Origin of the sequence: Turicibacter sp. T129 (assembly GCF_025594975.1) — a bacterium.
GTDB classification, from domain to species: Bacteria; Bacillota_I; Bacilli_A; order MOL361; family Turicibacteraceae; genus Turicibacter; species Turicibacter bilis.
Genome location: NZ_JAMQUU010000053.1, coordinates 1 through 44,050, shown reverse-complemented (window position 1 = coordinate 44,050; position 44,050 = coordinate 1). Strand labels below are relative to the sequence as shown.

General features: G+C 34.9%; 48 protein-coding genes. 4 read left to right on the top strand and 44 right to left on the bottom strand.

Annotated features, from left to right (window positions below; all coding sequences use genetic code 11):
- Window positions 1–66: 66 nt before the first annotated feature.
- From NEH75_RS09965 to NEH75_RS09900, 14 genes are all read right to left on the bottom strand, one after another.
- Complete coding sequence (locus tag NEH75_RS09965) at window positions 67–1,020, bottom strand: carbohydrate kinase family protein (protein WP_055243469.1); 954 nt, start codon at window positions 1,018–1,020, stop codon at window positions 67–69.
- Between the two features lie 153 nt (window positions 1,021–1,173).
- A complete protein-coding gene (locus NEH75_RS09960) occupies window positions 1,174–1,476 on the bottom strand; it encodes a Dabb family protein (protein ID WP_055243468.1) in 303 nt (100 codons plus the stop codon).
- Window positions 1,477–1,569: 93 nt separating this feature from the next.
- Window positions 1,570–2,946: a CehA/McbA family metallohydrolase gene (locus NEH75_RS09955; protein ID WP_055305560.1), complete on the bottom strand. Its 1,377-nt coding sequence runs from the start codon at window positions 2,944–2,946 to the stop codon at window positions 1,570–1,572.
- Between the two features lie 131 nt (window positions 2,947–3,077).
- On the bottom strand, window positions 3,078–3,620 hold the full coding sequence (locus tag NEH75_RS09950; protein WP_055305561.1) for a hypothetical protein: 543 nt from the start codon (window positions 3,618–3,620) through the stop codon (window positions 3,078–3,080).
- Between the two features lie 18 nt (window positions 3,621–3,638).
- Window positions 3,639–3,998: a zinc ribbon domain-containing protein gene (locus NEH75_RS09945; protein WP_055305562.1), complete on the bottom strand. Its 360-nt coding sequence runs from the start codon at window positions 3,996–3,998 to the stop codon at window positions 3,639–3,641.
- Window positions 3,995–4,279, bottom strand: coding sequence for a hypothetical protein (locus NEH75_RS09940; RefSeq protein WP_055305563.1), 285 nt, complete (start codon window positions 4,277–4,279; stop codon window positions 3,995–3,997). Before NEH75_RS09940 ends, NEH75_RS09945 begins: the two co-directional genes overlap by 4 nt.
- A gap of 11 nt (window positions 4,280–4,290) precedes the next feature.
- The gene (locus tag NEH75_RS09935) at window positions 4,291–4,818 is read right to left on the bottom strand and encodes a sigma-70 family RNA polymerase sigma factor (protein WP_238581293.1); all 528 of its coding nucleotides are present in this window, start codon (window positions 4,816–4,818) and stop codon (window positions 4,291–4,293) included.
- A 633-nt stretch (window positions 4,819–5,451) separates the two neighbouring features.
- Window positions 5,452–5,979 carry a transcription repressor NadR gene (locus NEH75_RS09930; protein ID WP_055305565.1) on the bottom strand — a complete coding sequence of 176 codons (528 nt, stop codon included), beginning with the start codon at window positions 5,977–5,979 and terminating at the stop codon, window positions 5,452–5,454.
- Window positions 5,980–6,082: 103 nt separating this feature from the next.
- Window positions 6,083–7,264 (bottom strand): phosphopentomutase, encoded by a 1,182-nt coding sequence (gene deoB, locus NEH75_RS09925; RefSeq protein WP_055305566.1) that lies wholly within the window; start codon window positions 7,262–7,264, stop codon window positions 6,083–6,085.
- Window positions 7,265–7,339: 75 nt separating this feature from the next.
- Complete coding sequence (gene xerD, locus NEH75_RS09920; RefSeq protein ID WP_055305567.1) at window positions 7,340–8,281, bottom strand: site-specific tyrosine recombinase XerD; 942 nt, start codon at window positions 8,279–8,281, stop codon at window positions 7,340–7,342.
- A 48-nt stretch (window positions 8,282–8,329) separates the two neighbouring features.
- Complete coding sequence (locus tag NEH75_RS09915) at window positions 8,330–8,779, bottom strand: Fur family transcriptional regulator (RefSeq protein WP_055243458.1); 450 nt, start codon at window positions 8,777–8,779, stop codon at window positions 8,330–8,332.
- A gap of 45 nt (window positions 8,780–8,824) precedes the next feature.
- Window positions 8,825–9,547: a stage II sporulation protein M gene (locus NEH75_RS09910; RefSeq protein WP_055243457.1), complete on the bottom strand. Its 723-nt coding sequence runs from the start codon at window positions 9,545–9,547 to the stop codon at window positions 8,825–8,827.
- Between the two features lie 192 nt (window positions 9,548–9,739).
- The gene (locus NEH75_RS09905; RefSeq protein WP_055243456.1) at window positions 9,740–10,285 is read right to left on the bottom strand and encodes an NUDIX hydrolase; all 546 of its coding nucleotides are present in this window, start codon (window positions 10,283–10,285) and stop codon (window positions 9,740–9,742) included.
- A 2-nt stretch (window positions 10,286–10,287) separates the two neighbouring features.
- Complete coding sequence (locus NEH75_RS09900) at window positions 10,288–11,478, bottom strand: DNA polymerase IV (RefSeq protein ID WP_055305568.1); 1,191 nt, start codon at window positions 11,476–11,478, stop codon at window positions 10,288–10,290.
- 95 nt (window positions 11,479–11,573) lie between these two features.
- Between NEH75_RS09900 and NEH75_RS09895 the strand changes: the two genes are divergently transcribed.
- Complete coding sequence (locus tag NEH75_RS09895) at window positions 11,574–11,717, top strand: hypothetical protein (protein WP_172676275.1); 144 nt, start codon at window positions 11,574–11,576, stop codon at window positions 11,715–11,717.
- 43 nt (window positions 11,718–11,760) lie between these two features.
- On the opposite strand, the gene NEH75_RS09890 is transcribed toward NEH75_RS09895, so the two are convergent.
- The 11 genes from NEH75_RS09890 to NEH75_RS09840 form a co-directional block, all read right to left on the bottom strand.
- Window positions 11,761–13,596 carry a glycoside hydrolase family 10 protein gene (locus NEH75_RS09890; RefSeq protein WP_055305569.1) on the bottom strand — a complete coding sequence of 612 codons (1,836 nt, stop codon included), beginning with the start codon at window positions 13,594–13,596 and terminating at the stop codon, window positions 11,761–11,763.
- A 189-nt stretch (window positions 13,597–13,785) separates the two neighbouring features.
- Window positions 13,786–14,595, bottom strand: a complete 810-nt coding sequence (spo0A, locus tag NEH75_RS09885) for a sporulation transcription factor Spo0A (RefSeq protein ID WP_055243453.1) — start codon at window positions 14,593–14,595, stop codon at window positions 13,786–13,788.
- 207 nt (window positions 14,596–14,802) lie between these two features.
- Window positions 14,803–15,981, bottom strand: coding sequence for a SpoIVB peptidase (gene spoIVB / locus NEH75_RS09880; protein ID WP_055305570.1), 1,179 nt, complete (start codon window positions 15,979–15,981; stop codon window positions 14,803–14,805).
- Window positions 15,982–16,110: 129 nt separating this feature from the next.
- Window positions 16,111–17,796, bottom strand: coding sequence for a DNA repair protein RecN (recN, locus tag NEH75_RS09875; protein WP_055305571.1), 1,686 nt, complete (start codon window positions 17,794–17,796; stop codon window positions 16,111–16,113).
- A gap of 12 nt (window positions 17,797–17,808) precedes the next feature.
- Complete coding sequence (locus tag NEH75_RS09870; protein ID WP_055305572.1) at window positions 17,809–18,615, bottom strand: TlyA family RNA methyltransferase; 807 nt, start codon at window positions 18,613–18,615, stop codon at window positions 17,809–17,811.
- 16 nt (window positions 18,616–18,631) lie between these two features.
- Window positions 18,632–20,503, bottom strand: a complete 1,872-nt coding sequence (gene dxs, locus NEH75_RS09865) for a 1-deoxy-D-xylulose-5-phosphate synthase (RefSeq protein WP_262948843.1) — start codon at window positions 20,501–20,503, stop codon at window positions 18,632–18,634.
- Between the two features lie 186 nt (window positions 20,504–20,689).
- Window positions 20,690–21,565 carry a polyprenyl synthetase family protein gene (locus NEH75_RS09860; protein ID WP_055243448.1) on the bottom strand — a complete coding sequence of 292 codons (876 nt, stop codon included), beginning with the start codon at window positions 21,563–21,565 and terminating at the stop codon, window positions 20,690–20,692.
- 3 nt (window positions 21,566–21,568) lie between these two features.
- A complete protein-coding gene (xseB, locus tag NEH75_RS09855; RefSeq protein ID WP_055275441.1) occupies window positions 21,569–21,796 on the bottom strand; it encodes an exodeoxyribonuclease VII small subunit in 228 nt (75 codons plus the stop codon).
- A 14-nt stretch (window positions 21,797–21,810) separates the two neighbouring features.
- Window positions 21,811–23,163 carry an exodeoxyribonuclease VII large subunit gene (gene xseA / locus NEH75_RS09850; RefSeq protein WP_055305574.1) on the bottom strand — a complete coding sequence of 451 codons (1,353 nt, stop codon included), beginning with the start codon at window positions 23,161–23,163 and terminating at the stop codon, window positions 21,811–21,813.
- A 15-nt stretch (window positions 23,164–23,178) separates the two neighbouring features.
- The gene (gene nusB / locus NEH75_RS09845) at window positions 23,179–23,658 is read right to left on the bottom strand and encodes a transcription antitermination factor NusB (RefSeq protein WP_055243445.1); all 480 of its coding nucleotides are present in this window, start codon (window positions 23,656–23,658) and stop codon (window positions 23,179–23,181) included.
- Between the two features lie 146 nt (window positions 23,659–23,804).
- On the bottom strand, window positions 23,805–24,176 hold the full coding sequence (locus NEH75_RS09840; protein ID WP_262948842.1) for an Asp23/Gls24 family envelope stress response protein: 372 nt from the start codon (window positions 24,174–24,176) through the stop codon (window positions 23,805–23,807).
- A 431-nt stretch (window positions 24,177–24,607) separates the two neighbouring features.
- On the opposite strand from NEH75_RS09840, the gene NEH75_RS09835 reads away from it, so the two are divergent.
- On the top strand, window positions 24,608–24,841 hold the full coding sequence (locus NEH75_RS09835) for a ferrous iron transport protein A (RefSeq protein ID WP_055243443.1): 234 nt from the start codon (window positions 24,608–24,610) through the stop codon (window positions 24,839–24,841).
- A gap of 17 nt (window positions 24,842–24,858) precedes the next feature.
- A complete protein-coding gene (feoB, locus tag NEH75_RS09830) occupies window positions 24,859–26,991 on the top strand; it encodes a ferrous iron transport protein B (protein WP_055243442.1) in 2,133 nt (710 codons plus the stop codon).
- Window positions 26,992–27,243: 252 nt separating this feature from the next.
- Here feoB and NEH75_RS09825 read toward each other — a convergent pair whose 3' ends face one another.
- The 15 genes from NEH75_RS09825 to NEH75_RS09755 all read right to left on the bottom strand — a co-directional run bounded on the left by NEH75_RS09825 (window position 27,244) and on the right by NEH75_RS09755 (window position 39,807).
- A complete protein-coding gene (locus NEH75_RS09825; RefSeq protein ID WP_055243441.1) occupies window positions 27,244–28,077 on the bottom strand; it encodes a Cof-type HAD-IIB family hydrolase in 834 nt (277 codons plus the stop codon).
- 102 nt (window positions 28,078–28,179) lie between these two features.
- Window positions 28,180–28,359 (bottom strand): hypothetical protein, encoded by a 180-nt coding sequence (locus NEH75_RS09820; RefSeq protein WP_055243440.1) that lies wholly within the window; start codon window positions 28,357–28,359, stop codon window positions 28,180–28,182.
- Window positions 28,360–28,542: 183 nt separating this feature from the next.
- Window positions 28,543–28,728: a hypothetical protein gene (locus tag NEH75_RS09815; protein WP_055305575.1), complete on the bottom strand. Its 186-nt coding sequence runs from the start codon at window positions 28,726–28,728 to the stop codon at window positions 28,543–28,545.
- 135 nt (window positions 28,729–28,863) lie between these two features.
- A complete protein-coding gene (locus tag NEH75_RS09810) occupies window positions 28,864–29,382 on the bottom strand; it encodes an amidase domain-containing protein (protein WP_262948841.1) in 519 nt (172 codons plus the stop codon).
- Between the two features lie 85 nt (window positions 29,383–29,467).
- A complete protein-coding gene (locus tag NEH75_RS09805) occupies window positions 29,468–30,397 on the bottom strand; it encodes an ATP-binding cassette domain-containing protein (protein ID WP_055244523.1) in 930 nt (309 codons plus the stop codon).
- Complete coding sequence (locus tag NEH75_RS09800) at window positions 30,397–31,464, bottom strand: ABC transporter ATP-binding protein (RefSeq protein ID WP_055244522.1); 1,068 nt, start codon at window positions 31,462–31,464, stop codon at window positions 30,397–30,399. Before NEH75_RS09800 ends, NEH75_RS09805 begins: the two co-directional genes overlap by 1 nt.
- A 16-nt stretch (window positions 31,465–31,480) precedes the next feature.
- Entirely contained in the window at window positions 31,481–32,398 is a 918-nt protein-coding gene (locus NEH75_RS09795; protein WP_055244520.1) for an ABC transporter permease, read from the bottom strand.
- Window positions 32,398–33,891, bottom strand: coding sequence for an ABC transporter permease (locus NEH75_RS09790; protein WP_055244517.1), 1,494 nt, complete (start codon window positions 33,889–33,891; stop codon window positions 32,398–32,400). The genes NEH75_RS09795 and NEH75_RS09790 overlap by 1 nt, the downstream gene beginning before the upstream one ends.
- Window positions 33,892–33,968: 77 nt before the next feature.
- Window positions 33,969–35,999 (bottom strand): peptide ABC transporter substrate-binding protein, encoded by a 2,031-nt coding sequence (locus NEH75_RS09785; protein ID WP_262948839.1) that lies wholly within the window; start codon window positions 35,997–35,999, stop codon window positions 33,969–33,971.
- Between the two features lie 524 nt (window positions 36,000–36,523).
- Window positions 36,524–36,721, bottom strand: coding sequence for a hypothetical protein (locus NEH75_RS09780; protein ID WP_262948837.1), 198 nt, complete (start codon window positions 36,719–36,721; stop codon window positions 36,524–36,526).
- Window positions 36,722–37,072: 351 nt separating this feature from the next.
- Window positions 37,073–37,276 (bottom strand): hypothetical protein, encoded by a 204-nt coding sequence (locus NEH75_RS09775; protein WP_055244513.1) that lies wholly within the window; start codon window positions 37,274–37,276, stop codon window positions 37,073–37,075.
- 73 nt (window positions 37,277–37,349) lie between these two features.
- Complete coding sequence (locus tag NEH75_RS09770) at window positions 37,350–37,817, bottom strand: hypothetical protein (RefSeq protein ID WP_055305578.1); 468 nt, start codon at window positions 37,815–37,817, stop codon at window positions 37,350–37,352.
- A 95-nt stretch (window positions 37,818–37,912) separates the two neighbouring features.
- A complete protein-coding gene (gene murI / locus NEH75_RS09765) occupies window positions 37,913–38,689 on the bottom strand; it encodes a glutamate racemase (protein ID WP_212723682.1) in 777 nt (258 codons plus the stop codon).
- A gap of 136 nt (window positions 38,690–38,825) precedes the next feature.
- Complete coding sequence (locus NEH75_RS09760; protein WP_055305580.1) at window positions 38,826–39,137, bottom strand: hypothetical protein; 312 nt, start codon at window positions 39,135–39,137, stop codon at window positions 38,826–38,828.
- A gap of 13 nt (window positions 39,138–39,150) precedes the next feature.
- Window positions 39,151–39,807, bottom strand: coding sequence for an FMN-dependent NADH-azoreductase (locus NEH75_RS09755; RefSeq protein ID WP_055244505.1), 657 nt, complete (start codon window positions 39,805–39,807; stop codon window positions 39,151–39,153).
- Between the two features lie 132 nt (window positions 39,808–39,939).
- Here NEH75_RS09755 and NEH75_RS09750 point away from each other — a divergent pair, with 132 nt between their 5' ends.
- Window positions 39,940–40,581, top strand: coding sequence for a phosphatase PAP2 family protein (locus NEH75_RS09750; RefSeq protein WP_068759626.1), 642 nt, complete (start codon window positions 39,940–39,942; stop codon window positions 40,579–40,581).
- Window positions 40,582–40,683: 102 nt separating this feature from the next.
- On the opposite strand, the gene NEH75_RS09745 is transcribed toward NEH75_RS09750, so the two are convergent.
- The 4 genes from NEH75_RS09745 to NEH75_RS09730 form a co-directional block, all read right to left on the bottom strand.
- A complete protein-coding gene (locus tag NEH75_RS09745; protein WP_262948834.1) occupies window positions 40,684–41,145 on the bottom strand; it encodes a GNAT family N-acetyltransferase in 462 nt (153 codons plus the stop codon).
- A 26-nt stretch (window positions 41,146–41,171) separates the two neighbouring features.
- The gene (locus tag NEH75_RS09740; RefSeq protein WP_411039961.1) at window positions 41,172–41,582 is read right to left on the bottom strand and encodes a methylglyoxal synthase; all 411 of its coding nucleotides are present in this window, start codon (window positions 41,580–41,582) and stop codon (window positions 41,172–41,174) included.
- A gap of 267 nt (window positions 41,583–41,849) precedes the next feature.
- A complete protein-coding gene (locus tag NEH75_RS09735) occupies window positions 41,850–43,346 on the bottom strand; it encodes a glycoside hydrolase family 32 protein (protein WP_068759625.1) in 1,497 nt (498 codons plus the stop codon).
- Window positions 43,347–43,534: 188 nt separating this feature from the next.
- The coding region (locus NEH75_RS09730; protein WP_262948831.1) for a GNAT family N-acetyltransferase at window positions 43,535–44,050 on the bottom strand (516 nt) is incomplete at its 5' end.

The following is a 44,050-nucleotide window of genomic DNA, read 5'->3' as shown; positions in this document are numbered from 1 at the left end:
GCCGGGCGCACATAAAAAAGATGTCGTTATAAATAACGACATCTTTTTTCAAAGGTCTATAAGATTTTAGAATGTTGTAACAGTCCATTCAATAGCATCTATTTTTTCCTTAACATAATCAACTGCCATCTCCGGATGAATCGTTTCTTCGTGTGAAATTGTAATGATTGACATGGTTTGTGCTAATTTAACTGTTTCTAAAATTGATAACTGATTTAAATACGCATAACCTACACCTGCAATAAACGAATCACCAGCACCTGTTACGTTGATGACCTCTACACGATTCGGTTTAACAATTCCTTCTTCATCAGCTGTACAATAATAGACACCATCAGCATCTAAACTAATAAAGACATGTTTCACACCTAATGAAAGTAAATACTGACCTGCTTTACGAACATCTTCAACTGTATTAATCTCAAATCCACATAAAACTGCTGCTTCATGACGATTCGGTTTAACGGTATGGAAGTAAGGTAATAAATGTTTAACCTCTACTGCTTTCGCAGCAGATACTGGGTCTAAAACAAACTTTGTTTTACCTTCATATTTTTTTACAATATATTCAAGAATTTCAGGATTATCAGCACCAAAGAACATATATTCTGCTTCTTCAATAACTGACGCTTTTGAATCAATAAACGCTTCCGTGATATGGTGATCAACATTAATATCAACAATCGCAGAAACCATTTCACCATGCTCATCTAAAATCGCAACATATGTTGGTGTTGAAGCTCCTTCAACAATAAGTGAATCAGACATATCCACATTCATTAGTTTTGAATGTTCTAAGATACTCTTTCCTTTTTCATCATTTCCTAATACAGAAATAAACTTCGTATTCGCACCGACACGAGCCATATTTTCGGCGATATTACGACATACTCCTCCAAAGGATACTTTCACACGTCCAGGATTTGAATCATGAGAACGATAGTTCATATTTGTAAATCCAAAAATATCATAAATTGATATACCAAAGACTAAGTTATATGCTTCTTGATTGTTTTTCATGCTTGCTAGCCTCTCCCTTTAGTTAAAATGGTAGATCAAAGTGAATTCTACTTATTCTGTCATTATATTAAATTTTCGATAACCGACAAGTCATCTCACCTTTCTCCACTAAAAAACAAGCAATAACAACAAGTCGTCATTGCTTGTTATTTATTACATTTCGTAATCAACGACAATGCGAGAAGTCGCAGCTGGTTTAACAACCTCTGTTGCTGCTTTAACATGTAGTGGATGATTTTGATAAAAATCTAATGCCTCTTTGTTTGCTAACTCTGAATATAAAACAACATCATAAGATGCATCTGATTGTAAGAAATCAATTCCAACTTCTAAATGAATTAATCCTTCGATTTTTCCATTTAAATCTTCTAATGTACGCTTAATTTCTTGTGCAGTCTCTTCTTTAGATTGACCATTAACACCTTGAATCTTCCACATAACGATATGTTTAACCATCATGTACCTCCATTTATTTTTACTTAATTTTATTTTACTGAAAATTTACACAATATTCAATACTTCGACGACTTTTGGCTTATTTTTTTCTTATCATTTTAAATAAATTGGGTTTGAAATCGCATACTCATAAGATTTGCTAATCACTTCGAACACAACCCATTGATAGTTTGACAAATTTAAATTAATGGTTCCAAGTGTCGGAACATCTTCCGCTAATGGAATGGTTTCAATCACTTGCCCATCTGCGATGACATTTAATGATTCTAATGAGCCCTGATTAGAAGCGATAAGATACGAAATTTCTACTTCATTCGTATTAACCACTCGATCACCAAAAGTTGCTTCATTTAACGTTACATCCATTAACGGACCATTTGTAATAAAAACATGTCCTTCTTTAATTCCTTTTAAAATGCCCTCAACACTCTCTTCCTCTACTTTTACATAGTTTCTAGGATTTCCATTATATAATCCTTGGGCAATCCATTCATTAAACTGCTCATTTTCACTAATTGGTGCCGTTATACTTTCACTACTAATATCATGATTGTCTGAGTTACCAAGTGCCGTTAGTTTAGCTCCTTCTGACAATAAATCAAACCACTTCTGTTTACTTATTTGATTATATGCAAATTCTTCATCAATATCGTTCAAATTCGGAATGGGTGGCATGGCCTGTCCATTCCAAATTTCTATCGCATCAAATTGCCCCCCTACGTTCCAAAATGGGAAATTTCTTCCTGGATGATTAATTTGTATCATCCCACCTTGATGATGAGTTTCATCAATCATTTGATCTATTTCATCTTCGGAAGTAAGAGCGGTCACATCAATTAAATTCGACGTATTTAAAGCTAAGTAATGTCCCTGATTTGTTGTAATCTCTTGTGCTGGAATCGCTAAATAACTTAGCTTTTGTGATAATGATAGCCATTCGTCATTTCCATCCACTGTGTTATGATCGGCGATTGCTCCAAAATCTAAACCATTGGCCAGATTTGCAATTAGAACTTCTTCAACTGTATTAAGTCCATCATCACTAAACTGAGAGTGTTGATGTAAATCACCACACAAATAACTTTTAGCTGTCCAATCCATTAATCGTGTAAGACTTATCGACTTTAAATTAAGAGGATTTTCTTTCTTTACTTCAATCGGCACTTGTTTCATCTCATATTCATAACCCTTAGATACTTCTAAGTTATAATGGCCTTCATCTAATAGGATTTCAAAGTTTCCGTCTATATCCGTTTGAATTCGCTTAATGAGTGCTCCATCACTATCAAAAAACCTCAATTGAGCAATGACTGGCTTTCCATCCTCTCCCACAATACTTCCCTTTACCTCTCCTTGTACAATTTCTACCCATTGAGAAGCCAATTGCTCACTTTCTTGAATCAGGGGTTGAAGTTGGCATAAACCTAAGATTGAATATAGTATCATTAAACTATGAATCCAGCGTCTCATCAATATCACCTTTAAATTTCAACATTCCACTCTACTCTACCCAGTTAATGCCTCATTTATTCATCACTCATAAAAAAAGCAATCCATTATCGATTGCTTTTTTATTATCATGAATAACTATGAAAGGTGTTTTACTTCATGAGATCTAAATGAATGGTTGCACTACCTTTAAAAAAATTAGCATTTAATAAAACTCCATAATTCCCTGATTTTTCGATCTTAAATTCGCCTTCTCCACCAATCGCTAAATACTCCTCTACCCCATTTTCACTTAATAAACAATATTCTGCATAACCTTCTTCTACGTTACCCGTTGCTCTCCATTTAAGAGTAGTCCCTTCTTTTAAATACCATTCCTGTACCATCAATTGTTTACTTTTTATTTTAGAAAACGTTTCTTCTTTTGTCAACTGAACTTGGTTCCCATTCCAACTTGGGTGTTCTAGATTAGCTGTTGAATCCATCTTTAAATTCACTGCTTGATAGACATAATCTTCTGGAAGTGAACTTTGGTAATCATAATCATTTAGATAGCCATTAAACATCTCTACCATCGTGTCCTGCTCACACATAACCCCAAACATCCACATCGATATAGCGGGTAAAATTGCAAGCAAAAGAGACACCATCACAACTGCTATAAATGTTTTTTTATATTTTAAAATAATCTTCATCTCTTTTTCTCCTTTATTTTATAACTCTTTTGAACAGCTCGGACAATAATTCCAACTTTTTTCAATTGAACGTCCACAATTTAAACATTTTTCTTTTAAGTGTTGACCACAACGTGGGCAAGTGACATAATCTGGTCTAATTTTTTCATTACAAGTTGGACATGAAGACGCATAGCTACGACTAATAAGTAAATAAACAATAAGTGGTAGGGGTAATAAATAAGGTATAAAAATAGGAAATACCGCAAAAAGAGCCCAAACAATCTTCAAACGATCTCCTCGTTCTTTAGCATCTAAATAAATCCAAACAACTTGACCAATTCCAAAACAAATACAAACAAATAAGAATAAACACATCAGTAAAGTTACGATTATCACAATACATTTCCTCCCTCAACTAAGACACGAACTAACAAAATAATGGTTCCTATTAAAAGATACCCCCCACCTATTAAAAACACTTCTTTTTGAAATCCAAAGAGTTCAAACCAAATCCATTGCCCAAAAAAGCAACATCCAATCATAAGTATAATCAAAAGTTTTAATTGTTTTTGACGTTTCTTGATTTGTTGTTGATTGGCCTCTTGGATAATTTTTAACGTATCAATTTTATGAATCAATCCCGCTTCTTCTAATTTTTCATCTTTCAAACACTCCATAACTATTCCTCCTATTCTAATAATTTTTTTCTCATCGATTGAATCACAGAATGGATTCTTGACTTCGTTGTTCCGTGAGCGACATTAAAATAAGTTGATATTTCTTCAATGCTGTAACCATAATAATGCCTCAAAATGAAGCTCACTCGTTGTTCCTCATTCATTTGTTGTAAGGTGTCTAATGCCTCTCTAAATTGTAATTGAGTAAACACTTCACCTTCAGCATTAACACTCAAATGCTGCAACGCCTCCTCATCATAAATCATCCGTTGTTGTTTTCGGACTTCATTTTTATAACAATTTGTTGCAATTTGAATTAAATAGGTTGAAAATTTACAATCACCTCGAAATTTTTTTATATTTAGCGTTGCCTTTAATAATGACTCTTGTACTAAATCTTCTGCCAAATGAACATTTCCACACAATTTAATTAAATAGCCAAAAAGCATTTTATAATGCATATCGAACAAAATATTTAAACAGTGTCGATCACCATCTCTAGCTCGTCTGACGAGTTGCTCCTCATCCAAAACTCTCACCCTCTTTCACCCTCTAGACCTCATTTTGTTATTTATTTTTTCCTCTCTACTTATTAAAACTAGATTACTTGAATGATGAGGTCCCTCCATTTAAAAAAGTTCATTGCTATTTTTATAGCTTCCTGAAACTTTTTCTCTCACTAATAAGACACACAAACGGATAAAAAGTTCATTATTTTTTTAAAATTTTAATAGAAAAAGACTATTTCTGATGAGAAATAGCCTCTAATCGCATTTAATTTAAACATCATTTTAAATCAGCTTGCTCAATTAATCCTTTTTGATGCATTACTTTTGAAACGACTAAACTAAAAACAACAGGAACAATAACGTGCAAAATTACAAGTAGCTTAGCATTTTAAGCATAAGTGACCCCTACTCCAATAGCAGCTGCCATGAAGACTTTCTCAACTCCTCCCACTTCAGTTAGAAAGAAAGGTTTAAAAGTGTTCCTATTTTAATAATAATAGTTCTCACCACTAAAGTGGCAGCAATCCAATTCAATTTAACGTTGAAATCAAATTATTCTTCACTTCAATCGCCCTTATATATATCGATGTCTTGTCACTAAATTTTTCAAAAAATTTCATGACCAAGCCATGAAATTCATTAATGATAAATTTATCCTATTTATTATTTCAATCGCTCATGAATGAAATGATGTTGTTTTAATTCGTTGATAATCTCTTCATACATCTGTTCATTTTCGACTTCTAACGTATGATAATGAATCCCCTCTGTTAACAAAGATAGAGGCTTTGTTTGAGCTTGACTCACTTTTTCAATAAACGTTTTGACATCCTTTAAATAATTTAAGTTTAAAACGACTCGAATCTCACCGTAAACCGGATGTTCAACAATCACATCAATCACTTTTCCACCATACGAAATAATTAACTCTAATTCCTTTTGTAACTCTTCAATTGTATGTCCATGTTTACAGCAAATCGTTTTCAAAAGACCTGAGGCTACAGGTTCTTGAATCATATATCCAGAAGGAGTTGCCACTACTTGGATTCCTTTCGCACGTAATAATGCGATATCTTGCACAATAACTTGACGGCTCACTTGATACATTTTAGCCAATTCACTACCTTTGATTGGTTGGATGGCCTTCGATAACGTCTCATAAATCGCCTCGCGACGTGTTACTGATTCCATATTTCTCACCCTCTTACATTAAAGCTTTTCTTTATTTTAATAAAAATTTAAAACCATGTCTACTTCTGAATAAAAACTCAAGGTTACCCTTGAGTTTTTCAAATTAGTTTAATTGATTTAAATAACTTTCTCCAATGGCGGGAATTTCTACATCAAAGTTTTCGGCCACTGTTGCTCCAATGTTAGCAAATGATTTACCAATTGGTAACTCTCCACTTGCTTGCATCGATGGTGAATACATAATGACTGGGATATACTCACGTGTATGATCGCTTCCTGATGCAATTGGATCATTTCCGTGATCAGCAGAGATAATTAATAAATCATCTGCTTTCATTTCTGATAACACCTCTCCTAATTGAACATCAAATTCTTCTAAACATTTCGCATATCCTAATGGGTCACGACGATGTCCATACATCGCATCAAAATCAACTAAGTTTAAGAAGGCTAATCCATTGAAGTCACGTTTCATCACATTTAATAATTGATTCATTCCATCTTCATTTGATTTCGTTAAGATAGCTTCTGTTACACCTTCTCCAACATAAATATCATTGATTTTACCAATCGCAATCACTTCTTGACCTGCATCTTTTAATTCATTTAAGACCGTACGTCCGAATGGCTTTAACGCATAATCATGACGATTTGGTGTACGTTTGAATTCCCCTCTTTTCGGCCCAACGAATGGACGTGCAATAATACGTCCAACTTTCCATTCTTCTTTCATTGTGATCTCACGTGCAACCTTACACATATTCCATAACTCTTCAACTGGAATAACACCTTCATGAGCTGCAATCTGTAGCACAGAATCCGCTGATGTATAAACGATGATATCACCTGTTGTCATGTGCTGCTCTCCCAATTCATCTAAAATTTCCGTTCCAGATGATGATTTATTTCCAATTACTTTACGACCTGTACGCGCCTCTAATTCATCAATTAACTCTTTAGGGAATCCCGTGTCCGTGAAGGTACGGAACGGTTCTGTAATTTTAAGCCCCATGATTTCCCAGTGTCCAGTCATCGTATCTTTCCCTACTGATAACTCTTCACACTTCGTATAATATCCTTTTTCTGGTCGAATCGGTGCCACACCTTCAATTTCAGTTAAATTTCCTAGTCCTAATGCTTGCATATGAGGCATATTTAATCCTTTAGCAGTCTCTGCAATATGTTTTAACGTATTTGCCCCTGTATCATTATAATCTTTTGCATCTGGTAATTCCCCAGCCCCTACAGAGTCCATAATAACTAAAAATATACGATTATACTTCATAAATAACTTCCTTTCTAACGTACAAACTAATACAAACTTAGTATTAATCAATCCCGTTTACTTATTTATTATATTTCATTTTTCCAAACTTTGCGAGAAAAAGCCTTCATTTTCAGCACTTGTTTTCCCGCTTCGTGGATGCGCTTGCTCAAATACCCCACGTAAATGATCTTTACTAATATGCGTATAAATTTGAGTCGTTGCAATATCAGAATGCCCTAACATTTCTTGTACTAAACGTAAATCGACCCCATTTTCAATTAGATGTGTGGCAAAGGAATGGCGAAGCTTATGGGGAGATAATTCTTTTGTAATCCCCGCCAGTTGAGCTTGTTTTTTTAAAATTTTCCAAAAACCTTGGCGTGTCATCATCTCACCGAAACGATTTAAAAACAAGACATCTGTCGGTTTCTTTAAAAGTTTAGGTCGGGCAATTGTTAAATAAAGATCTAGCACCTCAGCAGCTACTTCACCAATCGGAACGATTCGTTCCTTATTTCCCTTTCCTTGACATTTAATAAATTGCATCGATAAATGTAAATCTTCAAGTCTTAAATTCAAAAGTTCAGTGACACGAAGACCTGAGGCATATAATAATTCGACCATCGCTCGATTTCGAAGGTCTCCTGGTGTATCTTGTTTAAAACTTTCAAGTAATGCATCGACTTCCTCGATACTTAGAATTTCCGGTAAATCACGTGTTAACTTCGGGCTTTCAATTAAATCACATGGATTTTTCACACAAACTTTCTCAATAATTAAATACTGGTGAAACGCCCGAATCGCTGACAAATGACGAGCGACTGACTTAGTATTGAGCCCTCGCTCATATAGTTCAATCAAGTAAAGCTGAATCTGCTCGCGCTCAATTTGATTGAGTTGCTCAACAGATTGCTGTTTGATAAAGCTTAAGTAACTTCTTAAGTCTCGTTCATAATTCTCTTTTGTATTTAAGCTTAATCCACGATCAATCATTAAATATGTTAAAAATCCGTCCAATTCCATTTGATAGTTCATCTATTTCTCTCCTTAAAAAGAAAAGAACTTCTACTTAAGTAAAAGCTCTTAACATTCCTTTGATTCTTGACATGATGCGCATGTTCCATAAAGGGTTAGGTCATGATCAGTGACATTAAATCCATACTTTTCTTTGATAAAGGCCTCATAACTTTCTAATTCATCCGCAATTTCAATGATGCGATTACACGTGGTACAAATTAAATGGTGATGAAAATGATTTTGCTCATCTAAATCAATTACATCATAATAATTAACCCCATCATTTTTTATTTTAACGTTGCGAACAATTTTTAGCTTTTCAAACAGCTCCAACGTTCGATAGACGGTTGCAATTCCAATCGAGCTGTCAATATGTCTCACTAAATCATATAACGTTTCGGCAGAAAAGTGTTCATCTGAATGATCAACAATGACTTTTAAAATTTGTTTACGCTGTTTTGTTAATTTCGAACCTGATTTAACGATCATTGCTTCATATTTTGAAAGTTGTGTCATTTTTTCACCATCTTGCTATTAAAATCTAAATTTAGTTATAGTTTATTATAACACTTCTCTTTCAAAATTAATATTTATTTGCAACATTAGATTTGATGTCGCATCAGAAGACGTCGAAATAAAGTCATCAGCTGACTGTTCTACGGGCTGAGCTTGACCTGCTTTTTCAAACTGATGGTAGACAATCGGTTGGATTAAGTACGTCACTCCTGAAGTCACCAATGTTAAAACCATAATAATGAATAACTGATAAAAGTAATATAGTAAATGCTTTTTTAAAAGAGTCGTATTTTTCTTAAAGAAAATAATTTTGACCGCCATAATTACAAAACGAACACTAAAATAACCACTTAAAATGGTAACACCTAAAATAAGTGAATACTGAATTAACCAAAGAAAACTTGTCCAAATGGCTTGCATAGGTGCTAATGTTTGAAAGATAAAGAAGACATTAAATCCAGCGATGACTCCTTTTAAGAAAACTAAAAACAAATTGACGACGACACCAATGACAGTTAATCCTAACACCCACATACTTCCTTGATACATGAATTGTTTATAAAATAATTGATTAAATGACCATTGAGTTTGATCAAACGCATTAATATTTTCATTCACATAGTTCACCATTAAACTTTGTGACGATTGTTCCAATTTAATATAAAGTGAAGACCCAATAATATCACCAATGATGACGAGTAGTAGTAGAACATACATGACATATAAGACATAAGAGAACGATTTTTTGCGACGTTTTTGTGCGACCATGAGCACTTCCCCCTTTCTTTTCTAACTTTATGAAAGAAAAAGAGAAACTATGCTAAAAAATAGTAAAGATTTATGGTTATTTTTTAAAATCAAAGACTGCCGACACATTCGCTTAATATTCCTCAATGATATGTTCTAATTTAACGATGGTTTCTCCCCCTATGACAACTCTTGTCAGTTTAAGAATGCTGATTACCACTGATGATGAAGGATCAAGTATTGAATCGCATAAATCGTTTTAAAATCACAAATACGCCCTTCCTCTACGAACTTTAAGGCTTCCTCTTTTGTAACATGATATAAATTAATAAATTCGTCTTCATCTCCAGCCACTTCATAATCTAGCTTTTGGGGATTAATGACTAAAAAGTTTTCAATATATTCATTACAAAAACCTGGTGACGTGGCGAAACGACCAATCATTTTTAACGATTCACACGTGTAGCCTGTCTCCTCCTCTAATTCACGCTTAGCTGTCACACTAGTTTCTTCTCCGGGTTCAATTTTACCAGCTGGTGTTTCCAAGGTCGCTTTTTCAATCGGATAACGATATTGCTCGACTAACATTAAACGATTCGCCTCATCTAGGGCGATTAAATTTACTCCTCCTGGATGATGAACAACGACACGTTTGGCCTGTTTATCATTCGGTAAAATGACCTCATCCTCTGTCACCTTTAAAAATGAGTTGCGGTAATACTCCTGACTTGTTAATTGTTTTTCTTCCAATTTTTTCATAATCACTTTTGTCCTTTCTGAATCCCTTTTTGAATAAGATGGGTGCCATGTTTTGTTTTTATTTGTTGAATGGTTTGGTTTAACTTCTCTTCACTCGCAAACGACTGATAATTAAAGAGATTTAATTGTTGAGTCACTTTATTCGTATTGACTAAATTCGTCGTATTCACTCCAATTAAGCGCAGGGCTTGTCCTTCCCAATGTTCATCAAATAGCTCTTCAATGATTGGATAGAGTTCATTGACACTTTGAATCGGAACTTGAACCGTTTGACTCCGTGTGATTTGTTTAAATGACGTATCTTTTAATTGAATACTAATCGTCTTAGCGTATAAACCATATTTTTTTAATCGATTCGACGTCTTAATACACATTCGCTTGGCCTCTGCTTTTATTTCCTCATCAAAACAATAGTCTTTAGAAAAGGTCGTCGAATGACCGATGCTAGATGGAACTTCATACTTATTTGGGTTGATTGGATTTTGATCATTTCCTTTTGCATTCTCAATCCATTTGAGTGCATGATGCCCAAAGAGTTGCTCAATTTTATCAACGTCTTTATAATGCACCAAGTCGCCAATTGTATTTATCCCTAATTGCTTTAATTTAGGTGAAGAGGCTTTACCTACCCCAAACATCTCCTCAATCGGCATCGGCCATAGGATGTGTGGCAAATCTCGTTTCCTTAAAACCGTTATCCCATTCGGCTTTTTCATATCAGAAGCCATCTTTGCTAAAAACTTATTCGGTGCGATACCAATACTGCATCCAATCTTTAATTCATTGAATATGCGTTGTTGAATTTGTTGTGCTAAGTGAAGCGGGTGAATCTCTTGATAAAGGTGAGTGACATCCACATACGCCTCATCAATGGATGCCTTTTCAACTTGATCACTATATTCATGTAATAACTGAATAAATTGCTGAGATATTTTTCGATATAAATCAAAGTTCGCCGATGCAACCACTAAATGTGGACACTTTTTTTTAGCTTGCATCAGTGGCATGGCACTATGAACCCCATATTGACGAGCAACATAATTTGCAGTAACCACAATTCCACGCTTCGAAGACTTCTCACCTGTAATAGCCAACGGTAAGTTTTGCAATTCTGGTCGTAATATCGTTTCACACGAAGCGAAGAAAGCGTTTAAGTCAATATGGAATATAATTCTAAATATCGGCGTTCCCAAAGTTAAATCCTCTTCCTTTTTCTAAGCATTTATATTATAATAGACTAAGTTACAGTATACATTATAGCAAATTTTGTCTATGAGGTGAATTTAGTATGGCTAAAAAAGCACAACATAATTTAAACAAGATGAAGGGCACAAAAATCTTATTATTAATTTTAGCATTATCATTCGTCGTTGTCCCTTTAATTTCATTAATCGTAAGTATTATCAATCTTCGCGATATGCCTTTCTTTTAATAAAAAAAAATCATTTACTGACTTAGTAAATGATTTTTTTTATTTAAGGAATATATACAAATGAAACAGGGCTTGATTCTACTTGCGCTTGTGATAACGCGGTGACCGCATAAGTATAAACGGCATTTGGATCAGCAGTTGTATCTGTATAATGTTGAACAACTTCTCCTTTATTTTTTCCAATGACATCTAAAATATAACTTGCATCTGAAAAATCGATCGTTTCACGATATCTTGCTCGAGGAACCCGATAGATCACATAGTATTGACTATTATTTTCAAGTGAATCTTCAAATTGAATTAAAGTACATTCTTCATCACATGGTGTCACCATTAAATTTTGTACCGGATTAGTCACACGCATTTGTAACCATGGTCGAGGGGGTACAAGACTATAAGTGGTTAAGACTTCATTTTCTAAACGAGAAAGAGCCTGATTTAACACTTGTTGACCGGGCTCATTATTATCATAAGCAATTAAATTATGATAAGTAAAGAACACATAACCATCATTATCAGAAAGGGTGCGAAGATAACGTATTTGGTCGACGATTTCTTCAGGATTTTGCCAAGCTGGGTGCTGATAGTCTTCATTATAAAGATATAAACCTAATCCCATATAAAGTTGGGTACGAGAATTCCCAACCACTTTATTCCACCAGGCAGCTACTTCCGCAAACGATGAAAGAGAATCTGACAATGACCAATAATTTTGTGGCACAATATAATCTAACCATTCTTCATCCACCCATAGTTTTGAATTCACGTATTCACTTAAAGAGGATAACTGGGCTGATGAAGTATTCGAACCTACGCCCTCCGTTTCTTCAGCTGAGGCCCAAACCCCAAATGGACTGATTCCAAATGCAATACTTTTTCCATTTTCAACACCATATTCATGAATGGTGCGTGATAATGTGTAGACTAACTGATTAATATTTTGTTCTCGCCAGGTATCGATATCTTGATTAGGTTCATGATTAGCTTCATAAGTCGCATAATCTGGACTTTCATCAGCAAAGCTAATGACCGTTGGCTGTCCATTAACTTCTGCTTCATATGAATACGGATAGAAGTAATCATCAAAATGTACGGCATCAATGGCATAGTTTTGAACAACTTCCATGACGGTTTGAACAATAAACTCACGAACTTCTGGAACACCTGGATCTAAATAGATTTGACGATTAAAATAATAAACCCAATCAGGATGACGTCTCGCATAATGTGTATCACTCAATGAATTTAATAGACTTTGTTTCGTTGAGTTTGGATCACCCACTGGTGTTAAGCGGTACGGGTTAAACCAGGCATGAAATTCAATCCCTTCTTGATGGGTCACTTCAATCATCCATGTTAAGGGATCAAAGTCACCCCAATCGGGTTTCACGCCTTGTTCACCTGTTAAGTAAGCACTCCATGGATTGACACCTGATTCATAAAAGGCATCTCCTTCAGGTCGAACTTGAAAAAAGATTGCATTTAAAGTTAATGCTTTACAGCGACGAAGAATTGCTAAAAATTCAGATTTAAATAATTCCAGATTAAACCCATTCTCATAAACTGCCTTACTAGGAAAGTCATTGTTACGTACCGTTGTAATCCAAACCCCACGCAATTCCTCTTTTTTAGGTCCTAATACTTTCGGTACATAAACCACTTCTCCACCAACTGTAATAGGTGCCTGTGTAAAGGCATTGTTCAAGGTGATTAAATTGCCTTCGGATGTATCTTGTCGAGCCGTTTGTCTCATTAACTCATGACTGGTTTCTTGTGCCACCTCTGTATTCGATTGCACGGATGCGTTTGATGAACGAATTCGTTGACAATATGGACAATCACACGTTAATTGATAAGTATGAATTTTATAATATCCCATCTTCTCTTTTAAGAGATTGATGAAGTTTATTCATCAATCATCTTATTCCTCCTTTCATTATCATTTTCAGTCATGTTAGTCTCTTGATGTGAGTTACTTCCATTCTGAATTAATATATGATAAAAGTACAACGATGGTGAATACTATAAAAAAAAGAGCATTGGAACTCAATGCTCAAGGATTAGACAATTAAGATGCAACTTTATTTTTATGTTCTAAACGTAGTTTATCTGCAATCATCGCAATAAACTCTGAGTTTGTTGGTTTTGATTTTGAAACGCTTACTGTATACCCAAAGATATTTGAAATAGCTTCGATATTTCCACGGTTCCATGCCACTTCAATCGCATGACGAATTGCACGTTCAACACGTGAAGCTGTTGTCTTATATTTTTTAGCCACGTCTGGATACAATACCTTTGTAATTGATCCAAGAAGTTCAATATCATTATAAACCATATTGATTGATTCTCGTAAGTATAAGTACCCTTTAATATGTGCTGGTACACCCATTTCATGTAAAATATTTGTAATCTCTGACTCTAAATCAAACTCTTTTACTGCTGGACGATTTCCATATAAATGGTTGACCGGCTTTGATACTTCTGTCGTATCGAAACGAACATTAATATCACGAATGATTTTAACAATTTTATTAATTTCAAATGGTTTCATAATGAAATACGATGCCCCTAATTCAGCAGCACGCATCATGATTTTCTCTTGATTGAATGCAGTAAACATAATAATATGTCGTGGACGTTTATATAGGGTTGGATTTTCTTTTAATTCTTCTAATACACTTACCCCATCTAGATCAGGCATAACAACATCTAATAATAAAATGTCGATGTCGCGTTGTCTTAAAACAGATAATACCTCATTTCCATTTCCCGCTACTTCTACAACTTCCATGTCCTCTTGTAAGGAAATATACTCAGATAATACCGTTATTAATTCTTTATTGTCGTCAGCTAATAGAACTTTTAATTTATTCATTTTTTGGCCCCCTAATTTTTCCGGTTATATATCTATTAAATTACAGTTCCTTACATTTTTCAATAATTACTTCTCATTTTTTGAGAGATTATAAATTTTCATAAATATATTCGACAAATATTTTTTATCATGTTTTGTCTTTTATTTCGTTTCGGTTTAGTTTATCTTGTTGTTGTCTGATTATGTCGAAAAAACGAATCTCACTTATTAGGCTGCATCAGATTGTGCTTCTTCGCTACGATAGTTGATTCCCGACTCTTGTAACATCCATTCAATAAAGATACCATATCCCATCGTTGAATCATGAACTAAAACGTGAGTCACAGCACCAACAATTTTACCATCTTGAATAATAGGGCTTCCACTCATCCCCTGGACAATTCCACCTGTTTGATTGATTAAACGTTCATCTGTTACCGTATATTTAATTCCTTTTATTGCTTTTTGTGTTTGCATATTAACTTCGGTAATATTAATATCAAACGCTTCCACTTTATTTCCATTTAAGACAGTTAAAATTTGTGCGGGACCTGCTTTTACTTCATTAATATAAGCAATGGGCATTAAATCTTTTTGATTATGTAACTCTGAACTCATAACACCATAAATACCAAAATTATTATTTTTTTCTAATGTCCCTAACTTATCATCAAATAAGATGTCGGCGACTTTTTCACCAGGTTTACCACTTGTTGCTTTACGAACAGAAACTACATTCGAATTAATAATTTCACCATTTTTTATACTAACTAACTGATTCGTATCTTGATCGATTATTTCATGACCTAATGCTCCATATTTATGTGAATTCGGATCAATAAAAGTTAAAGTTCCGATTCCCGCTAATTTATCTCTTAAGTATAGCCCAGTTGTCATCACTCCATCTGTAGAGATCACAGGGTGAACAGTTAAATGTGATGTCTTTCCTTGACGGTTAATGGTTAAAATCATTTGTTTACTTTGCTCTGCGAGTAAAAGCTGCTCTTTATACTCCTCAATCGTTGAAACCTTCTGATTATTAACTGCTAAAATTAAATCACCTTTCATAATCCCAGCATCTTTAGCTGGATTAATAGTTCCTTCTGCTGTATTGACTTGATACGTATCTACCACCACAAGACCATCTGTCTGAATTTTGATCCCAATCGCGTCACCACCCGGGATTAACATATAGCGTCCTTCAGTTTGGTTAACTGGTGTCGATTCTTCACTTGAAGAATAAGAAACCTCATAGATTTTTCGTTTTTCATCAATATGTAAAAGTTGTTCATTATTAGATTGTGCCCATGCATACTCTTGTGCAGGAGCGCTAATACTTAATAAAGAGAAGACAAATATTAATATATTATGAGCTAAAAAGCTTTTTTTATTTATTTTTTTATTCATATTGCGCCTCCTTTCAACTTTATCCGACACGAACTACGCTATTATTATGGCTTTTTCAACACTAAATATAGAAAAAAAAGAATTCCAATTTTTTTGTTCAAATGAATAAAAAAATTGGAATTCTTTTTATTAAAGTTGTTGTAGGAGTTGTTTAGCATTTAACAAGGCAGATTCAGTCACATTATCACTACTTAACATTCTTGCAACTTCATGTATTCGTTCATCTGTTGTTAATTTTTTAACGGCCGTCACTGTTCGTCCTTCTTTTTCATATTTACTAACATGAATATGATGATCGGCAAGTGAAGCAACTTGTGGTAAATGGGTGATACACAGAACTTGCTTTTGATTAGCAATTTCTTTCATTTTTGAGCCGATACTTGATGCCACTTGACCACTGACCCCCGTATCAATTTCATCAAATATAATGGTAGATATGTATTGCCCTCGATTGAGAATCGTTTTTAAAGCTAACATAATACGAGATAATTCACCACCTGAAGCAACTTTATTCAGTGGTTTCATTGGCTCACCTTTATTTGTACTTAATAAAAACTGAATTTCATAAATTCCATGTGTCGAAAAAATAGTATTAATCATATCATCTGTTTTTAAACGTGTAAATTCAATATCAAACTGAGCATTAAATAATTGAAGGTCTTGTAGTTCAGCAATCAGCTGTGTCTTAATTCTATTTGAGATTTCTAAACGTTTTTGATTTAATGCTTCTCCCGCTTCAATTAAGTGATGATACGCTTTTTCTAAAACTTGATACAAGGAATGCTCATAGTGTTCTGAATCTTCTACCTGCGCTAGTTCAGTTACAATTTGATCATAATAAGCCATGATTTCATCAACTTCTAAACGATATTTACGTTTGAGTTGTTGGAGTTCATTGAGGCGCGATTCAATTTCTTCAAGTTCTTCAGGATAGTAATTCAATTCATCTAATTTAGATGAGATTAAATTAACAAACTCCTCTAACCCATAATAAATATCACCCATTTGCGTCACAGCAGAAGAAAGACTTTCATCAATATTAGCTAAGGTTTGCGTCGCATTATATGCTTGATATAGTCGTTCTACTGCCCCACCGTCGCAATTTAAACCATGTAAAATCTGACCGTATGTTTTGTGAAGCTTATCTGAATTCAATATGAGGTGACGACGCTCTTCTAACTCTTCAAGCTCACCTTTTTTTAAGTTAGCCTTCTCAATTTCATTCTTTTGAAACAGAATTAAATCCAGTCGTTTTTGAATTTCTTCAGCGTTCTTTTTAAAATTAATGTAAGCCTGTTTAGCTTGATTATATTCTTTAAGTGCTTGTTGATAAACGTCGTTCGTTACACTAACTTGCTCCGTTAAATCAAAATTATCAATTAATTGATAGTTATACTCGTTATGGAATAACCGATGCGTATCATGCTGTACATGAATATCAACTAAAAATTGTCCAATTTCCTTTAATTGATTCGCCGATAATAATTCACCATTAACACGAATCTGACCATTTCCAACTCGTTTAATCGTTCGTTTAACTAATAATTGTTCTTCAACTGGAATATTTTGTTCTAAAAGATAAGCTTTTAATGGCTTATTTTGTTCAATTTCAAAAATACCTTCAATTACTGCCATCTCTTCATGATGACGAATAAGATCAGTTGACGCACGATCGCCGATTAATAAAGAAATAGCATCAATAATAATTGATTTCCCTGCACCTGTTTCACCCGTTAAAACAGTCATATTTTTATTTAAATCTAATTGTAAAGATTCGATAATCGCCATGTTCTGAATTGACAAATGCGATAACATATTAACCACCTACTATAACTGACTATGTGCATCGCTTACGATTTGAATAATATCTTTTTCGTAAACGTTTGTTCGCATATTTTCATTATAGCCTATATGTACTAAAAATTCAATATTTCCTTCTCCCCCTTTAATGGGCGAGTAAGTTAATCCAAGCACACTTAAATCAAGGGCTGTAATAAATTCAAGAATGTCTTGAATAACTTTAATATGTACCTTAGCATCACGAACGATTCCTTTTTTACCAACTTGATCTTTTCCGGCTTCAAATTGAGGTTTAATTAATGCAACAATCTCACCCTCTTTAGCCAGTAATTGCTTTAAGACAGGGAGAATGATTTTTAACGAAATAAATGAAACATCGATACATGCAAACTGAGGAGCTCCAAACTTTAAGTCTTCAGGTGTCATATATCGGAAGTTCGTACGCTCCATGCAAATAACACGCTCATCCTGACGCATCTTCCAATCTAATTGATTGTATCCTACATCAACAGCATACGATAACTTAGCTCCATTTTGCAGGGCACAGTCCGTAAATCCACCTGTTGACGCCCCAATATCGATAATCGTTTTATCGGTTAAATCAATATTAAACGTTTTAATCGCTTTTTCAAGTTTAAATCCTCCGCGGCTAACATATGGACATACATTTCCTTTAACCGTAATTTTTGCTTCTACAGGCACTTTTTCTCCTGGTTTATCGACGCGTTCTTGATCGACTAAAACAAGACCCGCCATAATTGCACGCTTTGCATTTTCACGTGAATTAAAATATCCTAATTGTGTTAATAACACATCAATACGTTCTTTTTTCATGTTTTTTGACACCGACCTACTTTTTAATTACTTGATTAATTTCTGCTTTAATATCATCTAATGAAAGATGGAGTTCTGCCAGCACCTCTGGGACACTACCATGTTGAACATAAACATCTGGAACTCCTAATCGTTTCACCTTAACTGTTTGGTTTGTTTCATTATAATACTCTAAAATGGCTGTTCCTAGTCCACCAATCATCGCTGACTCTTCATAAACAATGAGCGGAACCTCAAGTTTTGCTAACTCATCTAAAAGACGAGTATCTAGTGGCTTAATGAAGCGGGTATTAATCACTCCAACGTTAATTCCTTCGGCTTCACTTAAATCTTCCGCTAATTGAACTAAATCATCAAGAATCGGTCCCATCGAAAGAAGATAAGCATCTGCTCCTGATTTAAGCGTCGTCCAAGAACCAACAGGTACTGATTGCCACGACTCATAATTTGGTACCACATTGAAAACATCACCACGCGGATAACGAATCGCAACTGGTCCATTAATTTCATATGCCGTATACAATAAATCATACGCTTCTTTCGCATCTTTCGGCATCATGATTGTCATATTGGGAATGGGGCGTAACATTGGAATATCATATAGCCCTTGGTGAGTTTCTCCATCAGCCCCTACAATTCCTGCACGATCCACGCCAAATACAACATTTAAATTTTGTCTTGCAACATCATGGTGAACTTGGTCAAACGCACGCTTAAAAAACGTTGAGTAAATGGAAACAAATGGCTTCATTCCTTGAGTTGCCATTCCACCAGCCATTGTTACCGCATGTTCTTCTGCAATCCCTACATCTATTAATCGATCAGGGTAAAGCATTTGATAATCATTTAATGCTGAGCCATTAATCATAGCAGGTGTAATCACTGAAACGCGTGAGTCATGTTTAGTTAACTCAATTAATCCGTTACACATTAATTTACTCCAAGAAACACAATTTTCTTTTTTATGAACTGAAACTTCACCCGTTTCTTTATTAAACTTCCCAACACCATGCCACGTTCCAACTTTATCTGCTTCTGCAACCGAATAACCTTTTCCCTTTTTCGTTTTCACATGAACAATGACTGGCTTGTCTGCTTTTTTAGCAAAGTTTAAATTTTTAATTAAATCATCTAGATTATGTCCATCTACGGGTCCAAAATACTTGAATCCCATCGCATCAAATGGTGTCTCACCGATAACAAAACGTTTTAAACTTCCTTTCGCACGATACATCACACGATTTAATAATTGCGTATTTTTCAATAACTTTTTCAGACGACGTTTCGTATTTAAGTACGATTCATTCGTACGAATACTTCCAAAAATATTATGAAGCGCCCCTACATTTGGTGAAATGGCCATTTCATTATCATTAATGATGACAATTAAACGTTTATTCGTATGACCGATATGGTTTAATGCCTCATAAGCCATCCCACCTGTTAAGGATCCATCACCAATCACTGCCACTACGTGATAATTTTCATCATTTAAATCTCTAGCATAAGCCATCCCGACTGCTGCTGAAATCGAAGTTGAAGCATGTCCTGTTTCCCAGCAATCATGCTCTGATTCTTTACGCTTGGGAAAACCAGATAATCCCTTATATTGTCTTAACGTTGAAAATTGATTTGCTCTTCCCGTTAACATTTTATGAATATATACTTGATGTCCAACATCCCAAATGAATTTATCTTCTGGCGAATTAAACACTTTATGCATCGCCACTGTCAACTCTACTACCCCAAGATTTGATGATACATGACCACCTGTTTTTGATAAAGAATCAATCAAAAATGTTCTAATATCCTGACATAACACTTGCATTTCTTTAGTTGACAAATTCTTGATGAATGAAGGATTTGTAATCTTCTCGATGTCATACATCTTAATCACTCCAACCTTGTTTCACATATTTATTATCTGTCATTTTAGATAAAAATTCTATTTTTCTATCTCTTTTTATCATACCATATTTCGACTTTAATTCCTATAAACTACCTCTTCTTTTCCTCGGTAGATCATTGACTTTAAACATAATAAAAGGCGATTATATAAAAATCGCCCCCTAATTTATGCTTGACGTTCTTTGACGTAATCGGTGATCGCCGCTAATAATGAAGTCTCATATGGTAACTCCTCTAATATCGCTAGAGCTGCTTCAATTTCTTCATTGAGCATCACTTTAGCTTCATCTAATGAAGTTAATGAAACATAGGTACTTTTCCCATTTTCCATATCGCTTCCAACATCTTTCCCAATTAAATCACCTTTACCTTCCACATCCAAGATATCATCTTTAATTTGAAAGGCTAATCCAACATGCCCCGCAAATTGACGCAGCAATTGAATCGTCTCTTCAGATGCCTGTGCAATAACAGCTGCGGCAACAATTGAAAACTCGATTAAACGTCCCGTTTTATTGACATGAATCTGCTTTAACTGTTCAAGTGTAATTGGCTTCGTCTCTGCTTCCATATCTAACATTTGTCCAGCTACCATTCCCATAGGCCCAGCTGCCATTGATAACATTGAAACAAGCTCTAAACGTTGTTGTAACGATAAACCTTCATCACTACAAATCACCTTAAACGCATGCGTAAGCAAACTATCTCCAGCTAAAATCGCAGTTGCTTCACCAAACACTTTATGATTAGTTGGTTTTCCACGTCTTAAATCATCATCATCCATAGCAGGTAAGTCATCATGAATAAGTGAATACGTATGAATCATTTCAAGAGCAGAAGCGGTTTGATAACCACAGGTTGCCTCTAATCCTAATGTATCTAAAACAGCAAATAATAAAATTGGTCTTAATCGTTTTCCACCCACAGAAAGCGAATAAAGCATCGATTCTTTTAACTGGTTTGGAATGGCTTCACCTTCAATTAAACTCATCATGTACGCATCGAATGGTGTTTTATGTTTTGCAATATACTGTGCTAACATCTATTATTCCCCCGATACCTCAAAATCAGTCATCGAACCAGTTGGATCCACGAGCTTAGCAACCTCTGATTCAATCTGTTGTAATTTTTGATGGCACTCATTTGAAAGCAACATTCCTTGCTTATATAACTCAATTGAGCGCTCTAATGGTAAGTTTCCTGCTTCTAATTGACGCACGACTTGTTCTAATTGCTGTAATGCTTCATCAAAATTCATTTTTGATTCACTCATTCAAAATCACCCCTTTAATTGCTTTCACTTGGTTGAATTTCTTTGATCGATGCTTTCACGGTTCCATCATCTAAGGCAACTGAAATGATCTGACCTACCCTCATAGATTGAACCGTTGTAATCATCTCTTCATTTTCATCAGTAATCACTGAATATCCTTTTTTCAAAATGGATAATGGATTTAACATCTCAAGTTTCGTTAATAGCACGTGATAGTTTTGCTTATGCTCTGATAGGTGCTCACTCATCAATGCTTTTAACTGTTGAGTTAAAAAGGCGACGTGTTGTTTAGAACTGTCAACCTTGACCATTGGATTAAATTGAATTAATCGATGATAATCCGTTGCAAACTGAGCTTTCCGTTTAGTTAACTGATCTTGTAAAACAAATTGTAACTTATCATTCAATTGATTCACATGCATTAATCGTTGCTCAAATAAAGCATGTGGATTTTTCATAATATAATGATTACTTAGCTGTGCTAATTGATTCTTCTTTTGTTCAAATTGAACATTGAAATTATGATTGAGTCGAACATTTAGTTGATTAAAATGCTTTAACACATCTGGTAAATTGGGAACGGCCATCTCTGCCGCTCCTGTTGGAGTCGGTGCACGATGATCTGCCACAAAATCAGCAATGGTAAAATCTGTTTCATGACCTACGGCTGAAATAATTGGAATTTTTGATTCAAAGATTGCACGAGCTACACCCTCTTTATTAAACGCCCATAAATCCTCAATTGAACCTCCTCCACGACCAACAATTAACGTATCCACCAACTTCATTTCATTCGCTTGTTTAATACATGATACAATCGAAGCTTCTGCCTGTTCACCTTGAACAAGTGCTGGGTACACATAAACTTTGACCAGTGGGAAACGACGTTTAATCGTGGAAAGAATATCACGAATCGCAGCACCTGTGGGTGAAGTAATCACCCCAACCGCCTGAGGGGAAGTTGGGATAGGTTGCTTGAATCTTGCATCAAATAATCCCTCGGCCCCTAAACGCTCTTTCATTTGCGTAAAAGCAACATAAAGATTTCCAACTCCGTCTTCCGTCATTTCTTTAACATACATTGAATAAGAACCGCCCGCTTCATAAACGGTAATATGGCCTTTGACAACCACTTGCATTCCCTCGGTCGGCACAAAAGTTAAATGTGAAGCCGCACTGGCAAACATCACCGCATTAATTTGTGCCTCATCATCTTTTAATGTGAAGTAAAGATGTCCACGTGAATGTCGTTTGACGTTTGATAATTCTCCCTTTAGAAGGAGGTGTTGTAAATTTTTATCATAATCGAATTTTAACTTAATATATTTCGTTAACGCCTTAACGGTTAAGGGTTGTCTCTCCTCCATCGGTTTCACATCCTACTATGCAAAGTGCTTACTAATTTGGTCTAATACTTTATTATTAAAGCTACGTGCTTTTCCATCTCCAGTATCTGAGAATTCTTTTGTTAATTCTACCGCTTCATCGATGATAATTTTATGAGGTGTCTCTTGACAGAATTTCATCTCATATGTTGCTAAGCGTAAAATGGCTTTATCAACTTTATTTAAACGTGAAAAACTCCATCCTTTTAAGTTTTCATCAATGATTTGATCTAAATCTTCTTTATGAGTTAAAACACCGTTTACTAATTCAAAATAGAACTCATCTAATGTAAATTGACGTTCGACTTCAAGAATTTGATGTGGTGTTACTTCTTCAGCCATTAATTCCATAGCTTCTTCTTTTAAACCTTCAACCATCCATTCAACGTTTTCGATGGCTTCTTCTTTGGTCATCTGCCCCACTTCCATTTGGTATAATGTTTGTACTGCAAATTGACGTAATACATGACGAATCACAAAAATCCCTCTTTCTATTCAAATCTTCTAAGTTGCTACAACTATATTGTATACTATTTTTAAAGGTTTCAACTATATATGTTATCATATTTATCAAGAATTTGCCGAAAAAAATAAAAATAAACCACTAAAAGTGGTTTATTTTTTTAATCAAAATCAATCGATACGACATGAACGTAAATTTCAGACGTTTTGACAGATGTCATATGATAAATCATTTGATGAATGTTTTTTTGGATTTTCTCAGCGACTTCATTAATGGCATAACCCACTTTAATACTCACATATACATCAATAACTAATCCATTTTCATCAAATTCAACTTCAACACCATTACGGTGTTTTTTACTATTAAAAGTATCGGCAATTGATTGTGAGATACTTTTAAACATCTTTGAAACCCCTTCAATTTCTGCTGTGGCGTTATGGGCAATCACTTCAAAAACTTGTGAATGAATTTCAATATTCCCAATTTCTTGGTTTGCTTCTTCAATACGATAATATTTTGACACAGCCATCAATATTCTCCTCCAATCATATGCAACTACTATAATAATACTATAGTTTGAACCGTTGTGCAAATACTATCCCATCCATTAAACAAAAACTGTAAAAAATGAATGATTTTGTTTTTTGTCACCTTTTCTCACCTTTCTCATACGATATAGGGACTAGCATTCAAAAGTTAGCCTCGGCTAAGATTTATCAATGGTTGATAGAGAGCCAGAACCCTCTAAATTCCCTTCAGTTCTCCCCTGCTTTTGACGAATCTGCCCATTTTTATAAAATGACACGAAACGATGTGCAAACATACGTTTTATATCATATTTTATACAAGTCAATGAAATAAAAGATCCAAGAGTCAATGAAGAATCACCTTCTCATTCGATTATCTTCTCTTTTATTCCAAAAGTTAGCCATAGCTAAAATATTAATTGGAGTGATGATAATGAAAAAATTAAACGAAGTTGAATGCCAAACGACAGTTAAAGTTACAAAACTCACAGCAACAGGCTTATTACGTGAACGTTTATTAGCATTAGGAATTACGACTGGTGCTTTAATCGATGTCATTAAAAAAGGACCTAAAAACAACCTTACCGTCTATAACATTCGCGGAGCGATGATTGCACTACGAGAAGAGGAAGGAAGTTTAATTATGGTTAAACCCATTCATGATTAATAAGGAGGAATGACTCAATGGGATTGACGTATAGTTCAACTAAAAGGAAGGCTTTACAAGATTTATTTAATATTGATAGACGAGACGACCAATTCGTGATCGCCTTAGCTGGGAATCCGAATACCGGAAAGAGTACAGTCTTTAATACGTTAACAGGACTACATCAACATACCGGAAACTGGCCAGGAAAAACGGTGACCAATGCTCGCGGAGAGTTTAAAACAGCCACCCACGATTATGTCTTAGTGGATCTCCCTGGAACCTATTCTTTATTTGCGACCTCAGAAGAAGAAATCGTGGCTCGTGATTTCATTTGCTTTGGAAAACCCAACCTCGTCGTTGTGGTCACAGACGCCACTGCCTTAGAGCGTAATCTTCATCTGGCCTTTCAAATTATGGAATTAACTGATCGTGTGATTTTATGTGTTAACTTAATCGATGAGGCAAAGAAAAAAGGAATTGTCGTGAATAAAGCGGAAATTGAAGCAGACTTAGGCATTCCAGTTGTTTTAACCTCGGCTCGAAACGGAGTCGGAATCAATGACCTAAAAGCTGCCATCGATCAAGTCATTGATGAAAACTATGACTTTCATCAACAACCTCTGCTTTATAATCAGGAAACTGAAGCTTATGTGAACGAACTGATGCCGCTTCTTGACAAGCAATTCCCCAATCTTAATCCACGCTGGTTAGCCCTTCGTCTCATGGATGGTAATGAGAGCATCTACCAATCTATGAATCAATATTTAAGCCCTGAACAATCTCAATCCCTAACTGAAATTGCTACTCACATCCCATTGCCTCTTAATAAGGAACAAATTCGTGATCACTTAACTGAAGTTAGTTATGCTAAAGCTGAACAAATCAAAAACGATTATGTTTATACACTTGATCAAAAGCAACTCGCACGCGAACGCGATTTAAAAATTGACCGTGTCATCACTTCAAGATGGTTCGGAATCCCACTAATGCTTCTTCTTTTATTGGTAATTTTTTGGTTGACCATCGTAGGTGCGAATGGTCCATCCCAACTACTAGCTAACTTTTTCTCTTGGGTAGAAGGTTATATTGATCAATTCCTAGATTGGATTCACACACCTACTTGGCTTCATAACATGCTTTTATCCGGTGTTTATCAAACCTTAGCAAATGTCGTCTCTGTCATGTTACCACCAATGGCTATTTTCTTCCCACTCTTCACTTTACTCGAAGATTTAGGCTACCTTCCTCGCGTCGCCTTTAATCTCGATCACTTATTTAAAAAAGCCTGTGCTCATGGGAAACAATGCTTAACCATGTGTATGGGATTTGGATGTAATGCAGCAGGAATTATTGGATGTCGGATTATCGAATCCCCTCGAGAAAAATTGATTGCCATTTTAACCAATAACTTTGTCATTTGCAATGGACGATTTCCCACTATTATCGCGATTGCAAGTGTCTTACTACTCACCTTAAACTTAAACACTTTTCAAAACAGTTTAATGAGCGCACTTGTCGTAAGCTTAATTATTATTTTAGGTGTCATCATTACGCTACTTGTTTCTTATGGGTTATCTAAAACCATTTTAAAAGGAGTTCCCTCATCCTTTACCCTTGAGCTTCCTCCATATCGTACCCCACAAGTAGGACGCATCCTTTATACATCGATTATTGACCGTACCCTCTTCGTGTTAGGACGTGCCATCATGATTGCGGTTCCTGCAGGAATTATCATTTGGTGCATGGCCAATCTCTATATTGGTGACTTAAGCATTTTAACTTATATCGCCAATTTCTTAAATCCGTTTGCCCAATTCATCGGACTAGATGGTTTCATTTTAATGGCTTTTATTCTTGGATTACCTGCTAATGAAATCGTTATCCCTATTCTGTTAATGGCGTATCTATCAAGTGGTTCCATGGTGGAATTTGATAGTATCACGACTTTAAGTCAAATCTTAAAAGATAACGGATGGACATTATTAACTGGACTTAATGTCATGCTGTTTACCTTATGTCATTGGCCTTGTTCGACCACATTAATGACGATCAAAAAAGAAACTGGAAGCTATAAATGGGCAGCCCTCGCGTTTATCATTCCAACTTTAATTGGGATTGCCCTCTGCTTTGTTACCACTGTGATTTTCCATTTATTTGGATGGGCCTAAATGAAACCGAGTCGTTAACCTGACTAATCGCATTTAATTAAGCAAGAGCGACTCTTTTTTATTAAGTCACTTCCTCGTTCATTTTATTAATGGTCTTAAAAACAGAGAGAACAAGAACAATGTCCATGGATAACTAGCCATTACGAAAATAGATAAATACATTTGAAGCGTTTTAATATCGGAGCAAAAGAAAAAGGGTTGTCACACCGCTAACGAAATCAGTTTAGTTAGCAATTTGACAACCACTTAATTTTATTTTTGAGTAGATTCATGACGCTCTTTTAAGTATAGGGCAATAGCGTCTTCATCATGATGACGAATAACATTAGTTGCCACTGCCTTAATTTCATCTACTGCATTTGCTGGAGCGTATGCTTCATCTGCTAGTTCAAACATCGGTAAATCGTTTAAATTATCTCCGAATCCAATAATTTTTTCAAATTCAACATATTTTGCTAATGCTTTAATCCCATTTGCTTTTGAGGCATTAGCACTATATAATTCCATGTATCCAAATCCTTCTTCACGAGTCGGATAATAAGTCGCATTAATTCCTTCAACTTTTTGAACTTGACGATAAGCTTCTTCAATTAACTCTAACTTATCAAAGACAAGTATATTTACAATTTGGTGAGTCGCCACAACAGATTCAAACTCATCAACAGAGGTAAACGTCTTTAGAGTTTTATCTTTACGTTGCTCATAAAAATTTGTTGAAACCGGATTATTAATTTGACGATAAAAGACTGATAATTGATCATCTTTAATGCCGTAAACCATTGGCTCTAATCCTAATTGATCAAAAATTTCTAACGTTTGCTGCGCCGCTACTTTTGAAATATCAACAATCTCAAGATATTTTCTATTTTTTAAATCGTAAATTCCTACTCCATTCATAATGGCGATAGGCATTTGAATATTTAATCCTTCTAATAATTCAATAACTGTAGCATGTGTACGAGCAGTTGCTACTGTAAACTTTACCCCTTTTTCAATTAACTCATTAATAATCGTGCGACTATTTTCAGAGACTTCACTTGCTTTATTTAATAAGGTACCATCTAAATCAGAAACGAATAGTTCCATATCCTCACCCTTCCTTCATGTTGTTATCTATCATTATACTAAAAAAAGACACAAAACGCTATGAGAAAATCATTCGCGCTTTGTGTCACTAACCTTAAAGATTTAGTAAGTTTTTTTGTTTTTATTTGGATGTTCTTGAGTCGCTAATTTATTGGTTGACGCCCACTCATTACTAAATTCAGTTTTTTCTACATGATCACTGCTATTTCCAATTGCTGCTTGACCACACCATTGATTATTTGTTTCTGTTTTTGCTGCTTTTGCTTTAGATTTACAACTCATAATCGTAACCTCACTTTCTTGTCGAAAAACGACACTATTAGTATGAGAAAATGACTTAGAATCATTCGTGTCAGAACAACCCTATAAAGCTTATTTTTTCCTATTAATCAATCACAAATAAAAAAATCATGACATTTGTCATGATTTTTTTATTTCAACATTTTAGGATTTGGATTGCTTAAACTAGCATTCTTTGTTGTTTGAATTGTTTCTGCAATTGTTTGAAGTAGCAAAATCAGTCGCAAACTCTACATTAGCATTTGTGTTTGCATTAGATTTGTTACGGTTAGATTTTGCATTTACATTTGCATTTGTATTTGCATTATAGTTTGCTTGATTTTTATTGTTGCTGTTATTATTATTTTTCATTTTGAATTCCTCACTTTCTTTATTGTTGTCTTAAACAACAGTAATAGTATGAGTCCAAAATTCGAAATCATTCTTCTTTTTCAACAGTTCAACGAGGTATTTTATAGAATAATCGGATTATTTTTTTATAAAGAATTAGGCATAATAACCATGAATTTTAATATAACTATGAACACCATCTTTTTGTGATAACGGAAAATCTTTTAAATCATAAGAATGTTGACAGACTAAATAGTCAACAATATTCCCGTACCGATCTAATACTTTTGAAGTCACAATCATCGTGTGTGTTAAAACACCATTCACCCGTTTTTGGACTAAATCCCCAAGTTCAAGTTCATCATATTCACAAAATGAGGCATAAATGCCATAGTTTTGTGTCCCTTTTTTATTATTATTTAATAAATAGGTCTCAAATGGCTTCGCTGCCGTCCAAGAGGGTGTCCGTGAGTAATCACTGTACCAATACCATTTCGTTGTCACATCTCGCCCTGATTCATCAAATGGGATATCTCCTGCATGCAAACACTGAGAAATATAATTCGTACAATCACCCCCATATTTTTCATAATCATGATACACAGGATTTCGCCCTAACGCCCATGCTCTAGCATAATCAATAGCTTTCTGACGCTCATAACGTTTAAGTTGCACCACTATCACTCCTTTCTATATAACCTTATTCTAGCATGATCTATTTAAGACAAAAAAACGACTCAATGAGTCGTTTTTTTTGAATTTATTTAACTTTAGCCGCTTTTCGGTACGCCTTTGCTTCAGCTTCATTTGCCCAAACAAAGTGACCAGCTGTAATTTCTGTCCATTTTGGTTTATCTACACTATAATCGTGTTCTTCACCTGTATAAACAATCAATTTTTTATTTTTCTCAAGACGTGGATCCGGAATTGGAATAGCAGATAATAAAGATTTAGTATATGGATGGAATGGATTTAAAAATAATTCCTCTGCCTCTGCTAATTCCACAATACGTCCTTTATGAATAACCGCAATACGATCTGAAATAAAGCGAACGACTGATAAATCATGAGCAATGAATAGGTAAGTAAGCCCACGTTCAGCTTGTAATTTTTTTAGTAAGTTTAACACTTGGGCACGAATTGAAACATCCAGTGCCGAAATCGGCTCATCTGCAATGATAAATTCTGGCTCCATGACCATGGCACGGGCCATCCCAATTCGTTGACGTTGTCCACCTGAAAATTCATGAGGATAACGTGTGACGTGCTCTGGTAATAATCCAACTGACGTTAAGGCATTAACCACTTTTTGTTTACGATCTGCCTCATCTTTATATAAATTGAAATTAATTAATCCTTCAGAAACGATATAATCAATCGTTGCACGTTCATTTAATGAAGCAGCAGGATCTTGAAAAACCATTTGGATATTTTTAACGATATATTTATTCATATCGCGTGTAATTTTTCCATTAATTTTTTTACCCTTAAATAAAATATCACCTTTAGATGTTTCATTAATACGGATAATGGCACGTCCAATTGTCGTTTTTCCCGATCCTGATTCTCCGACGAGTGAAAACGTTTCTCCTTTATAAATATCAAAATTCACATCTGAAACAGCTACGAAATCTTTAAATTTAATTTCAAGATCACGAACTGAGACTAACACTTCACGCTCTTGTGCCATTAGTTCGCACCTCCTTGTACTGACCCATAAATTGAAACAAGTTTTTCATGTAAATTTTGAAGAGGTTCTGGCATCTCTATTTTTGGAGCACGCGGATCACGTAGCCAAGTTTTTGCAAAATGAGTCGGTGAAATCTCAAAAAATGGGGGTTCTTCTTCAAAATCAATGCGCATCGCATATTGATTACGAGGGGCAAAGGCATCTCCGATAATCTCATTGTATAAAGATGGCGGTGTTCCATCAATTGAAAATAACTCACTCCCTTTTTTCCCTAACTGAGGAAGTGATGAAAGAAGGGCCCAAGTATAAGGGTGAGCGGGTTCATAGAAAATTTCTTCTACTTCACCATACTCAATAATTTGCCCAGAATACATCACCACGACACGATCGGCAACATTTGCTACCACCCCTAAGTCATGCGTGATATAGATGGTTGTAAATCCATACTCTTTTTGTAAATCTTTAATTAACTGTAAAATTTGTGCTTGAATCGTGACATCAAGCGCCGTCGTTGGTTCATCACAAATTAAAATTTTCGGACGACAAGCTAAAGCAATGGCGATGACAATCCGTTGGCGCATCCCTCCTGAATATTGATGTGGATAATCTCCAAAACGCTTCTCAGGATCGTTTATTCCAACACGTTTCATTAAATCAATGGCTTGTGCTTTCGCTTCTTTTTTAGATACTTTTTGATGCTTAATAATAACCTCAGCAATTTGTGATCCAATCGTACGAACTGGGTTTAATGACGTCATCGGATCTTGAAAAACTGTTGCAATCTTTGCTCCACGAATCCCTTCCCATTCTTTATTTTTCGTCTTTTTACTTAAGTCTTCACCCTCAAACAGGATTTCTCCTCCACTGATGATTCCATTTGACTCTAGCATTCCGGTAAATGATTTAATGAGAACTGATTTCCCTGATCCTGATTCACCGACAATCGCTAACGTTTCTCCTTGATATAAATCTAATGAAATTCGACGAATCGCATTTAAATAATGATTACGTACTCTAAATTTTATTTCTAAATCCCTGACTGTTAAGACAGCTTCTTTTGTACTCATACTATCACTCCCTTTCCTACATATGAGTTCTTGGATCTGATGCATCTGCTAATGCTTGACCAATCACATATAACGAAACCGTTACAACGGCTAATGTTAAAACTGGAGCCCAGAATAAATGAGGATATCCATTAAAATAATTTGAATATTGATTGATCATACGTCCTAGTGATGGAATTGAAACGTTTAACCCAATTCCTAAGAATGATAAAGTCACTTCTGTTGAAATGGCAGCTGGAATTTCAAGTGAAACACTGGTCATCACGACTGAAAGTAAATAAGGTAAAATATTTCGAGTGACTAAGCGAAGCGTTGGTGTTCCTAAGCACTTTGAAGCTAAGTTATATTCACGATCGCGAATAATCATTACTTGTGTTCGAATAAAATAGGCAGTTCCCAGCCATCCCGTTAAACACATCGCTAAAACTAATTGCCAAAATCCACGTCCAAATGCATAAAGTAATACGGTAACAATTAAAATATAAGGCACACTGGAAATGATGTTATAAATTTCAAGCATGACTTTATCGATTGCTTTTGAGAACCCCCAAATCGCTCCAACTAAGACACCAATAAAGGTATTCACCCCTGTGACAATAAATCCAACTAGTAAAGATGTTCTTGTTCCAGCCCAAACGACGTCCCAAACTGAACTTCCGACCCCATCCGTTCCATAAGGATACTGGAATGATATTCCTAAAAATCGCATTTCGGGATTATTAATATTCGGTGAAATCATTGGATCATAACCCGATAAAGCTGGTTGAATAAGAGCAATCAAACTCAATAAAACAATTACAATTAATAAAAATACAGTTAATTTTTTTCCAAAAAACTGCCTTGAAACTGAGCGCCAATAAGAATATGAAGGCGCTGCAATATGTTCAGATGCACTCGCATCATGGGTAACAAATTCAAATCTTGAATCACTCATTATCGGCTTCCTCCTTTTTCATCTAGACTAATACGTGGATCAACTAATGTTAATAACCAGTCACCTAGGAAAGTTGATAAGATACTTAATGAAGTAAAGATAAACGTTAATCCAATGACCATTGAGTTATTATAAATCGAGATAGAATCAGGTAAGATTTTCCCCATCCCCGGAATACTGTAGACACCTTCTGTAATTAACGCTCCTGAAATACACAAAATAACCGCAGCTGGAAGTCCATGAGCAATTGGACCAATGGCATTTCTAAAGATATGTTTATAGAAAATTTCATTTTCAGATAATCCTTTAGCACGAGCAAATTTCACATAATCCATCGTACTTTGATCAATCATATAGCGACGCATCCACATCATACGACCGGCTACTGACCCTAACGTTAATGAAATAATTGGTAAAATATACGATTTTGGATGACTTGCTCCCAGCATAGGAAACATTGATGGTAACCCAAAATATTTTCCTCCAATAAATCGAACTAAGACAATATAAGCAAGCCCTGGAATAGCATTCATGAATACAATATACCATTGACCAAGCTTATCGACCCATTTACCTTTATGATTCGCCATTTGAATTCCAAGTGGTAAACCGATGACATAAGTTAAAAGTAATGAAATAATTCCCATCGTAAATGAAATTTGCATCATAGATGGATCACTTTTTAAGGTTTCACAATCTGCATAGTGATCGGTAAAGTTTTTCTGATCCATATTATCTAAGGTTTCCTTATACTTACAGGTGTAAAAATTTGTTGAAGATTCTTTAACCTGACCATTTGGCATCATGACCTCTTTTTTGACTTTTTCTCCTTGTGAACTTGTCACAACCTCCAATACGCCTTGTCCACTATAGGTTGGATACGAAGTCCCTAAGTTAATACTAATCCAGTTTTGATGAATAAATGGAAAGTTCCCATCAAAATAAACGAGATATTTATTTTCACATCCTGTACACATTAAGGCAGGACGCCCATTAAAGTCTTGGCCAACATAAACTTTACGTTCTAATTCTGTATTCTCTGTTTGAACCTTTCCTGGATAGTCAATTTCAATTAAATTTGCCCACCAATTTAATGCCCGTCTTAAGATCGGAACTTCTTCGACTGCATACGCTTGTTTTGAGACTTCAAAGAAGTCAACGTCCCAACCTTCTTTTTCTTTCAACGCAACATAATCTGCTGTTTCAGACGATTCAGGTAAGATACAGTTTGAATATTGTTCATTAGCTGATCCATATAATTGTTTACAGTAATCTTGAATCGTATCATAATTTAAGTACCCAAGTTTTTCCCATTGAACATATTTATAGTTAGCATAATCGTCTGGTCTTTTTTGAATCTTTTCAATATTTGTATCCGAAAAGAACACACGATCACGAGGGATAACTGAGTAAATTAAAGTAAAAACAATCGTTAAAACCATGAAAATTGAGAATAACGATCTTAGAAATCTTTTAAACATATAACGCTTCATTGGCTGTCCCCCCTTATTTTTATATACAAAAAGATTAGGGTTTCACCCCAATCTTTTTGTATACTTTTAAACTTGTATTATTTTTTCAACTCTTCTTGCCACTCTGCAATGATTTCATCACGTTGTGCTTTTGTTACAACTTCATCGGCCACTTGTTTATATTTGTATTTATCATCTGATAAACCATAAGCCCCATATAAACCACTACGTGGAACTAATTTTGACACACTGTATCCTCCACCATTTGAACAATATGGGATGAAGATGGCATTATCTAATAAGAATGCTTCTGCTTTGGCATATAATTCAAAGCGTTTATCGTTATCATCTACCACAGCATCTGCTGCATCTTTTAACGCTTGGAATTCATATAAGCCAATGGCTTCTTTCGCTGCTGCATCGTTACCTACTTCTGAGCCTGTCCAGTTTAATCCTTGATAAGCTAACATGTCTCCACTATCTGGGTCAAAGACATCCACGTAAGTTTTTGGATCCCCATAGTCTGGACCCCATCCACGACCAATCAACATATCCCAGTTCATTTGTTCAGCTTGTTTAGCTGCATTTAATGTATCTGTATCTGAAACAATGATATTAACTGCAACAAAATCAGTTAAATTTGTTTCTAATGTATTTTTAAAGGCTTGTGCGACACGAACCCCATTTTCACTTGCCCCATCCACTGAAATATCTAATTGAATTGGGAATTCGACCCCTTCTGCACTTAATTCTTCTTTTGCTTGATCCGCATATTGTTTAGCTAAGTCTAAGTTATAATAAGCTAATTGTCCATCTGATAAATCGAATCCTTCTGGATATTCTGTTGGATTAATCTCTGTTAAAGCTGCTGATACTAACTCTTCATATGGTACCCCTTCGCTTGTTAAAACGAATCCTGGTTGAGTTAATGTATTACGTAAGCGTCCAAGTTTTAAATCATCTCCAACGACTTGCGCAGTTAAATTAGAAACATCTAATCCGTACATAACCGCTTTACGGAAGGCACGATTTAATTTTGCTGCTGTAGTATCTTGACGCTGTTTATCAGTTTGTGGTGAAGCATCGACTGTTTCATCTGCCACTGATGAATAAGCATTACGGTCAAAGTTCCATGAAATCCAGAATGATGATGAACTTAAATCTGAAACATAAATTGAATCTCCATATTTATCTTTAGCCGTTTTATAAATCGCTGCATTATCTGTATAAACAGGAGCAGCTGAATAATCACCATTATCAAATCCTGTGAATAAGCTATCTGGATCTTTTCCATCATAATAAACTAACTTAACTTTTGGAATATAAACATGTTCTGCATCCCAATAATCTGGATTAGCTGTATACTCAATCACTGATTTAGATACATAGTTTGATAAGATATAAGCACCGTTATAAAGAATTCCGTCCGCTGCAACTTCTCCGAATGAACAGTTACCTGGATCCGGTGCACCTAATTTACATCCCTCACCTTTACTTTCTAAAAATTCTTGATTGACTGGCATTAAAACTGAATAAGTTGTAATGGTATGGAAATATGGGGTTGGGGCTTCAAGTGTATACTCTAATGTATAATCATCTAACGCTTTAATTCCAACTTCTTCCCATTCCACTTCGCCATTCACATAAGCATCTAAGTTTTTAATTGCATATTGGACTAAGTACATGGTTTGTGATTGGAATTCTGTTGCGTGACGTAATCCAGTCACAAAGTCGTGTGCTGTTACATCAGCATATTCTTCGCCTTCATCTGTCACCCATTTTACACCTTCACGAATCTTAAAAGTAAAAACAGTTGCATCATCATTGACTTCATAACTTTCAGCAATGGCTCCAACTAATTGTCCATAACGGTCATGTTCTAAAAGTCCGTCAACAAAGTTAGCTGTGTGCTCATTATCAGCAGCTTGGAATGAATATACATAGTCAAACGTATCTGGATCTTCACTATAGACATAGTTATAATCATTTCTGTAAACTTCTGTGTCTTTTGGTGTTTCATTTGGTGTATCGTTGTTTTCTGGTGTGTCAACTGGATTCGAGCTGTTATTACTACATCCCCCGACAGCAAGTAAACATGCTCCAGCTAACCATAAATGTTTCTTATTCATTTCTGGTCCCTCCTTCAATCTCATCACTATTTTTTGTGATGTTATTGTGTATTATATTTCCAATATTTGTAAAAGTAAATAGTCTTTAGTGATAAAATCGCTTTCAAGTGTAAAAAATATGGTTATTTAATGACTATTTAATGTTTTTAATGTGTCTAATTCATGTCCTTTCTATTAAATCATCTTATTTCTTATAAATTAATTATTTCTTTTTTATTATTTTATACTATACATAACCTCAATTTTTCTCTGATTTTGGAGCGCACGCTAATAAATTTGATTTTTTAATCTTTTGTTATGAAACAGTTAAAAATGATTCAATTGTCAGTTGTCAACATAAGGGAGATTCCCCTTTTTCAAATCTCATTCCAAAACTGAAAAACATACTGAGTAGTGTTATTGCTGCTCACTGTCTAAATTAAGTTTCATTCTCAGTACAAACTAATCACGATCCAATTTTATTTGCTAAAATTACTTATCATTCAACTCTTACTACCTCTCGTTCTGCTTATGCCACCATCTCATCAGAACGTATTCAATTTTGAACTTAATAATCCATCAACCCATATAGTCACTATAAGGGATTCCTTTGATTCTGTGTAATGTTTAACTGAAGTTGAATACGGAATGAATAACGCCTTATCGTTTAGATAGGGCTTATTCTTTGCATATAACTTGAAATATTTATCATCGTTATCTACTGCAACCCAACGTCTTTTCATGATTCAGAATCATATCATCCGATGACGCTTTGACAACTGTCTCATCTCACTTCAGAACAATGCCAGTTCACCCCTCACTATCGAAATATACCTACGTTCTCTGCATCGAATCCCTCGACCTATATTTTTCAATCGCCAACTTGAATCCATCACTCAATCACGTTTCATTTGATTAGCTGTTTTAGAGATAGATAAGATTGTTCACTCAAAGACCATTAAATTGACGTTAACAGATCTTTCTCTAAAATAGCTTAATAATTTTAAGCCATTTTTAAATCTGATCATTCTTCCTTTTATCAAGATAAAAAAATCATAAAGAAACAGTCGTTCTTTATGATTTTCTATTTAAGCTTATTTATTGTCTTTGTTATTCATTAACATTTCTTCACCGACTTCAACCAAGCGTTTTGTAATCATTCCTCCTGCTTTTGCTGATAAAAAGGCACGTTGGGCTTCTTGATCCAAATAATGGTCTAATGGGGCAAAGTCAGAACCAAACTCAACATCTAGTTGCTGATGTTTATAAGGAGAAGCTTGATGACTGTAGTGTTTCATGCATAATCACCTCCGACATACTTAGTATGTGCAAAGAAAAAAAACTCATGTTAAAAATTCATTTTAACATGAGTTAATCACTATCATTCATTGCTTTTAAGTTTTTTATTTCCTCTTCTAATTGTTCCATTCTAATCATGAGCTTTTCAATGGTTTCTTGTAACTTTATGATATGTAACTTATCGTCTGTTGAGCGCATGTCGGTGTGTGAATCATCGGCTCCACGTGATGATTTCGGTAAAATCTCCTCTTGCTCTGGCGCTTGACCTGAACTACTGACAGTTGATCCACTTTGTGAACCTTGTTCATTATTTTGACAAAATGGATTATCCACATTAAAACTATCAGGTGTAAAATAACGCCCCGGCCCTTGTTGATAATATTGTTGTTGTGCATTATAAGTTTCAATTGCCTGTCCAACAAGTTGTAGCCAGTTGCCAACAGCATTCTGTACGTTAAACGGTAATTCATTTGCAATGACATTTCCAAGTAATTCACCAACAACGATAAATAACTCAGGATTTACGTTTTGAAAGTCCATGTTATCACCACATTTTTTATAAAATAATCTGACAACTCAAGACAATTTTATGATAGGGTTTAACGACATATGACTGTTGATTAAAATTCTGACAATTAAATTGCCTTTAATTGTTTTAAGATTTTTGTGAAAGGTTCAATCTCTTGACTTGACTCAAGTTTCTTACTTGAGCGGTAAAAGGTCAGTGAAGCATTGAAACAAGGCTCTACCTTTTGTGCTAAGATTAATTTTTCTAAGTGAGAAACCGTCCCGCTACTTCCGTCAATTAATCGAACTTCACTAGAGAAGATTTTTTCAAAATGATGAGCAAATAATGGAAAGTGTGTACATCCTAGAACAACTGCTCCATATTCACTAATATCAAAGGATTGTAAACATTGTTTCAAATAAGGAAGAATCGCTTCATCCGAAAATTCATACGACTCTGCAAAACGAACAAGATCGGGTAATGGCAATAAATCTGTTTGATGGTGTTTATCTAGACGCTGAATTAACTGTTTTAACTTTTCTTCTTTTAATGTGAGTGGTGTTGCAGTGACTAAGACACGCTTTGTACTGTTTTCTACAGATTCAATTGCCGGTTTTACAGCAGGTTCCATTCCAATAATCGGAATAGAATATTTTTGGCGTAGCTCGGATACAGCAATACTTGTTGCCGTATTACAAGCAATCACAATGATTTGGGCTCCCTCATTTACTAAAAACTCAATGGCCTTGAAGACATACTCACGAACTTCTTCCTTTGGCTTTGGTCCATAAGGGGCATGATCTGTATCTGCATAATATAAGTATTCATGATTTGGAAGTCGTTTTAAAGCCTCGCTTAAAACCGTTAGTCCCCCAATTCCTGAATCAAAAAATCCTATTTTCATGTTAACCTCCAAAACTTTTATATTTTAAAAATTTCTATATAAAAATTTCATACGTATGAGCATTATATCATGAAAGTTCTATTTTTGACTACCTTCCCTAGATAAAGAGGCTACCTCCATGAGATAGCCTCTTCGTTTATTTATATAACCTTAAAAAGTTTTTCCAGCCCTCTAAGAGTTCTTCACGGCTACCAAAGTGATTTTTTGTGATTCCAGGAACCGCATTATCATTTTCATAAACAAAATCTACATCATAACCGCCACCGTCTGGAAACGTAATAATCCCATATAAGTGTACTCTTTCTTGTAACTGTTTAACGAGTGTGATAGCTGCACGCTCGTGACCTTCACGATCTTCAAAGTACTCCTCATCAATTTTTATAGCATCATAATAAGGGTGGAAACTCTCTTCAAAATGTTCAACTTCATCTCTTACACAAAATTGCATTCAAATACCTCCTTTATTCTTTTTCGAATTCTAGATGTTTCACAACTGCCTTAATTTTCTTTTTCGCTTTTTCAATTGCTTTTTCTTTTTCTTCCGGTGTCTCACCTGTTCCATCAACTAATAATTCTTCAAATTTCTTAATTCCCATGAATTTCATCATATCTTCAATGTAATGTAGGCCTTTATTAAATAATGGATTCATCATCCACATGATATTAGCACCTGAGGATTGAACATAAACAACTGTTCTTGGTTTATCATCGAGTAATCCCTTTGGCATCATTCCCTCAAAAGAGATTGTTTTACCCACTTGAATAATACAATCCATATATTCTTTTAAAGGAGCGGGAAAAGACAAGCTCCACATTGGAGTGGCAATAACAACGACATCAGCCTCTTTAAATTGATCACATAGCTTTACAATTTTATGAACTTCTTCTTGCTCTTTTGGAGGTAATTTCTCTAAAGCTTCTTTTTCAACCATGCAATTACGTGAGGCAAAATATTGATACTCAAGTCTCGGAATATGGACTTTATATAAATCTAACTCCTCAACTTCAAATTCAGGATAGGTTGAGGTAATCTCATTGACTAACGCACGTCCAACAGTTCGACTTGCCGATAATGTCTCTGGCTTGGAATTGACTGTGATATATAATAACTTTTTCATGTTGCCACCTCGATTTTAATCAATTGCTATATTAGTATAGACATCCTGCATTCAATTATGTAATAAATCCATTGGAGTGAATTCGATAGTTTTTGTTATACTAAAACTATATCATAACTAAGGAGCGTCATTATGAAACGTCAATTGAATCCTATGATTCCTTTTCTAATCGCCGTTATTTCAAGCGGCTGCTTTTTTATCCTGGCAGACTATATTTTCACATCAGATTTAACAAACTTCCAGCAGTCTGTCTTTAACTTTATTAGCCGTCTTCGTAACCCACATTTAAATACCCTCATGATCATACTAACAAAGACCGCTAATCCATTTCCCATTAGTGTATTAACCTTAATATTGACGTTTATTCTCGTCTTCAAACATCAAAAAAAAGAAGCTCTATTTAGCTTCTTACTCATCCTTTTAACCGCAGGAACAAATACCCTTTTAAAACACCTGTATCTTCGTCAGCGCCCAATCGTTGGTTCATTAATTCATGAAACAGGTTTCAGTTTTCCAAGTGGTCATTCAATGATTAGTTTAGCACTAGCTCTGTTACTTAGCTATCTCTCTTTTCATTTTTTATCTCGTAAGCTCATTGCTTACTTATTGAGTGCCTTCTTGTTAGCTTATACCTTTTTAATCGGATTTAGCCGTGTTTACATTAACGTTCATTATGTAGGAGATGTATTAGGCGGTTGGCTTGCCTCTATAGTAGTTTTTTCTATTCTCCTTTGTTTATTTAATCTATTTTCTCGTACAAAAAGACCATTATGATGAACATGAAAAAAGAAACTATTTAAATCATAGTTTCTTTTTATTTTTGAACATAAGATCTTTACCTAAAGTAACCGGTTACCGTTAACTTCAAAAAAATAATTAACGTTGTTCAGTTAATTTTTTGTAATAAATCTTATTTGTTTTTTCATTTAAGTCGCTCTCTAATTCTCGCCATCCATGACGGCGATAATAATCGGTTTTCCCTGTTGTAAGATAAACTTTAGGATACCCTAGTAATTTGGCACGATGAATGACATGATTCATTAATAACTGCCCATAATTACGCCCTCGATAAACTTCATCGATATATAATGATGTAATCCAAGGATATCGATCAGCCTTTTTTAAGACATCATTTTTAATTAATCCGCAGCATCCAATAATTTTTTCATCATTGACTAGCACATAAAAATCATTTAAAGAGTCACCTGCTAGTGATAAATGGCAGATTTCATCATAAAACTGGGACACTTGATTTTGATGATTCCAAACATTTTGAATATATTGAATAGCTTTCTCTGTCCCGATAGGACTTTGTTTAATATTTACGACCTGTAACATGTTTTCCCCCCTATCAAACACATTTGTTACGAATGTTTTTTTCTTAATTTTCGCCAATCTAAATCGCCATTATCGAGTGCTCTTACAAAAATTTCTGCTGATGCTAAATTTGTTGCAATCGGTACATAATGAACATCACATAAACGAATTAAAGCTTGAATATCCGTCTCATGCGGTTGTGGTGTTAATGGATCACGTAAGAAAATGACAAGATCAATATCTTCTGTAACAATCATCGCTCCGATTTGTTGATCTCCACCTAATGGTCCAGATGCTAATTTATGGACACTTAAAGCTGTCCCTTCTTCAATTCGTTTTCCAGTTGTTCCTGTTGTATACAACCCATAGTTTCTTAAGATATGTTGATATGCATAACAAAAATTCACCATTTGATCTTTCATTTTATCGTGTGCGATTAATGCGACATTTAGTTCCAAGTTCTTCACCCTCATTTCACATGGTTTCCTTAGGCGTACACCTATATTACCATTTTTGATTTTGTAATTCCAACTTTTTCAAACTAAACATTTCTACGTTTTTTGACAGACTAAAAAAAGACATGACAACTAACGTTAAAGTTTAGTTATCAAAATCTGATTTTTTCATGATAAATCTTCATCTCTCTATCTCCGAACCTAGCACTTCGACTAAAGCTAAGGGGGAAGTACTTTAGTCGATTTTACTAAGTTAATAAAATAGATTCTTTACACGTTTAATTCCCACTTATGAACCGTCATTTCTACTGTTCGATCTGCAATAAATTCAATTCCTTCTGCACATAAGTCCGAATAAACCGTTGAAGTCATCGTATGTGCACCTTCTTGAGCAAATAACTCAACTGAATACGTATCTATTAATAAACGAAGTGATAACTTACCGTCTACTAATGGAACTGGCATTTCACGATAGTTTAATCCATCAATACCACTTCTACTTTGACGACGATCAAAACTTAAGACATGACGATCCACGTCATACACGATATTTGTTTCTTGATCTTCACCTTTCATGACTTTAATTTCAAAATATTTTGCCTCTTTGAAGTCAATGACCATTTCCAGATCTAAATGACGTCCCTTTACTCCTGCTAATGTTTTACTTCCTTCAAATATGACTGACTCATGACCAATATGACCACTACGATATTTCTCAATTTCACGAACTGGCCATTGATACATGACATCGCCTTTAATGCTTAATTCACGGGGAATCGTCATTGACGTCACCCATCCGTATTTATCGGTTGGCATATTTTGATGCCATGATTGCATCCAAGCAATCATAATCCGACGCCCATCTAAGCTCTCTGTTGTTTGTGGAGCATAAAAGTCTAATCCATAATCGATTTCTTCCATCACACGACGCTCAAAATGAGCCGTTTCATAGTTTAACTCTCCTAAACAGTAAACCGTTGTATTCGTATTTTTATGGCGAAATTCTTCAACAGGAACCCCTTGTGGTGACATGATTAACACATCTTGTCCATCTAAGTGGAATAAATCTGGACATTCCCACATATAGCCAAATTCATGATTACTTTCCCCTACTATTCCAACATATGTCCAATGGACTAAATCTACTGATTTATAAAGTAACACACGTGCACTGTTCTCATCACTCTTACTTCCTAAAACACAATAGTAGACTCCATCTTTAACCCATAATTTTGGATCACGGAAGTCAGTTAAACTTGAATGCTCCGGCATTTCTTCGGTCTTAATGACTGGATTATTCACATACTTATGATAATTAACCCCATCCCCAACAGCTAAGCACTGAACTTGACGGACCCAAGATTCATCCTCAGGATTTGGATTAGTATGTCCTGTATACATTAAAACGTGTTTTCCATCCACTTCTAAGGCACTTCCAGAGAAGCATCCACCTGTTTCATACTCTTGATCAGGCGCCATCGCAACTGGTAAGTACTCCCACTTAATGAAATCACGACTTTTTACATGGCCCCAATGCATCGGTCCCCATTTGACATCATATGGGAAGTATTGATAAAACAAATGATACTCGCCTTGATACACCGAGAAACCATTTGGATCATTCATCCATCCTACTTCGGGCATATGATGAAACTGATTGCGCTCCTTTAATGATAAAATCTCATCTTTTTTAGATTCTACATAGTCACGAGCTTGCTGTAACTTTTCACTTGTTCCCTGTAATAACTGTTCCTTTTCAATGAACATTTTATCCACACTCCTTTTTCTTACTCCCCAAAAACGTCCACTTCCTCCGAAAAGTCCTTCTTTTAATAAAAGCGTTTTAGGTACCCTTTTATCTTATAAGATTTTTAATATTTTATCAACTTTTTTATTAAAATTTTAGTTAATTTTTTACTATTTAATTACCAAAAAAAAGTCGTCTATTGGACGACTCAATCCTCATAACTCATCACTTTAAATTTAATATTTTGACTATTAAACTCCCCAATTTCTTTAAACCCTACCTTTTGATAAGTCTTGAGGGCACGTTGATTAAAATCGGCCACAGTTAACCTCAACTTTTTAGCCTTAAAATGATTTTTAGCGTAAGCCATTCCTACTTGAACAAAACTTGCCCCATGTCCCTTTCCACATAATAAAGGATTCATACCAAGCCCTATATCTAAATACTCATGATCACGATAAAAACCTTCCATCTTTCCAGCTGACACTTGAGCCGATTGGCCAAAACAGAAAAAGCCAATCAGCTGTTCTTTCTGATTAAGTACTGAATAATACTCATCATATAATAACTCTTCTAAACATTCTTCACAACCTTCAAGATTATACCAATCATACGGGGGAGAATACTGCCAAAATAATATTTTAAAGGCATCTAATTCACTCATCTTTCTAATTTTTAACTTCATATCCTCACTCCAATCCATCAAAAAAACGGTTCTATAATA

Bases quoted from the DNA above. Each gene is read 5' to 3' on its own strand.
- NEH75_RS09840 (WP_262948842.1), bottom strand. From the start codon at position 24,176: ATGGCTGTGTCAAAATATTATCGTATTGAAGAAGCAAACCAAGAAATT.
- spoIVB (WP_055305570.1), bottom strand. From the start codon at position 15,981: ATGAATAAAAAAATAAATAAAAAAAGCTTTTTAGCTCATAATATATTA.
- NEH75_RS09800 (WP_055244522.1), bottom strand. From the start codon at position 31,464: ATGAGTACAAAAGAAGCTGTCTTAACAGTCAGGGATTTAGAAATAAAA.
- NEH75_RS09795 (WP_055244520.1), bottom strand. From the start codon at position 32,398: ATGAGTGATTCAAGATTTGAATTTGTTACCCATGATGCGAGTGCATCT.
- feoB (WP_055243442.1), top strand. From the start codon at position 24,859: ATGGGATTGACGTATAGTTCAACTAAAAGGAAGGCTTTACAAGATTTA.
- NEH75_RS09930 (WP_055305565.1), bottom strand. From the start codon at position 5,979: ATGGAATCAGTAACACGTCGCGAGGCGATTTATGAGACGTTATCGAAG.
- NEH75_RS09915 (WP_055243458.1), bottom strand. From the start codon at position 8,779: ATGACACAACTTTCAAAATATGAAGCAATGATCGTTAAATCAGGTTCG.
- NEH75_RS09780 (WP_262948837.1), bottom strand. From the start codon at position 36,721: ATGAAAAGACGTTGGGTTGCAGTAGATAACGATGATAAATATTTCAAG.
- NEH75_RS09870 (WP_055305572.1), bottom strand. From the start codon at position 18,615: ATGAAAAAAGAACGTATTGATGTGTTATTAACACAATTAGGATATTTT.
- recN (WP_055305571.1), bottom strand. From the start codon at position 17,796: ATGTTATCGCATTTGTCAATTCAGAACATGGCGATTATCGAATCTTTA.
- murI (WP_212723682.1), bottom strand. From the start codon at position 38,689: ATGAAAATAGGATTTTTTGATTCAGGAATTGGGGGACTAACGGTTTTA.
- NEH75_RS09750 (WP_068759626.1), top strand. From the start codon at position 39,940: ATGAAACGTCAATTGAATCCTATGATTCCTTTTCTAATCGCCGTTATT.
- NEH75_RS09835 (WP_055243443.1), top strand. From the start codon at position 24,608: ATGAAAAAATTAAACGAAGTTGAATGCCAAACGACAGTTAAAGTTACA.
- NEH75_RS09940 (WP_055305563.1), bottom strand. From the start codon at position 4,279: ATGGAGTGTTTGAAAGATGAAAAATTAGAAGAAGCGGGATTGATTCAT.
- xseB (WP_055275441.1), bottom strand. From the start codon at position 21,796: ATGAGTGAATCAAAAATGAATTTTGATGAAGCATTACAGCAATTAGAA.
- NEH75_RS09745 (WP_262948834.1), bottom strand. From the start codon at position 41,145: ATGTTACAGGTCGTAAATATTAAACAAAGTCCTATCGGGACAGAGAAA.
- deoB (WP_055305566.1), bottom strand. From the start codon at position 7,264: ATGAAGTATAATCGTATATTTTTAGTTATTATGGACTCTGTAGGGGCT.
- NEH75_RS09825 (WP_055243441.1), bottom strand. From the start codon at position 28,077: ATGGAACTATTCGTTTCTGATTTAGATGGTACCTTATTAAATAAAGCA.
- NEH75_RS09910 (WP_055243457.1), bottom strand. From the start codon at position 9,547: ATGGTCGCACAAAAACGTCGCAAAAAATCGTTCTCTTATGTCTTATAT.
- NEH75_RS09760 (WP_055305580.1), bottom strand. From the start codon at position 39,137: ATGCAATTTTGTGTAAGAGATGAAGTTGAACATTTTGAAGAGAGTTTC.
- NEH75_RS09815 (WP_055305575.1), bottom strand. From the start codon at position 28,728: ATGAAAAATAATAATAACAGCAACAATAAAAATCAAGCAAACTATAAT.
- NEH75_RS09735 (WP_068759625.1), bottom strand. From the start codon at position 43,346: ATGTTCATTGAAAAGGAACAGTTATTACAGGGAACAAGTGAAAAGTTA.
- NEH75_RS09905 (WP_055243456.1), bottom strand. From the start codon at position 10,285: ATGAAAAAATTGGAAGAAAAACAATTAACAAGTCAGGAGTATTACCGC.
- xseA (WP_055305574.1), bottom strand. From the start codon at position 23,163: ATGGAGGAGAGACAACCCTTAACCGTTAAGGCGTTAACGAAATATATT.
- dxs (WP_262948843.1), bottom strand. From the start codon at position 20,503: ATGTATGACATCGAGAAGATTACAAATCCTTCATTCATCAAGAATTTG.
- NEH75_RS09775 (WP_055244513.1), bottom strand. From the start codon at position 37,276: ATGAAACACTACAGTCATCAAGCTTCTCCTTATAAACATCAGCAACTA.
- NEH75_RS09960 (WP_055243468.1), bottom strand. From the start codon at position 1,476: ATGGTTAAACATATCGTTATGTGGAAGATTCAAGGTGTTAATGGTCAA.
- xerD (WP_055305567.1), bottom strand. From the start codon at position 8,281: ATGAACTATCAAATGGAATTGGACGGATTTTTAACATATTTAATGATT.
- NEH75_RS09820 (WP_055243440.1), bottom strand. From the start codon at position 28,359: ATGAGTTGTAAATCTAAAGCAAAAGCAGCAAAAACAGAAACAAATAAT.
- NEH75_RS09955 (WP_055305560.1), bottom strand. From the start codon at position 2,946: ATGAGACGCTGGATTCATAGTTTAATGATACTATATTCAATCTTAGGT.
- NEH75_RS09895 (WP_172676275.1), top strand. From the start codon at position 11,574: ATGGCTAAAAAAGCACAACATAATTTAAACAAGATGAAGGGCACAAAA.
- NEH75_RS09890 (WP_055305569.1), bottom strand. From the start codon at position 13,596: ATGGGATATTATAAAATTCATACTTATCAATTAACGTGTGATTGTCCA.
- NEH75_RS09770 (WP_055305578.1), bottom strand. From the start codon at position 37,817: ATGGACTTTCAAAACGTAAATCCTGAGTTATTTATCGTTGTTGGTGAA.
- NEH75_RS09785 (WP_262948839.1), bottom strand. From the start codon at position 35,999: ATGAATAAGAAACATTTATGGTTAGCTGGAGCATGTTTACTTGCTGTC.
- NEH75_RS09965 (WP_055243469.1), bottom strand. From the start codon at position 1,020: ATGAAAAACAATCAAGAAGCATATAACTTAGTCTTTGGTATATCAATT.
- NEH75_RS09790 (WP_055244517.1), bottom strand. From the start codon at position 33,891: ATGAAGCGTTATATGTTTAAAAGATTTCTAAGATCGTTATTCTCAATT.
- NEH75_RS09950 (WP_055305561.1), bottom strand. From the start codon at position 3,620: ATGAAGATTATTTTAAAATATAAAAAAACATTTATAGCAGTTGTGATG.
- spo0A (WP_055243453.1), bottom strand. From the start codon at position 14,595: ATGAATAAATTAAAAGTTCTATTAGCTGACGACAATAAAGAATTAATA.
- NEH75_RS09755 (WP_055244505.1), bottom strand. From the start codon at position 39,807: ATGAAAAAGTTATTATATATCACAGTCAATTCCAAGCCAGAGACATTA.
- NEH75_RS09860 (WP_055243448.1), bottom strand. From the start codon at position 21,565: ATGTTAGCACAGTATATTGCAAAACATAAAACACCATTCGATGCGTAC.
- NEH75_RS09805 (WP_055244523.1), bottom strand. From the start codon at position 30,397: ATGGCACAAGAGCGTGAAGTGTTAGTCTCAGTTCGTGATCTTGAAATT.